The sequence below is a fragment of the Komagataeibacter europaeus LMG 18890 genome (genome assembly GCF_000285295.1).
Classification (GTDB): Bacteria; Pseudomonadota; Alphaproteobacteria; order Acetobacterales; family Acetobacteraceae; genus Komagataeibacter; species Komagataeibacter europaeus.
This window is the reverse complement of the sequence record NZ_CADP01000003.1, coordinates 1-57,671: the sequence shown is the minus strand read 5'-3', so window position 1 is coordinate 57,671 and position 57,671 is coordinate 1. Positions and strand designations below refer to the sequence as shown.

At 63.2% G+C, this 57,671-nt stretch carries 50 protein-coding genes, 1 tRNA gene and 1 pseudogene; 30 read left to right on the top strand and 22 right to left on the bottom strand.

The genetic code is table 11. The annotated features are described in order from the left end of the window. The first annotated feature begins 128 nt into the window (after window positions 1-128). Complete coding sequence (locus tag GEU01_RS22230) at window positions 129-665, top strand: DUF4167 domain-containing protein (RefSeq protein ID WP_232272386.1); 537 nt, start codon at window positions 129-131, stop codon at window positions 663-665. Between the two features lie 197 nt (window positions 666-862). Here GEU01_RS22230 and GEU01_RS02850 read toward each other — a convergent pair whose 3' ends face one another. Further along, window positions 863-1,120, bottom strand: coding sequence for a hypothetical protein (locus tag GEU01_RS02850; protein ID WP_026018451.1), 258 nt, complete (start codon window positions 1,118-1,120; stop codon window positions 863-865). Between the two features lie 53 nt (window positions 1,121-1,173). Then, window positions 1,174-2,439: an adenosylmethionine--8-amino-7-oxononanoate transaminase gene (locus tag GEU01_RS02845; RefSeq protein WP_019084865.1), complete on the bottom strand. Its 1,266-nt coding sequence runs from the start codon at window positions 2,437-2,439 to the stop codon at window positions 1,174-1,176. 61 nt (window positions 2,440-2,500) lie between these two features. Between GEU01_RS02845 and GEU01_RS02840 the strand changes: the two genes are divergently transcribed. The 3 genes from GEU01_RS02840 to bioD are packed head-to-tail and all read left to right on the top strand — an operon-like array spanning window position 2,501 to window position 5,771. Then, on the top strand, window positions 2,501-3,694 hold the full coding sequence (locus GEU01_RS02840) for an aminotransferase class I/II-fold pyridoxal phosphate-dependent enzyme (RefSeq protein ID WP_019084864.1): 1,194 nt from the start codon (window positions 2,501-2,503) through the stop codon (window positions 3,692-3,694). Next, entirely contained in the window at window positions 3,691-4,362 is a 672-nt protein-coding gene (locus GEU01_RS02835) for an alpha/beta fold hydrolase (protein WP_019084863.1), read from the top strand. Before GEU01_RS02840 ends, GEU01_RS02835 begins: the two co-directional genes overlap by 4 nt. After that, on the top strand, window positions 4,359-5,771 hold the full coding sequence (bioD, locus tag GEU01_RS02830; protein WP_019084862.1) for a dethiobiotin synthase: 1,413 nt from the start codon (window positions 4,359-4,361) through the stop codon (window positions 5,769-5,771). Before GEU01_RS02835 ends, bioD begins: the two co-directional genes overlap by 4 nt. A gap of 108 nt (window positions 5,772-5,879) precedes the next feature. On the opposite strand, the gene lexA is transcribed toward bioD, so the two are convergent. Next, complete coding sequence (gene lexA / locus GEU01_RS02825; RefSeq protein ID WP_019084861.1) at window positions 5,880-6,551, bottom strand: transcriptional repressor LexA; 672 nt, start codon at window positions 6,549-6,551, stop codon at window positions 5,880-5,882. 119 nt (window positions 6,552-6,670) lie between these two features. After that, a complete protein-coding gene (locus GEU01_RS02820) occupies window positions 6,671-7,879 on the bottom strand; it encodes a molybdopterin molybdotransferase MoeA (protein WP_019084860.1) in 1,209 nt (402 codons plus the stop codon). A 158-nt stretch (window positions 7,880-8,037) separates the two neighbouring features. Here GEU01_RS02820 and rpmG point away from each other — a divergent pair, with 158 nt between their 5' ends. After that, window positions 8,038-8,205, top strand: a complete 168-nt coding sequence (gene rpmG, locus GEU01_RS02815; protein WP_003620129.1) for a 50S ribosomal protein L33 — start codon at window positions 8,038-8,040, stop codon at window positions 8,203-8,205. A 73-nt stretch (window positions 8,206-8,278) separates the two neighbouring features. Here rpmG and GEU01_RS02810 read toward each other — a convergent pair whose 3' ends face one another. Both GEU01_RS02810 and eno read right to left on the bottom strand, forming a co-directional pair. Beyond that, window positions 8,279-8,608: an FtsB family cell division protein gene (locus tag GEU01_RS02810; protein ID WP_010507854.1), complete on the bottom strand. Its 330-nt coding sequence runs from the start codon at window positions 8,606-8,608 to the stop codon at window positions 8,279-8,281. Window positions 8,609-8,669: 61 nt separating this feature from the next. Beyond that, window positions 8,670-9,950, bottom strand: coding sequence for a phosphopyruvate hydratase (gene eno, locus GEU01_RS02805; protein ID WP_026018449.1), 1,281 nt, complete (start codon window positions 9,948-9,950; stop codon window positions 8,670-8,672). 136 nt (window positions 9,951-10,086) lie between these two features. Between eno and GEU01_RS02800 the strand changes: the two genes are divergently transcribed. Further along, window positions 10,087-10,569 carry a DUF3429 domain-containing protein gene (locus tag GEU01_RS02800; RefSeq protein ID WP_019084857.1) on the top strand — a complete coding sequence of 161 codons (483 nt, stop codon included), beginning with the start codon at window positions 10,087-10,089 and terminating at the stop codon, window positions 10,567-10,569. A 173-nt stretch (window positions 10,570-10,742) separates the two neighbouring features. On the opposite strand, the gene GEU01_RS02795 is transcribed toward GEU01_RS02800, so the two are convergent. The 5 genes from GEU01_RS02795 to GEU01_RS02775 all read right to left on the bottom strand — a co-directional run bounded on the left by GEU01_RS02795 (window position 10,743) and on the right by GEU01_RS02775 (window position 19,270). Beyond that, window positions 10,743-13,064 carry a xanthine dehydrogenase family protein molybdopterin-binding subunit gene (locus tag GEU01_RS02795; RefSeq protein WP_019084856.1) on the bottom strand — a complete coding sequence of 774 codons (2,322 nt, stop codon included), beginning with the start codon at window positions 13,062-13,064 and terminating at the stop codon, window positions 10,743-10,745. Next, window positions 13,057-13,530, bottom strand: coding sequence for a (2Fe-2S)-binding protein (locus GEU01_RS02790; protein WP_010507850.1), 474 nt, complete (start codon window positions 13,528-13,530; stop codon window positions 13,057-13,059). Before GEU01_RS02790 ends, GEU01_RS02795 begins: the two co-directional genes overlap by 8 nt. Window positions 13,531-13,551: 21 nt before the next feature. Beyond that, entirely contained in the window at window positions 13,552-14,880 is a 1,329-nt protein-coding gene (locus tag GEU01_RS02785) for a cytochrome c (RefSeq protein WP_019084855.1), read from the bottom strand. 382 nt (window positions 14,881-15,262) lie between these two features. Beyond that, the gene (locus GEU01_RS02780) at window positions 15,263-17,650 is read right to left on the bottom strand and encodes a glucose/quinate/shikimate family membrane-bound PQQ-dependent dehydrogenase (protein WP_026018448.1); all 2,388 of its coding nucleotides are present in this window, start codon (window positions 17,648-17,650) and stop codon (window positions 15,263-15,265) included. Between the two features lie 138 nt (window positions 17,651-17,788). Next, window positions 17,789-19,270: a mannitol dehydrogenase family protein gene (locus GEU01_RS02775; RefSeq protein ID WP_026018447.1), complete on the bottom strand. Its 1,482-nt coding sequence runs from the start codon at window positions 19,268-19,270 to the stop codon at window positions 17,789-17,791. Between the two features lie 258 nt (window positions 19,271-19,528). Between GEU01_RS02775 and GEU01_RS02770 the strand changes: the two genes are divergently transcribed. From GEU01_RS02770 to GEU01_RS02750, 4 genes are all read left to right on the top strand, one after another. Then, window positions 19,529-20,629 carry a glycosyltransferase family 4 protein gene (locus tag GEU01_RS02770; RefSeq protein ID WP_019084852.1) on the top strand — a complete coding sequence of 367 codons (1,101 nt, stop codon included), beginning with the start codon at window positions 19,529-19,531 and terminating at the stop codon, window positions 20,627-20,629. Between the two features lie 75 nt (window positions 20,630-20,704). Continuing rightward, entirely contained in the window at window positions 20,705-22,222 is a 1,518-nt protein-coding gene (locus GEU01_RS02765) for a replicative DNA helicase (RefSeq protein ID WP_019084851.1), read from the top strand. 359 nt (window positions 22,223-22,581) lie between these two features. Further along, entirely contained in the window at window positions 22,582-24,093 is a 1,512-nt protein-coding gene (locus tag GEU01_RS02755; RefSeq protein ID WP_019084850.1) for a YifB family Mg chelatase-like AAA ATPase, read from the top strand. Window positions 24,094-24,163: 70 nt separating this feature from the next. Next, window positions 24,164-24,238 (top strand) — tRNA-Val (locus GEU01_RS02750). 287 nt (window positions 24,239-24,525) lie between these two features. Here the strand turns inward: GEU01_RS02750 and GEU01_RS02745 are convergent. The 3 genes from GEU01_RS02745 to GEU01_RS02735 form a co-directional block, all read right to left on the bottom strand. Further along, entirely contained in the window at window positions 24,526-24,909 is a 384-nt protein-coding gene (locus GEU01_RS02745; RefSeq protein ID WP_019084849.1) for a hypothetical protein, read from the bottom strand. A 137-nt stretch (window positions 24,910-25,046) separates the two neighbouring features. Then, a complete protein-coding gene (locus GEU01_RS02740; protein WP_026018446.1) occupies window positions 25,047-26,936 on the bottom strand; it encodes a hypothetical protein in 1,890 nt (629 codons plus the stop codon). A gap of 44 nt (window positions 26,937-26,980) precedes the next feature. After that, on the bottom strand, window positions 26,981-27,940 hold the full coding sequence (locus GEU01_RS02735; protein ID WP_019084847.1) for a mitochondrial fission ELM1 family protein: 960 nt from the start codon (window positions 27,938-27,940) through the stop codon (window positions 26,981-26,983). Between the two features lie 112 nt (window positions 27,941-28,052). Between GEU01_RS02735 and GEU01_RS02730 the strand changes: the two genes are divergently transcribed. Both GEU01_RS02730 and GEU01_RS22225 read left to right on the top strand, forming a co-directional pair. After that, entirely contained in the window at window positions 28,053-29,156 is a 1,104-nt protein-coding gene (locus GEU01_RS02730; RefSeq protein ID WP_019084846.1) for a DEAD/DEAH box helicase, read from the top strand. Between the two features lie 161 nt (window positions 29,157-29,317). Continuing rightward, window positions 29,318-30,391, top strand: a complete 1,074-nt coding sequence (locus tag GEU01_RS22225) for a M14 family metallopeptidase (RefSeq protein WP_019084845.1) — start codon at window positions 29,318-29,320, stop codon at window positions 30,389-30,391. Here GEU01_RS22225 and glyA read toward each other — a convergent pair. Continuing rightward, window positions 30,382-31,671 carry a serine hydroxymethyltransferase gene (glyA, locus tag GEU01_RS02715; protein WP_026018444.1) on the bottom strand — a complete coding sequence of 430 codons (1,290 nt, stop codon included), beginning with the start codon at window positions 31,669-31,671 and terminating at the stop codon, window positions 30,382-30,384. The two genes, GEU01_RS22225 and glyA, sit on opposite strands and share 10 nt — an antisense overlap. Before the next feature lie 201 nt (window positions 31,672-31,872). Between glyA and GEU01_RS02710 the strand changes: the two genes are divergently transcribed. The 3 genes from GEU01_RS02710 to GEU01_RS02700 all read left to right on the top strand — a co-directional run bounded on the left by GEU01_RS02710 (window position 31,873) and on the right by GEU01_RS02700 (window position 35,343). Then, window positions 31,873-33,342, top strand: coding sequence for an amino acid permease (locus GEU01_RS02710; protein WP_198284436.1), 1,470 nt, complete (start codon window positions 31,873-31,875; stop codon window positions 33,340-33,342). Between the two features lie 86 nt (window positions 33,343-33,428). Further along, the gene (gene hemB / locus GEU01_RS02705) at window positions 33,429-34,421 is read left to right on the top strand and encodes a porphobilinogen synthase (RefSeq protein WP_010507833.1); all 993 of its coding nucleotides are present in this window, start codon (window positions 33,429-33,431) and stop codon (window positions 34,419-34,421) included. A gap of 139 nt (window positions 34,422-34,560) precedes the next feature. Beyond that, entirely contained in the window at window positions 34,561-35,343 is a 783-nt protein-coding gene (locus GEU01_RS02700; protein ID WP_010507832.1) for an arginyltransferase, read from the top strand. Between the two features lie 7 nt (window positions 35,344-35,350). Here the strand turns inward: GEU01_RS02700 and parC are convergent, their stop codons facing one another. The 4 genes from parC to rpsB form a co-directional block, all read right to left on the bottom strand. Next, window positions 35,351-37,567, bottom strand: coding sequence for a DNA topoisomerase IV subunit A (parC, locus tag GEU01_RS02695; RefSeq protein WP_010507830.1), 2,217 nt, complete (start codon window positions 37,565-37,567; stop codon window positions 35,351-35,353). Between the two features lie 61 nt (window positions 37,568-37,628). Further along, the gene (recO, locus tag GEU01_RS02690; protein ID WP_019084841.1) at window positions 37,629-38,420 is read right to left on the bottom strand and encodes a DNA repair protein RecO; all 792 of its coding nucleotides are present in this window, start codon (window positions 38,418-38,420) and stop codon (window positions 37,629-37,631) included. Window positions 38,421-38,469: 49 nt separating this feature from the next. Further along, window positions 38,470-39,375 carry a translation elongation factor Ts gene (gene tsf, locus GEU01_RS02685; protein ID WP_010507827.1) on the bottom strand — a complete coding sequence of 302 codons (906 nt, stop codon included), beginning with the start codon at window positions 39,373-39,375 and terminating at the stop codon, window positions 38,470-38,472. Between the two features lie 107 nt (window positions 39,376-39,482). Continuing rightward, window positions 39,483-40,268, bottom strand: a complete 786-nt coding sequence (gene rpsB, locus GEU01_RS02680) for a 30S ribosomal protein S2 (protein ID WP_019084840.1) — start codon at window positions 40,266-40,268, stop codon at window positions 39,483-39,485. A gap of 274 nt (window positions 40,269-40,542) precedes the next feature. On the opposite strand from rpsB, the gene GEU01_RS02675 reads away from it, so the two are divergent. Continuing rightward, window positions 40,543-40,974 (top strand): OsmC family protein, encoded by a 432-nt coding sequence (locus tag GEU01_RS02675; RefSeq protein WP_019084839.1) that lies wholly within the window; start codon window positions 40,543-40,545, stop codon window positions 40,972-40,974. Window positions 40,975-41,019: 45 nt separating this feature from the next. On the opposite strand, the gene aroC is transcribed toward GEU01_RS02675, so the two are convergent. Further along, a complete protein-coding gene (gene aroC / locus GEU01_RS02670; RefSeq protein WP_019084838.1) occupies window positions 41,020-42,111 on the bottom strand; it encodes a chorismate synthase in 1,092 nt (363 codons plus the stop codon). Window positions 42,112-42,120: 9 nt separating this feature from the next. Continuing rightward, window positions 42,121-42,960, bottom strand: a complete 840-nt coding sequence (fabI, locus tag GEU01_RS02665; RefSeq protein WP_019084837.1) for an enoyl-ACP reductase FabI — start codon at window positions 42,958-42,960, stop codon at window positions 42,121-42,123. Window positions 42,961-43,170: 210 nt separating this feature from the next. Between fabI and pdxH the strand changes: the two genes are divergently transcribed. The 12 genes from pdxH (at window position 43,171) to GEU01_RS02605 (ending at window position 54,862) form a co-directional block, all read left to right on the top strand. Next, on the top strand, window positions 43,171-43,776 hold the full coding sequence (gene pdxH / locus GEU01_RS02660; RefSeq protein WP_019084836.1) for a pyridoxamine 5'-phosphate oxidase: 606 nt from the start codon (window positions 43,171-43,173) through the stop codon (window positions 43,774-43,776). Between the two features lie 130 nt (window positions 43,777-43,906). Further along, window positions 43,907-44,752 carry a universal stress protein gene (locus GEU01_RS02655; RefSeq protein WP_019084835.1) on the top strand — a complete coding sequence of 282 codons (846 nt, stop codon included), beginning with the start codon at window positions 43,907-43,909 and terminating at the stop codon, window positions 44,750-44,752. Window positions 44,753-44,920: 168 nt separating this feature from the next. Next, window positions 44,921-45,613, top strand: coding sequence for a phosphoadenylyl-sulfate reductase (locus tag GEU01_RS02650; RefSeq protein ID WP_026018442.1), 693 nt, complete (start codon window positions 44,921-44,923; stop codon window positions 45,611-45,613). Window positions 45,614-45,692: 79 nt separating this feature from the next. Then, window positions 45,693-46,487: a sulfate adenylyltransferase subunit CysD gene (gene cysD, locus GEU01_RS02645; RefSeq protein ID WP_019084833.1), complete on the top strand. Its 795-nt coding sequence runs from the start codon at window positions 45,693-45,695 to the stop codon at window positions 46,485-46,487. A 25-nt stretch (window positions 46,488-46,512) separates the two neighbouring features. After that, complete coding sequence (gene cysC / locus GEU01_RS02640) at window positions 46,513-48,399, top strand: adenylyl-sulfate kinase (RefSeq protein WP_019084832.1); 1,887 nt, start codon at window positions 46,513-46,515, stop codon at window positions 48,397-48,399. A 142-nt stretch (window positions 48,400-48,541) separates the two neighbouring features. After that, on the top strand, window positions 48,542-48,871 hold the full coding sequence (locus tag GEU01_RS02635) for a DUF2849 domain-containing protein (protein WP_019084831.1): 330 nt from the start codon (window positions 48,542-48,544) through the stop codon (window positions 48,869-48,871). Continuing rightward, the gene (locus GEU01_RS02630) at window positions 48,861-50,549 is read left to right on the top strand and encodes a nitrite/sulfite reductase (RefSeq protein ID WP_019084830.1); all 1,689 of its coding nucleotides are present in this window, start codon (window positions 48,861-48,863) and stop codon (window positions 50,547-50,549) included. Before GEU01_RS02635 ends, GEU01_RS02630 begins: the two co-directional genes overlap by 11 nt. Continuing rightward, window positions 50,536-51,027 (top strand): DUF934 domain-containing protein, encoded by a 492-nt coding sequence (locus GEU01_RS02625; protein ID WP_019084829.1) that lies wholly within the window; start codon window positions 50,536-50,538, stop codon window positions 51,025-51,027. The genes GEU01_RS02630 and GEU01_RS02625 overlap by 14 nt, the downstream gene beginning before the upstream one ends. A 101-nt stretch (window positions 51,028-51,128) precedes the next feature. After that, window positions 51,129-52,430, top strand: a complete 1,302-nt coding sequence (locus tag GEU01_RS02620) for a 3-deoxy-D-manno-octulosonic acid transferase (RefSeq protein ID WP_019084828.1) — start codon at window positions 51,129-51,131, stop codon at window positions 52,428-52,430. Next, window positions 52,430-53,419: a tetraacyldisaccharide 4'-kinase gene (lpxK, locus tag GEU01_RS02615; protein WP_019084827.1), complete on the top strand. Its 990-nt coding sequence runs from the start codon at window positions 52,430-52,432 to the stop codon at window positions 53,417-53,419. Before GEU01_RS02620 ends, lpxK begins: the two co-directional genes overlap by 1 nt. Continuing rightward, complete coding sequence (locus GEU01_RS02610) at window positions 53,416-54,351, top strand: lysophospholipid acyltransferase family protein (protein WP_019084826.1); 936 nt, start codon at window positions 53,416-53,418, stop codon at window positions 54,349-54,351. The genes lpxK and GEU01_RS02610 overlap by 4 nt, the downstream gene beginning before the upstream one ends. Before the next feature lie 160 nt (window positions 54,352-54,511). Next, window positions 54,512-54,862 (top strand): hypothetical protein, encoded by a 351-nt coding sequence (locus tag GEU01_RS02605; RefSeq protein WP_019084825.1) that lies wholly within the window; start codon window positions 54,512-54,514, stop codon window positions 54,860-54,862. 29 nt (window positions 54,863-54,891) lie between these two features. Here the strand turns inward: GEU01_RS02605 and GEU01_RS02600 are convergent, their stop codons facing one another. After that, on the bottom strand, window positions 54,892-56,229 hold the full coding sequence (locus GEU01_RS02600) for a penicillin-binding protein activator (protein WP_026018441.1): 1,338 nt from the start codon (window positions 56,227-56,229) through the stop codon (window positions 54,892-54,894). Here GEU01_RS02600 and rsmI point away from each other — a divergent pair. After that, window positions 56,214-57,203 carry a 16S rRNA (cytidine(1402)-2'-O)-methyltransferase gene (rsmI, locus tag GEU01_RS02595; protein WP_198284435.1) on the top strand — a complete coding sequence of 330 codons (990 nt, stop codon included), beginning with the start codon at window positions 56,214-56,216 and terminating at the stop codon, window positions 57,201-57,203. The two genes, GEU01_RS02600 and rsmI, sit on opposite strands and share 16 nt — an antisense overlap. Window positions 57,204-57,316: 113 nt before the next feature. After that, window positions 57,317-57,671: pseudogene (locus GEU01_RS02590) on the top strand (IS5 family transposase); the annotation flags it as partial.

Below are 57,671 nucleotides of genomic sequence, written 5' to 3'. Positions count from 1 at the left end.
CGCAGGGATCCGTGTCCGGCGTCATACCGGACAACCACTATGGCAACAGACGGGACGGACAGACCGCCCCACGGTCCAGGGCAGCGCCAGTGACCGGCAACAGGAAAGTGCTGCGACAGCTTATGAACATGAAACGCATGCGAGGCCGTCACAATCGTTCGGGCGGCAGCAATGGCGGAAGCGTACGCCATAACAATGGCCAGATCCCGTTGAACCGCAACCATGTCTTCGACAGCAACGGGCCTGACCTGCGTGTGCGCGGTACGGCGCAGCAGCTGTTCGAAAAATACCTGCAGCTGGGCCGCGACGCCAGCAGCACGGGCGACCGCGTAATGGAGGAAGCCTATTTCCAGCATGCCGAACATTACTTCCGCATTCTCAACGCCATGACGCAGGCGGCACAGCAGAGCCAGCAGGAACGCATGGCCGCCCGCCAGCAGCGCCCCGCTGACAACCGCCAGCCCACGGAAACCAGCGTCGAGGAGGGGGCCGAACAGCCCGCCATCCCGCAGGCGCCGGAACCTGCGGAAACCGCCCCGCAGCCCACCGTGGCCAGCGAACCTGCACCGACCCCGGCACCGCGCGCACCGCGTGCCCCCCGCCGGAACAGCCGTACCAAGCCGCCGGTTGAAAAAAAGGAAGAACTGGAATCCACGCCGTCGTGAACCGGTATCGCCCCGTCCGGTTTATCGGGCGGGGCTGATATACTGGTACTGCCGACTGGCCTGCGGTTTCGAAACGCTACGCCTGATAAATGAATGGCTGGCCTCGGGCCGGACAATATGGCCCTGCCATGCCGCGACGGCGTAACCACGCAGGAGCCGTGCGCCTGTATAGGCCGGATACCCTGTAAATACCGTCTTCAGGCGTACGTGTTGACCAGACGCCAGACCTTGCGCTTGCGTCCATCACTGGCACCCGGGGCATCTTCCACCGTAACCAGTCCCTGGTTACGCAGGGCCTGCAGCGCCAGCCGGGCATGGTAGGTGCCCAGTTCGGGGAACAGGTCGCCGATTTCACGCACCGAACGGGCTTTTCCGTCCGACAGGATCTTCAGCACGATCTGTCGCTTGCTGTCATGATTTGTCATGCGCCAGGATCGATGCTGAAAAAAAGTCATGGGCTTTCTATACCAGATCCGTCCCCAATGGCCTAGCGCCGATGCATCCGCTGCTACACCGGTTGCGCCAGAACGGTGCGGATGGCAGCGGTCAGCTTGCCCAGTTCCGACGTGGTTATGTTAAAAGCTGGCGTCAGATAGACAATGTTACGGAAGGGCCGCACCCAGACCCCCTGCGCGACCAGGGTGGTCTTCAGCGCATTCATGTCATGTATGCGGTCCAGTTCCACCACGCCGATCGCCCCCATGACGCGCACATCCACCACATGGGGCAGGCTGCGGCACGGTTCCAGTTCCGTGCGCATCTGTCGGGCAATGCGCGCCACCCCGCCCAGGCAGTCTTCGCGTTCAAACAGGTCCAGCGAGGCATTGGCACAGGCGCATGCCATGGCGTTGGCCATGAAGGTCGGCCCGTGCATGAGCGCATGCAGCGGGTCGTCCGATAGAAATGCATCAAAGACATGCGCGCGCGCCACGGTGGCGGCCAGCGCCATCGTGCCCGCCGTCAGGGCCTTGGACAGCGTGATGATGTCCGGCACGATCCCGGCCTGTTCACACGCGAACATGGTACCGGTGCGCCCGAACCCGGTGAATATTTCATCCAGTATCAGCAGGACGCCATGCCGGTCCGCAAGCATGCGCAGGTTCCGCAGCACATCGGGGGAATGGAACAGCATACCGCCCGCGCCCTGCACCAGTGGCTCGACAATAATTGCGGCAATGCTGTCCCCTGATTGCGCCAGCAATTCATCCAGCGCCCGCACGCTGTCCGCATCCACGGGCAGGTCGGCGATGAAATGTTCGGGCAGCGCGCCCTGATACAGGGAATGCATGCCTTCCTCGGGGTCACAGACGGCCATGGTGGCCATCGTGTCGCCATGGTAGCCGCCACGGAAGGCCAGCAGCCTTGTCCGGCCCGTCCGGCCACGGTTCAGCCAGTACTGGATGGCCATTTTCATCGCGACCTCAACGGCGACGGAACCGGAATCGGTAAAGAAAACCCGTTCCAGATCCCCCGGCAGCATGGCCGCCAGACGGCTGGCCAGTGTCAGCGCGGGTTCATTGACCAGGCCGCCGAACATGACATGCGGCATGCATTCAAGCTGCGCGCTGACGGCGGCACGGATATGGGGATGATTGTAGCCGTGGCACGCCGTCCACCATGATGCGATGCCATCAGTCAGTTCCGACCCGTCCGCCAGTGTGATGGTGCGTCCCCGCGTGCTGATGGCGGGCAGGGGGGGCACGGTGGTCTGCATCTGAGAATAGGGTAGCCAGACATGCTTCATGCCACGTTCCAGCCAGCGGGGTCCCTGCATGTGACTACTCCATGATATTGCGTGGGCGGGATTGACCGGGGCTGCACGCTCCGGCAGGACAATGCGCTTCATGGCCCGTTTTGATCCAATTTTCCAGACCGCGCTCGACCATATGGCGGATACGCACACCCGCCGCGTGCTGCGGCCCGTACGGCATGTGGGAGCGGCCACCGTTATCCGTAACGGGCGTGAACTGGTCAATTTCTCATCCAATGATTATCTGGGCCTGTCCCACCATCCCGCGCTGCACGCCCGTGCCGCCGAATGGCTACGGCAGGACGGAACCGGGTCCGGCGCATCCCGCCTAGTGACCGGAACCAGCCCCCGCCACATGCAGGTCGAGGCACGACTGGCTGCATTCAAGGGGTGCGAGGCGGCGGTGATTCTGGCCAGCGGGTGGCAGGCCAATGCTTCCGTCCTTGCCGCCCTGCTGCGGCTGGCAGCGGGGCAGGGCGTGCCACCGCTGGTTTTCACCGACCGGCTGAACCATGCCAGCCTGCATCAGGGATGCATGGCCGCCGGAGTGCGGCAGATTCGCTTCCGCCATAATGACCTGGACCATCTGGACAGCCTGCTTGAACGCCATGCAGGCGACGCGCGCGCCATGCGGGTGATCGTGACCGAAAGCGTATTCAGCATGGATGGTGACCGCACCGACATCGCGCGGCTGGGCGCCCTTGCCCGGCGGCATGGCGCCTTTACCTATGTTGATGAAGCCCATGCCACCGGCGTGCTTGGCCCGCATGGACGCGGGCTGTGCGCAGGACATGAGATCGATCTGGTCATGGGGACGTTCAGCAAGGCGCTGGGTGGTTTCGGGGCCTATGTGGCCGGGTCACGGGCCCTGTGTGACTGGCTGATAAACGCCTGTTCGGGGTTCGTATTCACCACCGCGCCGCCGCCTGCGGTGCTGGGGGCGATGGATGCGGCGCTGGAACTGGTGCCCACGCTGGACGAAGCCCGGGCACGGCTGGCCCGCAATGCCGACCATATCCGCGGCGTGATCCATGACTGCGGCCTGTCATCCGGCCCGTCCACCACCCAGATCATACCCATCATGATAGGAGAGGCCGCACACGCACTGGCGTTCGCGGCCCGTCTGGAAGCCCACGGCATCCTTGCTACCGCCATCCGCCCCCCCACGGTGCCCCCGAACGGCAGCCGCATACGGCTGGCGCTGAGTGCCGCCCACACCGACAGCATGGTTGACCAGCTGGCCCGCGCCATCACCCTTGCCGCACGGGAGCATGCATGACCGTGGGTACGGCAGCCTCCCTCCCGATCGCGCTGGTGCATGGCTGGGCCTTTGACCCGACATTCTGGGATGCAACCCGCGCCGCCCTTGGTCCGGCACATACGACATGCACCGATTTCGGCTTCTTCACCCGGCAACCCGCGCTGATGCTGCCACAGGTGCCCTATATCGGGGTCGGGCACTCGCTGGGCGCGCTGTGGCTGCTGCGTCACCATGGTCCCCTGTGCCGGGGGCTGGTGCTGATAAACGGTTTCAGCCGGTTCGGGACCGCAGCCGACTTTCCCCACGGCATTCCCCGGCGCGTGATTGAACGCATGCGCGCAGGCCTGATGCGGGAACCCGAAGGGCTGCTGCACAGCTTTCGCCTGCTCGCCGGCATTGACACGCCACTGCCGTCCCACATCGAACGCGGACGACTGGAACAGGGGCTGGTGGCCCTGATGGACATGGATTGCAGGACCGACCTGAAACGGGTCACATGTCCGGTCCATGTCATTGCCGGAACAGATGACACCATTGCACCGCCCACGCTGACCCGTGCCTGCTTCCCCCCCGGCAGCGGCATGGAAGCCCAGTGGGTTGAAGGTGGCCACCTGCTGCCCCTGACCCATACCGCAACCTGCGCCCACGCCATTATGGCCATGACCGGACGGATGACCGCACCATGACCCGCAAAGACCGCATCGCCGCCCGTTTTGGCGCGGCACAGGGATATGAACAGGCCGCCCGCGTCCAGCACGTTGTGGCGCGCGAACTGGCATGCCGCATTGCTGCCCGCCATGCCCCCGGCGACATGCCCCCCGCACGTATTCTGGAAATTGGCTGCGGCACCGGCTTCCTGACCCGTGAACTGCGCAGGCTGTTCCCGACAGCCCATATCACCGCCACCGACATCGCCCCCGCCATGCTGGAGCGCGTGGCCCGGCGGATGGCGAATGACGACAGGCTGTCCCTGCACCGCATGGATGCCGAAGCCCCGGACGTGGAAGGTCCGTTTGATCTGATCTGTTCCAGCATGGCCATGCAGTGGTTTCCCCACCGGGCACGCACCCTGCGCATGCTGGGCAACCTGCTGGCGCCGGGGGGACAGATGGCGCTTTCCACGCTGTGCCTGAGCAGCTTCCGGCAATGGCGGGATGCATATGCGCGGGCCGGGGTCGTGTGTCCCATGCCGGATTATCCCACCATCGAACAGCTACAGGCCGAATGGCCCGCCTGCGGTGCGGGGATGTGGCATGATGCCGAGACTGTCGATACCCCGGCCACCCCACTGGCCTTCGTGCAGGAACTGCGTGCCATCGGGGCCACGCATACGGACTACGCCCCTGCTACGGGTGGCCAGTTGCGCCGCGTACTGGCGGCGGCGGGAACGGATGGACCGTTCACCGTGTCCTATCAGGTCGGTTACGGGCTGTTCCGCCGCGCGGCGTGGCCGGGTGTGTTCGTTACCGGCACGGATACGGATGTGGGCAAGACGGTGACATCCGCGACATTGGTCAGGGCATGGGACGCGGCTTACTGGAAACCGTTGCAGAGCGGCACGGATGACGCCCCATCCGACAGCATGGGCGTGCGGCAGCTGACAGGACTGGACCCGGCCCGCCTTTATCCACCAGCCGCCACGTTCGGGGCGTCGCTATCGCCCGAGGATGCGGCCCATGCGGCCCATACCCGGATCGATCCCGCCATGATCGCCCTGCCACGCCATGCAGCCAGTGACGGTCCGCTGGTGGTGGAAGGGGCAGGCGGCGTGTTCGTGCCAATTGCCGAAAATTACCTGATGATCGACCTCATGGCCCGGCTGGCGCTGCCGGTCGTGCTGGTGGCGCGCAGCCAGCTTGGCACGATCAACCATACGCTGCTCAGCCTTGCCGCACTCCGGGCGCGTGGACTGCATGTCGCGGGCGTGATCCTGAACGGCCCGCCCGAACCTTATGGCCGCAGCGCCATCGAACGCCATGGACGGGTCCGCATACTGGCCGAATTTCCGACCATCACCCCCATGGGGCCGGATGCGGTGGCACAACTGGCGGCCCGGCTGCCCGCATGGGAACAGGTGGCGCGGGACGCGCCCTGAAGATTGTTTCAACAAAAGGGCGTTTCCCGAAGCCTTCTGAAAAAAGCTTTACCGGACACTTTTCATAATCGCAGGTGATTCACTGGCAGACTGCTGAAAACGGTTTTTTCAGTAACGACGGATCAGGCCAGCCAGGGTGCCCTGCACATTGACCCGGGCTGCAGGCAGCACGCGGGTCTCATAATGCCGGTTGGCAGGGATCAGCGCAATATTGCTCCCCTCGTGGCGCAGACGCTTCAGCGTGACTTCTATCCCATCGATCAGGGCAACGACAATCTGCCCGTCCGTTGCCTGCATGCCTTCACGGATGATGACCATGTCACCATCCAGAATCCCCGCGTCCTGCATCGAATCCCCCGTGACTTCCAGCGCGTAATGGCTGGCTTTGCCCAGCATGTCGGCCGGGACGGCAATACGGGTGGTTTCCGGTGTAATGGCTTCAATGGGATTGCCGGCGGCGATCCGCCCCACGAAGGGTACATCCACCACCAGCATTCCGCGGGGATCAGGCGAACCGGGGATCGGGGCAGGTGGGTCGGACGGGGCGGGCGCGGGCGGCACATCGATATCAGGCAGGCGCAGGATTTCCAGCGCACGGGCGCGATGATGCCTGCGGTGAAGGAAACCGCGTTCCTCCAACGCCGAGATCAGGCGGTGAATGCCGGATTTGGAACGCAGGCCCAGCGCATCCTTCATTTCATCAAAGGACGGGGAGAAACCCGTCCTGCGCAGGTGGCTGTCGATAAACAGCAAAAGTTCATGTTGTTTCTTCGTAAGCATGCCACATGTCCTTTTGCCGTTACCGGTGTCGCCCGGGCTGGAATATGATGGAACAAACCAAAAACCTGTTCACATGTTCTATATTGGTTCCCCACGCCGCGTCAACCGGCGTAACTGACCTATTCCAGAACGCGATCGATACGGATTATGTCGCACGGCTCCCCCGCCTTTGCCGGGGGGGCATGGGGCGCACGCAGGATCAGGGCGCCGCTTTGCGCCAGCACATGCAGCATGGCCGAATCCTGTACGGCGAAGGGGGTCGCCACCAGACGTCCGTCCGCATCATGACCGAGTCCCGCGCGCAGGTGATCCATGCGCCGGTCGTTTTCGGGCACGTCCGCCCCCAGTATCGCGTGTTCCGGCGGCACAACCGGCGTGGCCAGCCCCGCCATGCGGCGCAGGGCGGGCAGGATGAATACGACCGAACAGACAAACGCCGCCACCGGATTGCCCGGCAGGCCGATAAATGGCAGGCGGCCCAGATGCCCGTACATAAGCGGACGGCCCGGCCGCATGGCGATTTTCCAGAAATCGGTTTTCAACCCGACCTGTTCCAGCCCACACCGCACAAGGTCATGGCTGCCAACACTCGCGCCGCCTGCGGTCACCAGCATGTCCACGCCATCGACCATGCGTTCCAGCGTGGCAAGGTCGGCCATGTCGTCACGCAGCATCGGCAGCATGACCGGGTCCGCTCCCGCCGCGCGCAGCAGGGCGGCCAGCATGGGTGTATTGGAATTGGCGATCTGTCCCGCCCCGATCCCGCTTCCGGGCAGCAGCAGTTCATCACCCGTCGCGGCAATGGCCACGCGCGGGCGGCGCGTCACCCGCACCCATGCATGATTGGCTGCGGCGGCAAGGGCGATGTCACGCGCCGACAGCCTGCGGCCCGTGGGAATGACTTCCTGGCCTTCGACAAAATCCTGGCCCCTGCGCCGGATATAGGTGCCGGGGGGCAGGGTGGTGGTCGTGGTAACGGATGCGCCTTCCGCCTGTGCATTTTCCTGTATCAGGATGGCATCCGCGCCGGATGGCACAACCGCGCCGGTGAATATGCGCACGCATTCACCTGCTCCCACCGCGCCGGCGAAGGGGTGACCCGCGGGTGCGGAACCGATGCAGGTCAGGCGCGCGCCCTGTACCGACAGGTCCGCGGCACGCACCGCGTAGCCATCCATGGACGAGACATCGGCCGGGGGATTGGACAGCCGGGCGATGACGGGGGCCGCGCTGACGCGCCCACAGGCATCGGTCAGGGCCACGACCTCGGATGGCAGGGGAAATACCCCGTCAAGAATCCGTTCGCGCGCTTCCGAGACGCTCAACATCGTGCACTGCGCTCCTTTTTTACCCATTGTGTGCGAATTTAATCAGAAATATCGACCAAGGCGCTTGACCTGCGCCTTGTGTATGCGCATTTTCCGCCCACTTGAACCACTGCTGTACCTGAATGTTCCAGCAGCGGCAAAGCAGTGCTGAGGATATCATGGCCAAGACCAACACCATCCAGATCAAACTCGTTTCCACGGCGGACACCGGCTACTTCTACGTGACCAAGAAGAACGCCCGTGCCCAGACCGGCAAGATGGAAATGCGCAAATACGACCCCGTCGCCCGCAAGCACGTGGCCTTCCGCGAAGCGAAGATCAAATAATCTTCCGCGCAAACGGATACAAAAAAACCCCGGTAGTTTTTCCGGGGTTTTTTTGTGCCTGTCGGTTGGGCGATCAGTACAGATGGTCGTGTTCGCCATAGGGCACGACGATTTCATCCTGCCGGGCCAGGTTCTGCATGGAGCGCGCGCGTTCATCCAGCAGGTCGGTATCCAGCGCCCCTTCCTTCAGGCCCCGCACGCGGCGCAGCCAGACTTCCTGTTCCGCTGCCGCATCCTTTTGGGCGGATCGTGCCTCATCCAGCAGGTGAAGCTGTGCGGCATAGCTGTGCAGCCCATGTTCGCCCCGCATGACATTCCAGCCGAAATAGGCCGTAAGCCCGATAAACAGGGCAGGGGGGATGGTTGCCCCCATCACGCGCTTCATGATCTTGCCCAGCTGCATCGTAACCCTTTCCCCGCCATGTCCTGTTACCGGACGGGATTACCCCGTCCGGCATGGGATGTCACCCGTTCTTCAGGATCGTGCGCCCGGCGTAACGGGCAGCCGTGGCCAGTTCGTTCTCGATACGGATCAGCTGGTTGTATTTCGCCGTCCGATCCGAACGTGAAAGCGATCCGGTCTTGATCTGCCCGCAATTGGTCGCCACCGCCAGGTCGGCGATGGTGCTGTCTTCCGTCTCGCCCGAACGGTGGCTCATCACCGCCGTGTAACCGGCATGCTGCGCCATCTGCACGGCTTCCAGCGTCTCGCTCAGCGTGCCGATCTGGTTGACCTTGACCAGCAGCGAATTGGCGACGCCTGCCTTGATGCCACGACGCAGGCGGTCGGGATTGGTCACGAACAGGTCATCCCCCACCAGCTGCAGCTTGTGTCCAAGGTTGGCGGTCAGTTCAGCCCAGCCTTCCCAGTCATCTTCCGCCAGACCGTCCTCGATGGAAATGATGGGATAGCGGGCGGAAAGATCGGCCAGATAGGCGATCATGCCAGCGGCATCGAGGCTCTTGTCCTCGCCCTTCAGTTCATAACGCCCGTTCCTGTAGAACTCGGTCGCGGCGCAATCGAGTGCGAAGGTCACGTCGTCACCGGGGCGGTATCCCGCCGCTTCGACCGCGCGCATCATGAAGCCCAGTGCCTCATCGGCCGATTTCAGCGCGGGCGCGAACCCGCCCTCGTCACCGACGTTGGTGTTGTAGCCAGCGCCCGACAGGCTTTTCTTCAGCTGGGCAAAGATTTCCGAACCCATGCGGATCGCATCCGTAACCGTGGGCGCGCCCACCGGCTGGATCATGAATTCCTGGATGTCGATGGGGTTGTCGGCATGTTCGCCACCGTTGATGATGTTCATCATCGGCACGGGCAGGGTGCGGGCATACACGCCGCCGACATAGCGGTACAGCGGGGTCTGCAGTTCCTCCGCCGAGGCCTTGGCAACTGCCAGCGACACGCCCAGAATCGCGTTCGCGCCCAGACGGGACTTGTTGGGTGTGCCATCGAGGTCGATCATCGCCTCGTCAATGGCGACCTGATCGGTCGATTCCACGCCCTGCAGGGCTTCAAGGATTTCGTGCTCGACATGGCCCGCAGCCTCGAGCACACCCTTGCCGCCATAGCGTTTCGGGTCGCCATCACGCAGTTCGACGGCCTCATGCGCGCCGGTGGACGCGCCCGAAGGGACCGCAGCCCGGCCTTTCGCGCCGGATGCCAGTTCGACGTCCACCTCGATGGTGGGATTGCCACGGCTGTCGAGTATTTCGCGGGCGATGATATCGATAATGGCGCTCATGGTATCTGTTTCCTCAGATTTGACATTATGGGGATACGGCATACGACCGCATGCATATCCTGCCCCACGATAACAGATGCCACGCATCATGCCAGAGTAGGGTATGCACAACATGACAAGATAGGAGAGACCCGCCGTGAAACGCCTGCCACTGCTTGCCATCGTCACCGCGCTGGCAAGCCTGCTGCCACTGGTTGGCTGCACATGCGCGATCCTGTTCCTCACCCCCGACCATACGCCACGCCTGCTGACGGCGGCCGTGGGGTATGGCGCGGTCATGCTGTCCTTCCTCGGCGCGGTCCACTGGGGATTGGCGCTGGAACAGCCCGATATCGTCCCGGCGGGCAGCACGCAGCGCCTGACCAACCTGCGTCTTGCCATGGGGGGAGCGCCTGCCTGCATCGGTTGGGTGGGGCTGTGCCTTGCTACGGTGCATGAACTGATCGGGCTGCTGATCCTGATCGCGGGATTTGCCGCCACTGCTGTCGTGGAACGCATGGCCTGGCAACGCGGGGCCATGCCGCGCGGTTACATGACATTGCAGTGGTTTGTCATATGCCTGGCGGAACTGTGCTTTCTGGCCATACTGGCCGCCTGCATGGGTATGCGGCCGCATTGATAATTCCGGTAAATCATAAAGGAATTTCTGGTGAAGCTTTTTCAGGAAGCTTCCCGAAATGCCGCCTTCCTGAAAAAAGGCGACCCCCAAAAACTTTTATTTTTTATCCCAGACAATAAAAAACCCCGGCATGCACCGCATACCGGGGTTTTTCGTATTCAGTGTGTATGCGCCTAGCCGTTCTGCAGGCCGCGCAGCACATCCGCCGGACGGACCGGCATATGACGCAGGCGGACACCCACGGCATTGAATATGGCGTTGCCGATTGCAGGACCGACCACCGTCGTGCCCGGTTCACCCAGACCCATCGGCTTTTCGGTGCTGGGCAGGAACTCGATGTCCATTTCCGGCGTGTCGGCAATACGCAGTGGCGTATAGGTGTTCAGGTTACGGTCAACCGGCATGCCGTTGACGATTTCCGTGTTCTCGAACAGGACCATGCTCAAGCCCCACAGCGCAGCACCCTCGGTCTGGGCCTTCGCGCCATCAGGATCAACCACGGTACCCGCATCGACCACGATGGTCAGCTTCTGGCATGTCACGACGCCCGTGCTGCGGTCCACATGCACCTGCGCCACACAACCGATCCACGTCGGCATGCCGCGTTCCTGCCCCGCCGTGGTGGCAAGGCCCATCGCGGTGTCCTTGGGCAGGTTGGTCTTGCCCCAGCTCACCTTTTCCATAAGCCTGCGCACGACAGCGGCCTGACGCAGCGCGCCGCCGACGGAATCGGGCGCCTGCCCCTTGTTACGGCCCTGCGCGGTCAACAGTTCAAGACGGAACTGCGCAGGATCCTTCTTCTGGCGGTGCGCGACTTCATCAAGGAAGCACTCGACCCCCCAGCTGGTCCAGCCGGGGCTGACCGAACGCAGCCAGCCGGGACGGAATGTCTTTTCCGCCAGGTCATTACGCAGCGCACGCACCCGGAAGGCACCGACTTCGTACCAGTGGTCGCCACCAGCGATGGCGAACTGGTCATACGGCTTGCCATCCACGCCCTTTTCCATGAACGCTTCGGCCATCACGCCCGTGGGCCAGCCCGCAGCGGCCTGGTAATCCATGGCGGTGATCCTGTCGCTGGCGTCGAACGCCATGCGGACACGCTGGACCGAAGGCGAGCGGAAGGAATCGAACTGCATGTCATCCGACCGCGTCAGGATCAGCTTGACCGGCTTGCCACCCAGCGCCTTGGACGCAAGGGCGGCCGGGATCATGTAATCCCCGTTCAGCCGGCGGCCAAACCCGCCACCCAGCAGGTAGCTGCGCAGGATGACCTTGCTTTCAGGCACCTGCAGCGACTTGGCCAGCGTGGGCAGGATCAGGCTCTGCCACTGGTTACCCGCGTGGATTTCGTAAACACCGTCCTTTTCAAAGGCCAGCGCGTTGGTCGGTTCCAGCTGGTAATGCAGCACGGATGCACAGGTATATTCCTGATCCATGACCGTATGCGCACTGCCAAAGGCCTGGTCCACGCCATCATCATTGAAGATGTAGACGCCGCCTGCCTTGTTGTTGATCAGTTCGCGGCCACGGTCCTGAATGTCGCGTTCGGACGTGTGGATCGTCTCACCCGGCGTCCATTCAACCTTCAGCGCATCGGTCGCGCGGATGGCGGCGCTGTAGCTTTCCGCCAGAACCACGACCCAGCCCTGCACGACCTGCGACGGATCATCGATCAGCAGATAGCGGACATAGCCCTTGATCTTCCTGGCCTCGGTATCGTCAACCGAACGGACCTTGGAGCCATAGCGCGTCGGCGGCATCTTGGGGCGGCCATACAGCATGCCCTCCACCTTGGCGTCGATGCCATAGATGGCCGTGCCGTTGGTCTTGGCCGGAATGTCCAGCGCCTTGAGTTCGGCATTGCCGATCAGCCTGCGTTCGCTGGCGGGCTTGAGCGGCAGCTTGGCCATTTCCTCGGGCGTGAAGGAATGGGACGGATGCCCCTTGGCCACGATGTCGCCAAAGCTGATCTGCTTGCCACCGGCACTGACGATGCTGTTGGCGACCGTGCACTTGTCCGGCGTGGTGCCCAGCAGGCGGGCGCCTTCCTCGACCATGGCCGTGCGCGTCGCGGCGCCGGCCTGGCGGAAGACGTCCCATGTCATCCACACCGACCAGCTGCCACCGGTAACCATCAAGCCCCATTTGGGGTCGGTGTCCACGTAGTTGATGCGGACCTTGCTCCAGTCGGCTTCCATTTCATCCGCGATGATGCGGGCAAGGGCGGTGCCGATATGCTGGCCCATTTCCGCGCGGATGATGTTGACCGTGATTTCCCCATCGGGTGCGATCGAACACCAGATGGTGGGTTCGAACGCCCCGTCACCCGGCAGCGACCGGTCGAGCGGGAAAATCTGGTTGGCGGATGAAGGACGCGCGAAGCCAAACATGACGCCGGCGCCAAGGGAGGTGACAAGGAAGCCGCGACGTGACAGGGAAGCCTGTTCACGGCGTCCGTCCTTGCCAAGGCGGAAGCGGTTTAATCTACCCATTTGATGCATCTCCGCGTGCGGTGGCCGCGGCCTTCTTGATGGCCTCACGAATGCGAATATAGGTCATGCACCGGCACAGGCTGCCAGCCATGACGGCATCGATTTCCTCATCCGTGGGAGAGGGGTAATCCTTCAGCAGGCTCACGGCCTGCATGATCTGCCCGGACTGGCAGTAGCCGCACTGCGGCACCTGGATTTCACGCCAGGCCTGCTGGACAGGGTGGTTACCCTCAGGATCGATGCCTTCGATCGTGGTGATGTCAGCGCCTTCGGCGGCGCTGACGGGGGTCACGCAGGAACGGGTGGCCCGGCCACCGATATGGATGGTGCACGCACCACACATGCCGATGCCGCAACCGAATTTCGTTCCGGTCAGGCCAACTTCGTCACGGATGACCCACAGCAGGGGGGTATCACCCGGTACGTCAACGGTTACTTCCCGTCCATTGAGGCGAAAGGTCGTCATGTTCTAGCTCCGTCTTTCAGCTCAATGGGACGACGCGACAGGGGGAACGGGCAGGGTCTTGCGAACCTCGCCCGCCTTCTTCTCCAGATCGGTCCACGGCGGCAGGGTCGTGCGGGTCGCACGCAGGTAGGCCGCCAGGCGGGCCAGATCCGCATCCGAGAAGGAATGATAGAAACTGGGCATGGAAACGGTGGATATACCTTCCGTCGTGCCAATGCCACGCAGGATGACCTGGAACAGGTTGGTCGGCTCATCCAGCCACAGCGCATTGTTCAGCGCCAGGTCGGGGCGGCCTTCAACCGGCTGCGGTCCGGCATTGGCGTGACACGCGGCGCAGGCGCCGGCATACAGCTTCGCGTTCGGGTTCACCTGCGGGCCGACCAGATCCTTCATGGATGCCTGCATGGCCCATGCAATCGCCTTGGGGTCCTGGCTGACGCGGGTTGCGGAATGGTCGATCTGGGCCAGGTAATGCGCAATGGCATGCACGTCGGATTCCGGCATCTCGCTCAGGCCACCATGGACCACGGGCGACATGGGACCGGCGGCGCTGCCATGCAGTGGGGCGGAACCGAAGCGCAGGTACTTGAAATACTCGTCCTCGGTCCAGACAACCGGGGTCGGGTTGTGTTCATTGAGCGGCGGCGCGATCCAGTTATCCACCGGGGCGCCATCATACGGCGCGCTGGCCTTTTCCGCACCCATGAGATTACGCGGCGTATGGCATGCCGAACAGTGGCTCAGCCCTTCGGCCAGGTACGCGCCACGGTTCCACTCGGCATCCTGGCTGGGATCATTCTTGAGCGGGCCTTCATGCAGGAACAGAAGTTTCCAGCCCGCCTGTTCCAGACGGATGTTGAAGGGGAAGCCCACCGTGTTGTCACGCTTGACCGAGTGCACCGGCTCCCGCGTCATGAGGAAGGCATAGACATCATCGATGTCCTGATCCGTCATGTGCGTGAAGTGATCAAACGGGAAGGCCGGGAAAAGCTGCGTGCCGTCACGCGAAATGCCCTTGCGCATGGCGCGCTTGAAGGCGGCTTCCGACCAGCGGCCTATACCCGTTTCGGGATCAGGCGTGATGTTGGAGGAGAAGATGGCGCCAAACGGCGTATCCATCTTGTAATCGCCCGCCAATTCGACACCACGCTTGCCATCCGTGCGGGTATGGCATTCGGCGCAGTAGCCGCCGGCGGCCAGCACGCGCCCGCGCTCGACCTGCGCTGCGGAAAAGGAGGAAGGAGGAGGCGGTGCAACCGGCGCAATGGCCGGATACCACGCATAGGCAAGGAACCCGACGCCACCGGCGACACCGATTCCCACAATCGCTGCTGCAATACGTTTAATCACGATGTTCTCGCGGTTGTGAAAGTCATCATATCACCCCGTATCATCCGCCCGGTTCCAGTGCCGGTATGGCGCGAAACACAAGAAACAGCGCGTCGTTGCACTGTCCTGAAGGCACCGGAACTGCCGTATGTGCGGGAACATCGGCGCCACGGCGGAAACTTTGTATTACCGTTTCCTAATCAAGCCGTTTGGTGGCGCGTAAGATCAAAGCTGTAATAAGAGTTATTTATTTATAATATGAATATAGCAGGACCCCCGCAAACCCCCGAATAAATGGGCCTGCAGTGTCCTGTCACAGCGATATCTATATACCAATGAATATAGATGGAACCGGCCATGTCAAGCCGGGGAAGGGAAAAATCCTTCCCCGGCCCTGCACGGTTCAGTTCTGGTCGGGCAGGCTGTAGGCGACGATGTAGTCACCCAGCTTGGTGCCAAACGACCCGTGGCCACCATCGGCGGTCACGATGTACTGCTTGCCATCCACCGCATAGGTCATGGGCGTGGACTGGCCGCCGGCAGGCAGGCGGTCCTGCCACAGGACGCGGCCATTGGTCACGTCATATGCACGGATGTAGTAATCCAGTGTGGAGGTCAGGAACGCGACCCCACCCGCGGTGGTCAACGGGCCACCAAGGCTGGGCACGCCCATCTTGATGGGCAGGGGCAGCGGCGCGCTGTCACGGATCGTGCCGTTGCGGTGCTTCCACACGATCTTGTTGGTGCGCAGGTCGATACCGGACATGTAGCCCCATGCCGGCTGCTTGCACGGCAGGCCGAAGGGCGACAGGAACGGATGCAGGTCAACGCCATAGGGCACGCCAAACTGCGGCTGCACGCCACTTTCGCTGCCTGATGGCAGGGACTTGTCAGGTGTCGCCGGGTTGTTCGGGCCACGCGGGATCAGCCTGGACACGAACGGGATGGCGATGGGGTTGGCGATCGCGATCTGGCGCACGGGATCAACCGCAAGGCCACCCCATTCAAACATGCCCAGGTTGCCGGGGAACACCAGCGTACCCTGCAGCGAAGGCGGCGTGAACGTGCCATCGTAGCGCAGGCGGTGGAACATGATGCGGCAGACCAGCTGGTCATACATCGTACCACCCCACATGTCCGCATCGGTCAGCAGCTTGCTGGGGCGGAAGGTCAGCTGGGAGAAAGGCTGCGTGGGCGACACGTGATCGCCAGGCGCCGCACCCTGCGGCACGGGACGTTCGGGCGCCGGCACGACCAGATGGCCATTGCGACGGTCCAGCACGAAGATGTTGCCGGTCTTGGCCGGGGCATACAGCGTGGGAATGACCTCGCCCTGTTCGTTGCGGATATCGACCAGGCTGGGCTGGGCGGGAATGTCCATGTCCCACAGGTCATGATGGACGGTCTGGTAGCTCCATACCAGCTTGCCGGTGGACGCGTTCAGCGCCACGATCGAACTGGCATAGCGTTCGGCATCCGCGCCGCGGTTGCCGCCCCAGATATCGGGCGTCTGCACGCCCATCGGGATGTAGACCAGGTCCAGATTGGCGTCATAGGACGACGTGATCCACGAATTGGGGGAATTGGGCACGAAGGTATGGTGTTCGGACGGCATTTCGTTCGGGTCAGGATTGCCGGGGTCGAACGCCCATTTCAGCGCGCCGGTATGCACGTCGAACCCACGCGTCACACCAGAGGGTTCATGCGTGGAATAGTTGTCGGTCACCGCACCGGACACGATTACGGTGGTATCGGTCACGACCGGGGGCGATGTAGGTTCGTAAAAGCCCAGCGTCTTGACGGGCATGCCATCCTGCAGGTTCACCACGCCATTATTGCCGAACGATGCGCAGCGGGCGCCGGTTTCGGCATCCAGCGCGAACAGCTGTCCGTCATTGGTGGGCAGGAAGATGCGGCGCGCGCATTCCACCGGTGTCGCATTCGCATCAGCAGACTGCGCCTCGGCCCTGTCCTCATGATAGGACACGCCACGGCATGTCAGGTGCTGGAAGGTGGGGTTGTACGCCAGTTTTGGATCGAACTTCCACCGCTGCCTGCCCGTTTTGGCATCGAGCGCGAACAGGATCTGGTGGGGCGTGCACAGATACAGCGTATCACGGATCTTGATGGGCGTGACTTCATCGGTGATTTCACCGGGGTCATTGGGACCACGCAGGTCGCCTGTGCGGAATGTCCATGCGACTTTCAGCTTGCTGACATTATCGGCATTGATTTGCCTGAGCGTGGAAAAACGGTCCCCGAACTGCGTGCGGCCGTAGGCCTGCCAGTCGCCATCGGGCATCTGGTGGGCGTCACCGGGTTCGGGGGCGTCCTTCGCCACCGGGGGCAGGTTGCCCGCGATATCCTGCGGGTCCCCCATCAGGGCGAAGCCGACCACGACCACGGCCGCGCCAATCGCGCCCAGCAGCGGCATGCGCGCGCCCATGCTTGCAGGCTGCAGGTGTCGCGTCACCCATGGCAGCGCCAGCACGATCCCGATGGGGACAAGGATATCCCCACGTGGTGCAAGCGCCCAGAAGTCAAACCCGGCTTCATTGACGGCCCACGCCATCGTGCCAAGCAGCAGGACCGCGTAAACCGTAAGCGCGGATGCCTGTCGCCGGAACAGCAGGAACGCCGTCACCAGAAGCAGGACACCCGCGACAACATAGTAGAAAGACCCTCCGATAAGGCACAGCCACAGGCCGCCGCCCAACAGGTAAAGACCTGTCAGGCCACAGACGGCTATGGCTGCCGCCAGGAGGGGAGCCGAGCGTATAAGGCTATTCATAAGTTTTCCTGATTACCGTGATACAGTCCGAACATTCTCCCATGAGAAAACGTAGGACTTCACGCCGGGTCAAGCCAAACTTGATGAATAAATCGTGTGTCAGAATATTTCAGGGCGCATTTTCAGCACCCTGAACGTCTATTTCCCCTTGGATACAACCGTTGCCAGCGTCGCCCGCGTGCCATTGTCGCGGATGGACTGCCGCAGGGACAGATAGACCTGTACGAATCCGGGGTTATCACCCAGTTCCCACCCGGCGAAGGCACTCATGTCCAGTGCATCCTCCAGCCGTGGCGATGCGGCCTTCACCCGGTCATCATCGGTCAGGTGCGGTTCGACAATGGCATAGGCCTGCCCCTTGTCATCATGACCACGCAGGTACTCGGCGTAACAGGCCACGACAAACGCGATGCGGTCCACCGGGCGCCGGTGCGCGATCACGCCCATGGCCGTGCTCTTGATGAACATGGGCAGCTTGGACGTGCTGTCGGACGCAATACGCAGAAGCTGGTCACTGATCGCGCGATTGCGGAAGCGGTGCAGCAGGCGCCTGCCATATTCGGTCAGCGCCATGCCCGGCGGGGCATGCAGCAGGGGTTCGGCGTCGAAGGCGAGGTACTGCTCGACCAGGGTGACCTCGTGCAGGTCTTCCATGATTTCACTGACCACGCGATACCCCGACAGCACGCCCGACAGGCCCAGAAGCGAGTGGGAGGCATTGAGCATATGCAGCTTCACCTCCTCATATGGCTGGACATTATCCGTGAACTGTACGCCGACGGCGTCAAGTTCGGGGCGACCGGCGCAGAATTTGTCTTCCACCACCCACTGGATGAAATCCTCGCAGAAGACGGGAATACGGTCATCAATACCGCTTTCCGCATCAAGCCGGCGGATATCATCGGGATGGACGGCCGGGGTAATGCGATCGACCATCGTGCAGGGGAAGGTGACGTTTTCCTCGATCCACTGTGCAAGCCCGGCATCACGCGCACGCGCCCAGCCCAGGAAGGCGGTGCGCGCGACATGGCCGTTCTGGGGCAGGTTGTCACACGACAGGATGGTAAACGGCCCCGCGCCGCTTTCACGCCGCCTGCGCAGCGCCTCGGTCAGCAGGCCGAACACGGTGTGCGGCACCGCGCGCTTCAGGTCCTCGGCGATCAGGGGATGGTCGACGGGGAATACGCCGTTTTCATCAACATAATAGCCGCCTTCGGTCACGGTCATGCTGACAATGCGGATTGCCGGATCGGCCAGCCGCGCGATGGTGGCCGCACGGTCGGCGGGGGCATACATGTATTCCGTGATGGAACCGATCACCCGCACCACATTGGGCGCATCGTGGGCACATTCGGTCAGGGAATACAGGCAGTCCTGCGCCGCCATGTCCTTCGCCTTCTCGGCCTCATGCGGGTTTTCCATCAACCCTATGCCCAGCAGGCCCCAGCCGGCCTGACCGGGACGGTCCAGCACGCGGTCCATGTAAACCGCCTGATGGGCACGATGGAAATTGCCCACGCTGATATGGGCAATACCAGGCGTCACCTTGCTACGGTCATAGGCAGGCACGAGGATATTACCCGGCAGATGGGGCAGGGTCGTATTATTGAGTACGGTCATGAACCATTTTCCACGGAAAGTATCCACGACGCGTAATAAGAAATGCATGATCATACAACCCGGCAATACCGCGTACCTGCGGTTGACACCGGTCAGGGCAGGGGAGACAGCCGGGTAATTTGCACGCCCGGTCCCCGCCTGCTGTTTTCTAATGGGGAAAACTGCCCTATTAAGCCTTTCCGCCGTTGCATATCCGGTGTTCCGGTTCCGAGAAATGACGGCAAGGACAGCCCTGGCCGGATCTGTTGTTGGTAATGAATGCGTATCCTCTATCTCATTAACAGCCTGAACGGCGGTGGGGCCGAACGGCCGCTGCCTGCCGTGATCGGGATGATGCGCGCCTGCGGGCACACGGTCCGGGTCGTGGCGCTGGCGCGCAAGGCTGGCAACGCCATTGCCTGGCTGGAGGCCGCCGGCATTGATTACCATATCGTGGATGATCGCGATCCCGCCCGGTTCGCGTCACTGGGGCAGGTGCTGAGTTATGTCCGCGCCAACCGGCCCGACCTGTTATGGACATCCCTGACACGCGCGACCCTGTACGGTCAGGCGATCGGCAGGATGCTGGGCATTCCCGTGGTCAGTTGGCAGCACAGCGCGTTTCTCAAGCCCGCCAACCGCTTCCTGCTGCGCCGCACCCGTCACCTGAGCGCATTCTGGGTAGCGGATTCCGAATACGTGGCCCGCGTCACATGCAGCCAGCTGCGCCTGCCACCCGACCGGATCTGCACATGGCCGCTGTTCATGGCCGATGCGGCCGTGCAACCGGCCGCGCCATGGAACGGGCAGGACGGGGCGGTCTTCCATGTCGGATCACTGGGGCGGCTGGAACCGGAAAAGAACATGCAGCTGCTGGTACGCGCGATGGGTGTCATCCGCGCGACCCGGTCGGATGCACGCATTCACCTGTCACTGTGCGGCAGCGGGTCGCAGATGATGGCGCTGCAGGCGCTGGCGGCCCGGATGGCGGCGGACGCCATCAGTTTCGAGGGATTCCAGCCGGACCCGCTGGAATTCTGCCGCAAGCTGCATGTATATGTGCAGCCCTCCCATTTCGAGGGTCTGTGCATCGCGGTCCATGAGGCGATGCAGGTAGGGCTGCCGGTCATCGCAACCCCCGTGGGCGCCATTCCCGACATCATCCGTGATGGGGTCAACGGGTTCCTGCTGGCCGCCTCCACGCCGGAAACCCTCGCCGCGCAGATCCTCCACCTCCATGCACGCCCCGACCTGTGCATGCGGATTGGCAGGGCGGCCCGGCACGATATCCTGCAACGGTACGGGGCGGACACGGTCCACGGCATGGCCATCGCCGTCATCCGCCGCGCGGAACGGCTGGTACACGCACCCCGGGGCTGACGCGCCCGTCATGCACATCCGGCCACCCCATCATGCCCCTTCCGGTCGCATGGGGGGATCAGGTAGGATGGGGGGGTGAATACGATCCAGAATCCCCCCTCCGCAGAGTCCGGGCAAAAGGACTCGCTCCTTGGCGTCTCGCACCGCCTGCCGCCTGCCAACATACAGGCGGAGCAAGCGCTGCTGGGCGCGCTGCTGACCAATAACCGCGCATATGACCGCGTTTCCGACTTCCTGACCGGCGCGCATTTTGCCGATGAGGTCAATGGCCGCATCTATGATGCCATTTCCCGCCGTATCGAAGGCGGCCAACTGGCGGACCCCGTCACGCTGCGGGCCGAATTCGAAAATACCGGCGTGCTGGATTCCGTGGGCGGCACGGCGTACCTGGCCAGGCTGCTGACATCCATGGTCGGCATCATCAACGCCGCCGATTACGGACGCGTCATTCATGATGCATGGATACGCCGCCAGCTGATCGACATCGGGCAGGACGTGGTCAACAACGCCTTTGGCGCACGTGCCGACCTTGACGGTCCCAGCCAGATCGCTGCCAGTGAGGAAGCGCTGTTCAAGCTGGCCACGGAAAAGGGACAGGATGGCGGCTTCCAGTCCTTTGACCGCGCACTGGCCGATGCGCTGGAAATCGCGCAGCAGGCCTTTGACCGCAGCGGCGACGTGGTGGGCCTGACCACCGGGCTGCGTGACCTGGACAAGAAAACCGGCGGCCTGCACCCATCCGACCTGCTGATCCTTGCGGGCCGTCCAGCCATGGGCAAGACGGCGCTGGCCACCAAGATCGCCTTTTCCGCCGCGCGCGCGATCATGGAGGAAATCCGCAACGCCCCGCCCGATGCCAGGCCCAAGGGGTCGGTGGCCATCTTCTCGCTTGAAATGTCGTCCGAACAGCTGGCCACCCGTATCCTGTCCGAACAGGCCAGCGTATCGGGGGAGAAGATCCGCCGTGGCGACCTGGGCCAGAAGGAATTCGACCGCTTCGTGCAGGTCAGCCGTGAACTGGCGCAACTGCCGCTGCATATTGACGATACGCCCGCCATCACGCTGTCGGCCATGCGCACGCGCTGCCGCAGGCTGGCGCGCACCAAGGGGCTGAGCCTGGTGGTGGTCGATTACCTGCAGCTCATGCGGCCATCGGTGGGTGCGAAGGCGGAAAACCGCGTGCTGGAAATCTCCATGATCACGCAGGGTCTCAAGGCGCTGGCCAAGGAACTGTCGGTACCGGTCATCGCCCTGTCGCAGCTTTCGCGTCAGGTCGAGAGCAGGGAGGACAAGCGGCCCATGCTGTCGGACCTGCGTGAATCGGGATCGATCGAGCAGGACGCCGATGCGGTGATGTTCGTCTATCGTGACCAGTACTACCTGCAGCAGCGCCAGCCCAAGGAAACGTCCTATGACTCACAGGACAAGTACCATACCGCGATGGAGGAATGGCAGCGCAAGATGGACCTTGCGCATAACCGCGCGGAACTGATCCTGGAAAAACAGCGTCACGGGCCGACAGGGACGGTGCACCTGTTCTTCGAAGGGGAGTTTACACGCTTTGCCGATCTGGACATGGTCCACGACGCGTAGGATCAGCAGGATATCGCAACGGCAGGCGTTCCGGAGCATCCGTTAAAGACCTTACGTAAGTGACGCGCGATGTGGATGTCGCGCGTCACTGTAGCATATCCGCCACAATGGTCCGGAACACATGAATGGAATCCCGGATTGATCCAGTTGGGGTCATGATGTGCAGGAAAGCGCACAGGGGATTGGGACGGACAGGATGTGAGGCAGCCGGGCATGTCCCCTCCCGCCCACATCTAAAAGTTTTATAAGAAATATTATGCCAACAAATAATGGCGTGAGGATGCATATCCGCCAGAATCTGGCCCGTCCGGCCATGTTCCATAATGGCCAAGCCGTCCGCAATCCGGCATCATCACGCCATGACTGATACGGCGCTTGCATCCATCTGTGGTTTTGCCTTTTCCGGCATCGAGGCCGTTCCTGTCAAAGTTGAGGTCCAGCTCTCCGTTGGCCTGCCATCATTCCTTGTGGTCGGACTGCCAGACAAGGCCGTCAATGAATCACGCGAACGCGTGCGCGCCGCCCTGTCCGCCATGGGCCTCGCGCTGCCGGCCAAGCGCATCGTGGTCAATCTGGTACCCGCCAGCCTAATGAAGGAAGGATCGCATTTCGACCTGCCCATCGCCCTTGCGCTGCTTGGGGTCATGGGCCTGCTGCCCGGTGACATGGCGCAGCGTTACGCAGCACTGGGCGAACTGTCGCTGGATGGCGGCGTAAACCCCGTATGTGGCGTGCTGCCTGCCGCCATGACGGCGGCCGGCCTGTCGCTGGGTCTGATCTGCCCCGCCAGTCAGGGCGTGGAAGCCCGCTGGGCCAGCGAGGACATGGATATCCTCGCCATCCGTTCCCTGCCCGAACTGCTGAACCATTTCCGTGGGCAGCAGGTCATCGACCCGGTTGAACTGCCCGCCCGCATGGATGCGGGCCTGACCGCCCTGCCCGACCTTGCCGATATCCGCGGCATGGAAACCGCGCGGCGGGCATTGGAAATTGCCGCCGCCGGGCGTCATTCACTGCTGATGGTGGGACCGCCGGGGGCTGGCAAATCCATGCTGGCGGCGCGCCTGCCCGGTATCATGCCTGACCTGACACCCACCGAGATGCTGGAAATCAGCCGGATCCACAGCATTGGCGGCCTGCTGAAGGACGGGCAGCCAGTATCCCGGCCGCCCTTTCGCAACCCGCATCATTCCAGCAGTCCCACGGCATTGAGTGGCGGCGGCGCCCGCGCCCGTCCCGGTGAGGTCAGCCTGGCGCATCGCGGCGTACTGTTTCTGGATGAACTGCCGGAATTCTCCCGTTCCGCGCTGGAAATCCTGCGCCAGCCCATGGAAACGGGGTCCATATCCATCGCCCGCGCCGCGGCCCATGTCACCTACCCTGCCCGCTTCCAGCTTATCGCAGCCATGAATCCGTGCAAATGCGGCTATCTGGGTGATGCGTCGCAGGAGTGCCGCAAGGCTCCGCGCTGTGGCGAGGATTATCAGGCACGCCTGTCCGGCCCGCTGCTGGACCGTGTGGACATGGCGGTACATGTCGAACCGATGCCCCTGAACCGCATTGCCGAGACCACAGGCGGTGAAGCCAGCGCCACCGTCGCCGCGCGCGTCAGGGAAGCCGTGGCCCGCCAGCATGACCGCCAGGGCGAAGCCCGCAATGCCGAAGCCCCGATCGATGACTTCCGCATAACGGCGGCGGCACGGGATTTTGCGGTACAGGCATCTGAAAAAATGCGCCTTTCCGCCCGTGGCTTCACCCGTCTGCTGCGTGTGGCGCGGACGATTGCAGACCTGTCGGCCGCCATCGATGTGGAACGTCCCCATGTTGCCGAAGCCCTGGCCTACCGTATCCGCCGTCCGGGCCGGAAATAGCGGCAGTCGCGTATTTTTCCCCCTTGCGCACCCCGGCTGACTGGATTAATAAGGCCCCACCGAAGCGGATGGGTGCGTAGCTCAGCGGTAGAGCATCGCCTTCACACGGCGGGGGTCACAGGTTCAATCCCTGTCGCACCCACCATCCGGCCTCCCCCTTGTTAAAATTCATTGCTGGCCAGACCAAGCTATCAGATAGCCTGTCCCGTCAGCAGTTCTTTGAACAGTCAGTCCGGGGCATGTTGGCGAAACGGCCGCAGTACCTGGGGAGCATGAACTCGGCAGCATTTCCGGCAGTACCCCGGCCCCTTTTGCCTTTGCGACGCCCGGCAATTATTTCTTGTAGGTTGCGGCAGGACAGGGTCGCTGTATTACGATTGATGCCAATGATCTCCGTAGCACTGCACGCCGGGATGCCCGCAGCGCTGCCCATCATGACGGTACATCGTCCAGCGCATCACGGCATTTGACGTAGGACAGCTTGTCCTGAAACAGGAACAGCACATAGTAATCCAGCGTACGCCGTCGTTTGCGGGTAGGGTTGGTATAGAACGGAAATACGTCAAACGGCCCGTCATGATCCGCGGGTAGTGGATCATGTTCCGTTATGCACCGCACCTGAAACAGTGGCGCATAGACGGTAGCGTCCGCATCCGTACGCCGGACATGAAAGAGGTTTTTCCGGAATTTGCGCAGCCGCTGCGGCAGCACGAATATCATGTTCTGTTCAAGGAAATTCTGCGGCGGATTACGGTCGCGCAGGTACTTCATGTCGGCAGGCATGTCACAGAAAAAATTGGTGTCCTGTACGATCATGGTCCAGTCAGGTTCCCTTCCGGTCTGTCAGGCATGGCGGAGCGGATTCGCCCTGTCGGCCCGTTTCGCGCACACCGTGGCACATCCCGGCAGCCGCCTGCATGGTCATATGGGAACGACCGGGACATATGCCAGGGTCAGAACCCGAACATATGATCGACTGAAAAACGTCCTTCCCCCTCCGCCATGCGGCCATGATAGCCGAACAGGCGACAGGTGGTGTCACGGATGATGACATAGGCCCCTTCCCCCGCACGCGCCAGCACGGGCAGGCCAAAGACACGGTGAGGCCAGATTTCCCGTGATCCGGACATGGGAATGGCGATCTTTTCATGCGCCATCACCGTACCATCCGCCGCGTGCAGGTACAGTGAGGTATCCGAATGCGGCCGCCACGTGGCCGAGGCAGGATAGATCAGCCTGCAGAAACTGAACGGCTCACTTGCCGCCGCTGTCAGGAACAGCCGCGTACTCAGCCCCGGGGGCGGGCCGACATAGGACTGTGGTTCCCCCTTGTAGGTCATGACCGTATTGAATATGTGCGACCCGAAACTGGTTTCGGATGCATGGCCGGTCTGCCTGTCCTCATAACGGATCAGCGCATGCAACCAGCCATCCGCCTGCCCGCCGTCACGGAAATCGTACAGCAGTTCCCCATGTCCAGAACCGGTTGCAAGCGCGCTGACATCCAGTAATGCCGCATGGTCACGCGGCAGGCACCCCATGAAACGCGACGGGCCAGCCGTCCCCTCCGCATCGAAACAGTCCACCCGTACCGGCAGGCTGGTCAGGCTTTCCGCCATGGGCGATGGCAGCAGCAGGGTGCGGTAGCGCGCGGGATCGGGCACCGGGAACGGCAGCAGGTAACCCCGCCCGAAAAAACGTGGATCGAGCCGGGCAATGCCCGGGTCGGGCTGCAGGTCGGCACGCTGCACGTTCAGGTGCGCGATGCGCGTACGCCCGTGCTGCGTGATTTCGTAACGGGAGCGCACGACATGGCCACCGGCGCGGAATTCGATCTGTTCCGGCCATGACAGGCCGGGCAGGATATCGCGCATATGCACGGCCATGGTCTGGTACGGGGCCAGTTCGGGCATGATGGGCACGTGTGCATCCTGTCCCATCCGGTTCAGCGTCATGCTGCCCGATGGAACAGGCAGGTCATGGCTGTTCTGGACCCACAGCACCACGTCCTCGCCCGCCGCCGGGGCGGGCAGGTTGGCGTAACGGTTGGCGGGCCAGGCATTGGCGTCATGGGTGACGGACAGGCTGGCATTGGCGCCCTGCCCTCGTGTTTCCAGCGCGTATTTGACCACGTCATGGCCTGCTATGCCCTGCGCATGGATGAACAGTTGCCCGGTAAATTCCGGCAGGCCAAACCGGCTGCGGATCTCGGCACTATCGATGATGATGGCCTGGCCATCGCCCGGCACGTCATAATCCCATGTCTGCAGCACGTGGCCGTCCTGATCGAACAGGCACAGCCACAGCCGCACGGCCCGCGCACCGTAGCGCGCCCAGTAATTGGCCGTGACCAGACGGGTGGACAGCGCGGCCGTATCCCGGAAAAAGGCAAGGTTGGTGGCGAAGTTCAGCCGGTGCAGATAGTCATGCGCGACCGAAAGCATGTGCCGGGGCAGCCGCACGGGTTCCAGCGTATGCAGCACCCCGTCCGCAGGCAGCAGGCCGGACAGGCGGCCCTGCATGACAGCATGGTTGAAATCCAGCGCCCACACGGTCCCTGCCCCGCCCTGCGCCAGATCCACCACCGGCTGCAGGACCATGCCCGCACGCATCTGCCCCACCTTCAGCGAATCATGGGTGTATATGCCCGCCACCGTAACGGGCGCGGGCAGCAGCGCCATGACGGTTTCCACCATGTCATGGGGATCATAGATCGCAATCGGTCCCGCATTGCGCAGGTCATCGGCAAGGCTGGCAAGCTGTTCGGCAGCCAGCGGGTGGGTCAGGGCCTTGTAGGCCATGTTGCCGCCTGAACGCGGATCAAAAGTCCTGATACCTAGCATGGGCCTGTTTTATTCCACTTCTGGCGCAAGCGGGAGAATTATTGTCATACTGCTGCCGCAAGACCCAGATAATGCCGCACGGCTTCCGCCGCCATGACGGTATCATCAAGCGGAGTCACAGGCCATGTTTCCAGCCGCCCGGCAAAGGGCCGGATACGTCCCGCCTGTGTCAGGTCACGCAGGAAATACCCGATCCGCCGCGACCGGCCCGGCAGGCTGGCGACCATGACGGGGGCGGATGTCGCCACGGCTTCCGAAATCATGGAAACGCTGTCAACGGTGACAACGATCGCATCAGCACAGGCCAGCAGGCCCATATACGGATTGGGGCCGGTCTGGTCCCATATCCATGCATCCGGCCCGGCAAGGGCGCGCTGCAGTTCGCCACAGACCGCCGGGTCCGTCCGGCGCGATGGCGTCAGCGCGATGCCCACCCGGTCACGCCGCATCATGGCGGCCAGTTGCGTGGCAAGGGCATTCCCCTCCGCCCGGCCCAGACGGAAACGGCCATTCCCCCCACCAACCAGAACGGCAACCAGCGGGCGCGGCAGATGGGCCAGCAATGGCGTCCATTCCCGCCGCGCCTGATCCAGCAGCGCGGGGGTCACCCCATGCAGGGCCGTACGCGTCAGGACAACATTGGGACCGGAAATGCGGTCATGCCGATTGGCGATGACCAGATCGAAACGTGCTGGCGGCAGGCGCGGGTTCTGCACCTGTATCACGCGCGCGCCCTGCCTGCGCAGCGCGGCCCCCACCGCTCCCCCGCTGCCACCAATGCTGATGACGGGATGATCGCGGTAATCAGGGCCAAGGCCAAGCGGCATGACCGCACGCAGGGGCGCGGGCCACCACGCGGCGGGCACGTGCCGCCATATCCCGCGTGGCGCTAGCGCATGCAGGTGGGGATCAAGCCCCGCGCGCCGCGCCAGCCCGAAGGTCTGCGATCGCATGCCGGCAAGGTCCGCCGCGATCACGGCGGCGGTCGGTTCGTGTGATGCCATGCGCCCATGTGCCGGGACGGAAGCTGGGGCGTCAATGCCCCGCCCCTTTTGTCCATTGCCCAGCCGCGCTAAGTGGCTATGCATGAGTGAGACAGAACCGACATTTTCCGGTATGGGGCTGGATGGCCGCATGGTGGCCGCCCTGACACGCATGGGCCTGCACCAGCCGTCCCTGATCCAGCGCGAAGTCATTCCCCCCGTCATGGCCGGACGGGACGTGGAGGCCCGTGCGGGCACCGGCAGCGGCAAGACGGTCGCCTTTGCCGCACCTGTCCTGTCCACCCTCATGCAGCCAGGAGATGCGGACAATGCCCGCGTACGTTGCCTGATCCTGTCCCCCACGCGCGAACTGGCGGGACAGACGGCGGGCGTGCTGCGTGGCCTTGCCCGTGGCAGCGGCCTGCGCATCCTGCAGGCCACCGGGGGCACGGCACGGGTGGCGCAGGCCAGGACGCTGGGCGAAGGGGTCGCGATCGTGGTCGGGACGCCGGGCCGGGTGATCGACCTGGTACATGGGGGGGAACTGGACCTGTCCATCGTCAGGCAGTTCGTGCTGGATGAAGCCGACCGCATGCTGGAACCGGGATTTGCGGAAGAAATGCTGGCTCTTGCCGCCGCCCTGCCCGCACGGCACCAGACATTGCTGTTTTCCGCCACCATTCCTCCGGCCATGGCCGAACTGGCCGCCCGCCTGCTGCACCGGCCCGTACGGATCAGCATGGAGGTGGAAAACGCCCCCGCGCCGCGCATTGCGCAATACGCCATTTTCGTGCCCATGCGCCACAAGGCGGAGGCGACACTGGCCTGCCTGAAGCAGTATGGCATGCAGCGTGTGATGGTGTTCGTGCGCACCCGGCAGGAAGCCGACACCATTGCACGCAGCATAAGCACGCTGACGCCCGCCGTCGCGATCCATGGCGATCATTCGCAGGCACGGCGCGAGCGGATGTTGCGTGACTTCCGTCAGGGGCGCGTGGGCGTACTGGTGGCAACCGATGTCATGGCGCGGGGAATCGACATTGATGACATCGCCCTTGTCATCAACCACGACATTCCCGCCCAGCCCGAAGCCTATGTCCACCGCATCGGGCGCACCGCGCGTGCGGGGCGGCGCGGCGTGGCCGTTGCCCTGTGCGCACCCGAAGAACGTCAGGCGCTCAAGGACATCGAACGCCTGACGGGACAGCGCATCCGCATCGCCAGCCTGCCGGAATGACGGACCGGTTCATGCATTTGTCATGCGCCCGCCGCCCCCCATGGTCTTGCCGTGGGGTGAAGGCTGGATAAACTGGATTTCATGATGAACACCGATGCCATGCAGTCACCTGTCCCGACGCATGACGGGACAGGTGCGGCCAACGACCGGACCCGCCTGACATGACACATGGGCCGGAAGATGCGCCACGCCTGCCTGTACGCGTGGCACGGCCCACCCCGTTCCTTGAACGCCTGCCCCCGCCGCCATCCAGCCTGCCACGATGGAAAATCGGCATCACGCCGCCCGACCTGTCACCATGGCTGGCAGGTAACTGCGGCATTCCCGGCGTCATGCATTACGAAGGGCGCAGGCCAGGCCCGCATATCGTGTGTGTCAGCCTGATCCATGGCAATGAATTCGCGGGGGCGATCGTGCTTGACCGCCTGCTGCGACAGCGGATCCGCCCGCGCGCGGGCCGGCTGTCGCTGGTGTTCGCCAACCCCGGGGCCATGCGCCTGTTCGACCCACGCGACCCGGTGCGTGCGCGCTGCGTGGACGAGGACATGAACCGCGTCTGGCTGCCCGCCATGCTGGATGGTCTGCGGTCGTCACATGAACTCGACCGGGCGCGGGTCCTGCTGCCGGTCATCCTGACGGCGGACAGGCTGCTGGACCTGCATTCCATGCTGTGGCCGGGGGACCCGCTGGTGCTGTCGGGCCTGTCGCCCACGGGACGGGCCATGGCGCGGCGCATTCGTGGCGTGGATGTATGCGTGGCCGACCGGGGCCACCGCAGCGGGTGCCGACTGATCGATCACCCGCGCTTCAGTAATGGCAGCGCCGCCGCCTGCCTGCTGGAAGCGGGCCAGCACTGGCACGAAGCGACCGTCACGCGGTCCATGCAGGCGGTCTTGTCCCTGATCGGGCCGTGCTGCGGCCTTCCCGCCAATGGTGGCACATTGCCACAACGGGCAATGGTGGTAACGGATGTGATAACGGCACGGACAGCGCTGTTCCGTTTCGTCACACCCTTCCACAGCGGGCATGTCGTGGCCGATGCCGGCACGATGGTGGCGCAGGACGGCGACGATGAAATCCGCACGCCCTATGACCGGTGCATGCTGATCATGCCCAACCTGCGCCCCGCCCGCGGCCATACGGCCGTACGGTTCGCCCGTGTGGATACGGGGCACGCGACCGCCCGCCCCGGTTCAGTAACCGGGACAGGCGGCCATCGTCATGCTCAGGCGTAGATGGGGAAGCGTGCACACAGCGCCTTGACGCGCTCGTGCACGGCCTGCTCCGTCTTCGTGCAGCCTTCCTCCCCGGGGGTTCTGGCCAGCGCGGTCAGCACTTCGTCGATCATGCGGCCGACTTCACGGAATTCTTCCACGCCAAAGCCACGCGCCGTCGCCGCCGGGCTGCCCAGGCGGATGCCCGAGGTAATGGCAGGCTTTTCAGGATCGAACGGAATGGCGTTCTTGTTGGCGGTAATGCCCGCGCGTTCCAGCGCACGTTCCGCCGCACGTCCCGTAACGCCCTTGGGCCGCAGGTCCACCAGCAGCAGATGGCAGTCCGTGCCACCGGTCACGATGTCGAAGCCGCTCTGCACCAGTGTGTCCGCCAGAACGCGGGCATTGTTCGCGACCGCTTCCTGATAGGTGCGGAAATCAGGACGCAGTGCCTCACCAAACGCCACGGCCTTGGCCGCGATCACATGCATGAGGGGACCGCCCTGCAGGCCGGGGAATACGGCGGAATTGATCTTTTTCGCCAGATCCGCGTCATTGGTCAGGATCAGCCCGCCACGCGGCCCGCGCATGGTCTTGTGCGTGGTGGATGTGACGACATGCGCATGCGGCACGGGCGACGGGTACAGGCCAGCCGCGACCAGACCCGCGAAATGGGCCATGTCCACCATAAGGTACGCACCAACCTCATCCGCGATGGCGCGGAAGCGGGCGAAATCGATGACACGGGGATAGGCGGACCCACCGGCGACAATCAGCTTCGGCTTCTCGGCACGGGCAAGGCGTTCCATTTCCTCGTAATCCAGCAGGCCGTCTTCCCTGCGCACGCCATACTGGACCGCGTTGAACCACTTGCCGGAATAATTCGGGGCGGCACCATGGGTCAGGTGACCGCCGGCGGCCAGGCTCATGCCCATGACGGTATCGCCAGGCTTCACCATCGCCATGAAGGCGGCCTGGTTGGCGTTGGCGCCCGAATGGGGCTGCACGTTGGCGAATTCCGCGCCGAACATCGTCTTGACGCGTTCAATGGCCAGGGTCTCGACCCTGTCCACTTCCACGCAGCCACCATAATAACGGCGACCGGGATAACCTTCGGCGTATTTGTTGGTCAGAACGCTGCCCTGTGCAGCCATGACGGCGGCGGAGACCATGTTCTCGCTGGCAATCAGTTCAATCCCGTCGCGCTGACGCACCAGTTCCGCATCGATAATCGCGGCGACATCGGGGTCGGCTTCGGTCAGTGGGGCACGGAAAAACTGCTTGAGGTCAGTCTGGCTGATGGGGTCCGGCACCGTTATGTCTCTCCATTCATTGGATCATCTGTCATTTCCGGGTAGGCAAACGGACATGACACGTATGGGAACAGGCCTGCTATGTGCGCCATATCGTGGCGTCAAGACAACGCCAAAATTATGGAGACCGGCTGATTTGACCCCTGTTGCATTCCCTTCCCCCATCCATACCACCCCGTGCGTTGCAATATGAACACAGGCATCATACGCGCGTTGCTGCGCCGCCTGCCCGTTGGCGCGCCAGCGGATGACGCAGGACTGAAACGCGTGCTGGGCGCCGGCAGCCTGGTGGCCCTGGGCGTGGGGGTCACGATCGGGGCGGGCCTGTTTTCGCTGACCGGCGTGGCGGCTGGCAGCAATGCCGGGCCTGCCGTACTCATATCATTCGTGCTGGCGGCGGTGGCGTGTGCCTTTGCCGGACTGTGCTACGGGGAACTGGCGGGCATGATCCCGGCGGCGGGCAGCGCGTATGTCTATGCCTATGCCGCCCTGGGCGAGCTTGCGGGCTGGATCATCGGCTGGGATCTGGTGCTGGAATATACGGTGGGGGCATCCGCCGTATCGGTCAGCTGGGCGCGGTACATGCGCTCGCTTCTGGACGGATGGGGCATTCACCTTTCGCCACGGCTCACGGCATCCCCGTTCGAGGTCGTAGGCATGGCCGGCGGCCAGCCCGTCCATGGCATCGCCAACGTGCCTGCCGTCTTCATCATCGTGGTACTATCCGTGCTGCTCATGCGCGGGATTTCGGAATCGGCGCGGCTGAACGCCATCGTCGTGGCGATCAAGCTTGCGGTCATCGCCGCCGTGATCGGGTTCGGGCTGCCATATATCAAGGTCGCGAACTATACCCCCTTCATTCCCCCCAATACCGGTGAATTCGGGCATTACGGCCTGTCGGGCATCCTGCGGGCGGCGGGGACAATCTTTTTCGCCTATCTGGGGTTTGACGCCGTCTCCACCGTGGCGCAGGAGACGCGCAATCCCGGGCGCGACATGCCCATTGGCCTGATGGGCAGCCTGGCGATCTGCACGTTCGTCTATATCGCCTTTTCCTTCGTGCTGACGGGACTGGTGAATTACCGCGACATGATCGGGGATGCCGCCCCCGTGGCCACCGCCATTGACCACACGCCCTTTGCCTGGCTGCAGGCCGCGGTCAAGCTGGGCATCATATGCGGCTTCCTGTCGGTCATCCTTGTCCTGCTGCTGGGACAGAGCCGGGTGTTCTTCGCCATGGCGCGTGACGGGCTGCTGCCATCCATGTTCGGGCGCACGCATTCCCGCCTTGGCACGCCGGTCGCGTGCCACCTGTTCTTCATGGGGGTGACGGGGACGCTGGCTGCCTTCCTGCCGATCGAACAGCTGGCGCACATGACATCCATCGGCACGCTGCTGGCCTTTGTCATCGTCTGCGTGGGGGTTATCGTGCTGCGCGTGCGCGAACCCGACCGCCCGCGTGTATTCCGTGTGCCCGGCGGCAACCTGATCCCGGTGGCGGGCATCATAAGCTGCGGGGTCATGATGCTCTCGCTGGACGGGCTGACGTGGCTGCGGCTGATTGTCTGGCTGGCGATCGGGCTGGTTGTGTATGCGCTGTATGGCATACGCCACAGTCGGCTGGGGGCGGTCATACCTGCCATGCGCGGGAAATCCTGAACGCGCGGGGCGGATTACCGGATCATAATTTGGCATGGGGCGGCGACAGGATCATAGTTGCCCCTTCCCTGATGGAGTTGGATTGGATGAATATCGGTCAGTTTCCCCAAACAAGGCTGCGCCGTAACCGGCACGACCGGTTTACACGGCGGCTGGTGTCTGAAAACACGCTATCGACCGATAACCTGATCTGGCCGATCTTCGTGACCGAGGGCACGGGCGCGGTCACCGATGTTTCCTCCATGCCCGGCGTGCAGCGCGTCAGCCTCGACCGGCTGGCAGCCCATGTGGAACCCGCGGCGAAGCTGGATATTCCCGCACTGGCCCTGTTCCCCATCACGCCTGCCAGCCTGCGTGATGAAGCGGGCACGGAAGCGACCAACCCCGACAACCTCATGTGTCGGGCCGCACGTCTGCTGAAAAAGGAATTCCCTGAAATCGGCCTGATCGGCGACGTGGCGCTGGACCCCTATACCAGCCACGGCCATGACGGGCTGATCGAAGACGGCTACGTGGTCAACGACCCGTCGGTCGAAATCCTGGTGAAACAGGCCGTCAATCAGGCCGCCGCCGGGATCGACATCATTGCGCCGTCCGACATGATGGACGGGCGCATCGGTTCCATCCGCACGGCGCTGGATGTATCGGGACTGGTCAATACCCGCATCATGTCCTACGCCGCCAAGTATGCCAGCGCCTTCTACGGCCCGTTCCGTGACGCGCTGGGTTCGGGTGGCCTGCTGACGGGTGACAAGAAGACATACCAGATGGACCCCGCCAACACGGACGAGGCCCTGCGTGAAGTCGCCCTGGACCTGAGCGAAGGGGCCGACATGGTCATGGTCAAGCCGGGGATGCCATATCTGGATGTCATCGCGCGCGTGCGACAGGAATTCGCGGTGCCGACCTTTGCCTACCAGGTATCGGGCGAATACGCGATGCTGATGGCCGCGATCCAGAATGGCTGGCTGGACCGTGACCGCGTGATCATGGAAAGCCTGATGGCCTTCCGCCGTGCGGGCGCCAATGGGGTGCTGACCTATTTCGCGCTGGACGCCGCGCGCCTGCTGCGCGCCTGAACACCACAAAACCACGCGTACGCAGCCGGATAGTTGATGCCTGCAACAGGAAGGATATGATAACCGTTCAGGACCACGGGCAGTCTGTTTTTCCTGTTTGCGGGGCTGCCGTTTCCTGTTTTCCGGCTGGTGAGAGCGCATGACCTATACATCGCCACGGCATCCACAGCTATTCTATACGACGGCGCCCATGCCCTGCCCCTATCTGGCGGGACGGATGGAACGCAAGGTCGTGACCGAAATTGGCGGACCGGACGCCGTGCCGTTCCATAACCGCCTGTCACGCGCCGGTTTCCGTCGCAGCCATACCATTGCCTATGCGCCGGTCTGCGCGGGCTGCACCGCATGCACGCCCATACGCGTGCCTGTGGCGCGCTTTACCCCCAGCCGCACGCAGCTGCGCGCCCTGCGCCGCAATGCCGGGCTGCGCGCGCAACGCATCCCGCCCGCCGCGACCCCGGAACAGTTCAACCTGTTCAGCGCATACCAGTCCACCCGCCATGAAGGCGGCGACATGGCGTCCATGACCTTTCCCGATTACCGGGCCATGGTCGAGGATACGCCGATCGAGACCTTCATGATCGAATTCCGCGATACCGAAGACAGGCTGGCCTGTGTCGCGCTGGTGGACCAGCTGGATGACGGTCTGTCCGCCGTCTATGATTTCTATGATCCCGCATTGCGGCAGCGTTCACTGGGCACGTTCGCGGTCATGCACCTGATCGAATATACCCGCACGCTTGGCCTGCCCCACCTGTATCTGGGCTACTGGATCAGCGAGAGCCGGAAAATGGCCTACAAGGCCCGTTTCCGCCCGGCCCAGATCATGACGCGCGGCGTATGGCACGATCTGGACCTGGCGCAGTACCAGGCCCATGAAAGCGCCTTCCTGCCCGACGGACTGTTCCGCCCGGTGGAATGACGCCGGATCACGCGCGCGGCTTGCGCGTGGCCCAGGCGGGGGCCGTCCTGCCCATGTCTGACCGCTTGCCCAGGTAATCCTTCAGATCCGCAAAGGAACGCGTACGGGCGGGATCAGGCCATGCCACGCCGGCATCCGCCGCGAACACGACGGCGTCACGCAGGCCGCCATCCTTGTATTTCTGCAGGATTACGCCAAGGCCACGCGTCATTTCCGGCAACTGGTCCAGCGGGAAGACCAGCATGCGGCGATTCTGCCCAATTACCAGTACATGGTCGCCAATGGCGGGCACGCAGACCTGCGCGCTTTCCCTGTCCTTCAGGTTCAGCACCTGCTTGCCGGTGCGCTTTTCCGCCGTCATGGCCGATTCCGCCACGATCATGCCGCGCCCGGTGCTGGAGGCCAGCAGGCGCTTGCGCGTATCCTCGACCGGGAACATCGTGATGATGTCCTCGTCATTGGACAGGTCGATAATCAACCGTAATGGCTGGCCATCACCACGTCCGCGCGGCAAGTCCCCCACCCGCAGCGTAAAGGCGCGCCCGTCGGTCGCGAAAACGCACAGCCGGTCGTTGCTGTAACATTCGACCGACAGGCCCAGCGCATCGCCTTCCTTGAATTTCAGTGCTTCGGGATCCTGCCCGTGGCCGCGGACGGTACGGATCCACCCCTTCTGTGACAGGATGACCGTCAGCGGGTCACGTTCGACCGGCAGGGCGGCTTCCACGTCAATTTCGACCGGCGCATCCGCCAGCAGGCTGCGCCGCTTGCCCAGGGGGCCGCCGCCAAAGGTTTTCTGGATGTCTTTGATTTCGGCTGCGATGCGCTTCCACCGCAGCCCTTCGTGTTCCAGCAGGTCGTGAAGGGACTGTTTTTCCGCGCTCAGCTTCGCATGCTCGTCGCGGATTTCCATTTCCTCCAGCCGCCGCAGGCTGCGCAGGCGCATGTTCAGCACCGATTCCGCCTGCAGTTCCGTAAGGTCGAAGGTCGCGATCAGGGCGGCCTTCGCATCATCCTCCTCACGGACAATGCGGATCACCTCATCAAGGTTGAGATAGACCGCAAGGAACCCGTCAAGGATTTCCAGACGCCGGTTGACCGCCGCCAGCCGGTTGGCGCTACGGCGCTGCAATACGTCATGACGATGGTCAAGCCACGCCTGCAGCACGTCCTTCAGGCTGCGCACGCCGGGTACCTGATCCGCCCCCAGCACGTTCATGTTCAGGCCGAAGCGGCTTTCCAGTTGCGTTGCGCGGAACAGGGTTTCCATCAGCACCGCAGGTTCGATCCCGCGTGACTTGGGTTCCAGCACCAGCCGGATGTCGGTCGTGCTTTCATCGCGGATATCAGCCAGAAGGGGCAGCTTCTTCTGTTCCATAAGGTCCGCGACCTGTTCGATCAGGCGCGATTTCTGCACCTGATACGGAATTTCGGTCACCACGATCTGCCATGTGCCGAAACGCCCCTGCTCCACTTCCCATTTCGAGCGGATACGAAAGGAACCACGCCCTGTCTCGTAAGCACGGGCAATGGCGTCGGCATCTTCAACAATACTGCCGCCGGTCGGAAAATCCGGGCCGGGCATGTGTTTCAGCAGTTCGACCGTGGTCATGGCGGGCTTGCGGATCAGGGCAAGGGCGGCAGCACATATCTCGCCCACGTTATGCGGCGGGATGGAGGTCGCCATGCCCACCGCGATCCCCGCCGCCCCGTTGGCCAGCAGGTTGGGGAACGCCGCGGGCAGGACAACGGGTTCCTGTTCCTCGCCATCATAGGTGGGGCGGAAGTCAACGCAGTCCTCGCCAATTCCTTCCAGCAGGGCCTTGGCCACTTCGGTCAGGCGGGATTCGGTGTACCGCATGGCGGCGGCGTTATCACCGTCGATCGAGCCGAAATTGCCCTGCCCTTCCACCAGCGGATAGCGGACGGCAAAATCCTGCGCCAGGCGGACCAGCGCCTCATAGACCGAGGCATCGCCATGCGGATGGTATTTACCGATCACGTCGCCCACCACGCGGGCGCATTTCTTGAACCCGGCGGACGGGTCCAGCTTGAGCTGCTGCATCGCATAGATCATGCGACGATGCACCGGCTTCAGCCCGTCACGCACATCGGGCAGCGAGCGCGACATGATCGTTGACATGGCATAGGCCAGGTACCGTTCGCTCAGCGCATCGGCCAGCTTGGTATCTTCAATATGACCGGCTGTTGTATCCACAGGCATGCAAGCTTCCTCCCGCAGGTGAACAGATAGCGAAACTTTACGCTTTGTCCAATGGTAGTAATCAGTCGGTGGCGCCAGCGGCCCCTTCGGCCGACGCATCAGGCGGGGGAATGTCCGCTTCGCGCGCGATCATGTCCAGAAGCCTGCACCGGGCCTCGGGCACCGGACGGCGCCGCTGGCCAAAGGCGTCGCGTTGCAGGAAATGCCCCGTCAGGCGCAGCCCGTCATACCAGTCCACCGGGGTGCCGACCTGATCAGGGTGCAGCACGAAACCGGGCAGCGGCAGCAGGCGGCTGCGCCATTCGCCCGCGCGTTCGTCCGATACCGCCCGCCCGGTGCGCGGCGATACCCACCGCAGGTCGTCTGAACCGCCACCGAGGGCACAGTGCGTCAGGTCCAGCCCGAAGCCGAGTTCGGACAGCAAAAGCAGTTCCCACCGCACGATTTCAGGCATGGCCTCGGCCGCCGCCCATTGCGGGTCAAGGCTGATCCGCGCCAGCAGGCTGGCAAGTCCCTGAAATATGGCAGGATGGGGTTCGCGTTCCGGCAGGCAGCCATCAGCCAGCGCGCATAGTGACGCCAGCATGGCCAGCGGCAGCGGCGCGTCCAGTATGCGCGCTGCGGAGGCATGGACCGTTTCCGCCGTGATGTTGCCCAGCTGTTCAGGCAGGCGGGCGGTCCAGCGCGCGCGGACAAGGTTGCCGGTCTGCCAGACCGCCCGGCCCCGGCTGGATGAACCCCCACGGGCCAGGCCGTGATACAGCCCGTATTCGCCCGTCAGGACATGCGCGATCGCGCTGCCTTCCCCATACGGAACAGCGGAAAGCACAAGGGCGGGTGCCTCCCATTCCATCAGGAAGCACCCGCCCTTGCGAAAAGAAAACCGGAAACCGGCAACGTGATCAGTTGCCGGCAGCCTTTGCCACTTCGGCGGCAAAGTCGTTTTCTTCCTTCTCGATGCCTTCACCCAGCTGGAAGCGGTCGAAACCGGTCAGCTTGGCGCCTGCCTTTTCCACGATCTTGCGCACGCGGCTTTCGCCATCATGCACCCAGATCTGTTCCAGCAGCACGACTTCTTCATAGAACTTGCGGATACGGCCATCGACCATCTTTTCAATGATCGCGTCGGGCTTGCCCGAAGCCTTGGCCTGCTCCACCAGCACCGCGCGCTCACGCTCAAGCGCCTGCGGGTCAACGCTGTCCACGTCCAGGGCTGCCGGACGGGTTGCGGCGACATGCATGCCGATGCGACGACCAAGGTCTTCCATCGCTTCGCTGGCGGTCGGCGCTTCAACAGCCGCCAGCACGCCGATCTTGCCCAGGCCGGGGCTGACGGCGGAATGCACGTAGGTCGCGACCACGCCCGACGGCACGCTCAGCACGCGCGCGCGGCGGATGGACATGTTCTCGCCAATGGTGGCGATCAGGTGCGTCAGTTCATCAGCGACGGTGCGGCCGCTTTTCAGGACGGCAGCCTTCAGCTTTTCCAGATCATCGCCAACGCTCAGCGCCGCGTGGGCCACTTCGGAGACGAAGTTCTGGAAATGCTCGTTGCGGGCAACGAAGTCGGTCTCGGCATTGACTTCGACCATGGCGGCCTTGAGATCGGCCTGCGCCACGCCAACCAGACCTTCGGCCGTAACGCGACCGGACTTCTTGGCGGCGGCCGACAGGCCCTTCTTGCGCAGCCAGTCGATCGCGCCCTCGATGTCGCCTTCGGCTTCGTTAAGGGCCTTCTTGCAATCCATCATGCCCGCGCCGGTCTTCTCACGAAGTTCCTTGACGAGGGCTGCGGTAATCTGCGCCATTATCCTGATACTCCTCACGACAGGCGCACGCCCCGCATCGCTGCAGGGCGTGTCCTTGCTGTGTCAGTTACGCCGGGGGCGTGTACGGCCCCTGCCAGCGTTCATTTTCATTCCGCGCTTGCGGCGGCTTCCGTCACGGCCGTTTCCACGGCGGGATCGACCGGCAGTTCCTCGGACGCACCGAAGTCTTCGCCCGACGCACCCAGCTCGGCGGAGATGCCATCGAGGACGGCGGACGAAACCAGTTCGCAATACAGGGCAATGGCACGGATGGCGTCATCGTTGCCCGGAATCGGGTAGGTCACGCCACGCGGGTCGGAATTGCTGTCCAGCACGGCCACAACCGGGATACCCAGCTTGTTGGCTTCTTCAACCGCCAGCTTTTCCTTGTTCGTGTCGATCACGAACAGGATGTCCGGCAGGCCGCCCATTTCCTTGATGCCGCCGAGCGAACGCTCCAGCTTCTCACGGTCGCGGGTGATGTCCAGGACTTCCTTCTTGGTCAGGCCCTGGGTGCCGTTTTCCAGCATTTCGTCAATGCCGCGCAGGCGCTTGATCGAACCGGTGATGGTCTTCCAGTTCGTCAGCATGCCGCCCAGCCAGCGGTGGTTGACGTAATACTGACCGCAACGCTTGGCCGCTTCGGCCACCTGGTCAGCTGCCGCGCGCTTGGTGCCGACGAACAGCACGCGGCCACCACTGGCCACGGTGTCACGGATCGCCTTGAGCGCACGGTCCAGCATGGGAACGGTCTGCTGCAGGTCAATGATGTGGACCTGGTTGCGCACACCGAACAGGTACGGCGCCATGCGCGGGTTCCAGCGGCGGGTGTGGTGACCGAAATGCACGCCGGCTTCAAGCAGCTGGCGCATTGTGAATTCAGGCATCGCCATGTCGGCTAAATCCTTGTGTCTGGTTTATCCTCCGTGAAGCACGCCCTGTTTTTCAAGGACACCAGAGGTATTGGCTTCACGTGCGAATTGGCCCCAACGTGGGACCGTGGCGGGATATGGCTGTTTTTGGCGCATATTGCAAGGGCGCTGATGCCCCGGGACGCATCGTGATGCAACTTTTCGCAAGCGGGATGGTTGCCCCGTGCAAGGGATGCCTGTCATCCGGACGGGCGTCACGCCCGTATTGCAACATGAAACAGGGGATCAAAGCGTAATGGCGATCACGAAATTTGCGACGGCACACTGGTCAGGCGGACTGAAGGACGGCAAGGGAGAAATCTCGACCCAGAGCGGTTCGCTCAAGAACCAGCCCTATGGTTTCAATACCCGTTTCGAGGACAAGCCCGGCACCAACCCCGAGGAACTGCTGGGCGCAGCCCACGCCGCATGCTTCGCCATGGCGCTGTCGGGTATCCTTGGCGGCGCGGGACTTACGCCAAAAACACTGGACGCGAAATCCGAAATCGTACTGGACAAACAGGGGGAAGGCTTTGCCATCACCCATGCGAAACTGACGCTGGAAGCCGAAATTCCCGGCGCCACCGAAGCACAGTTCAAGGAACTGGCGGAAAAGGCGAAAGCAGGCTGCCCCGTCTCGAAACTGTTTGACGCGACAATCACGCTGGACGCGAAGCTGAAAGGCTGATCCAGCAGGCGGCGCGGAACGAACCGGGGTTCCGCGCCAGATTTTTTACAGGATAACCGGATCCTGATTGCCCACCTGCCCCCGGTGGCGCAGCAGGTGATCGGCCAGAACGCAGGCCATCATCGCTTCACCCACCGGCACGGCACGAATGCCGACACAGGGGTCATGCCGCCCCCTGGTCATGACATCCACGTTCTCGCCCTCACGCGTGACGGAGGGCACGGGCGTGAGGATCGAACTGGTCGGCTTGACTGCGAAGCGCGCCACGACCGGCTGACCGGTGGAAATGCCCCCCAGCACGCCACCGGCATGGTTGGACGCGAACCGGACCTGGCCATTTTCCATGCGCATCGGGTCCGCGTTTTCTTCCCCCGTCAGGCAGGCGGAAGCAAACCCTTCCCCGATCTCGACACCCTTGACGGCGTTGATGCTCATCAATGCCATGGCGAGGTCGGAATCCAGCTTGCCATAGATCGGCGCGCCCAGTCCGGACGGTATGCCCTGGGCCACGACCTCGATCACCGCACCGATGGATGATCCCTTCTTGCGGATATCAGACAGGTATTCTTCCCACACCGGCAGGATCGTCGCATCCGGGCAGAACAGCGGATTGTCATTCACAATTTCCCAGTCCATCCGCGCACGGTCGACCGCATGTGGCCCGACCTGCACCAGCGCGCCACGGATGCTGACCATATCCCCCAGCACCTTGCGCGCCACGGCCCCCGCCGCGACCCGCATGGCCGTTTCCCGGGCCGAGGAACGGCCGCCACCCCGATAGTCACGGATGCCGTATTTCATGTCATAGGCGACATCGGCATGACCGGGACGGTAACGGGTTGCGATATCGCCATAATCACGTGAACGCTGGTCGGTATTGCGGATGACCAGCGAGATCGGGGTGCCGGTTGTCCTGCCCTCGAACACGCCGGACAGGATCTCGACCTGATCGGCTTCCTGCCGCTGGGTGGTGAATTTCGACTGACCGGGCCTGCGGCGGTCCAGCCAGGGCTGGATATCCGCCACATCCAGCGGGACACGCGGCGGGCAGCCGTCAATCACGCAGCCGATGGCCGGGCCATGGCTTTCACCCCATGTGGTGACACGGAACAGGTGGCCGAAGGTATTGTACGACATGGGGTGCGATCAGTTGCCCGCGACCGTGATGTCCGGCGCGGTGGGGTTTTTCATGCCGACAATATGGTAGCCGGAATCAACATGGTGGATTTCACCCGTAACGCCACCCGACAGGTCGGACAGCATGTACAGGCCCGCACCCCCCACTTCTTCCAGCGACACATTGCGTTCCAGCGGGGAGTTGTACTGGTTCCACTTGAGGATATAGCGGAAATCGCCAATGCCATTGGCAGCCAGCGTCATGACCGGTCCCGCGGAAATGCCATTGACGCGGATGCCATCACCACCAAGGTCAACCGCCATGTAGCGTACCGATGCCTCCAGCGCCGCCTTGGCCACACCCATCACATTGTAATGCGGCATGACACGCTCGGCCCCCAGATAGGTCAGCGTCAGCAACGACCCGCCGGGGTTCATGATTGCAGCCGCGCGCCGGGCGACAGCAGTGAAGGAATAGCACGAAATGTCCATCGCCTTGAGGAAGGCGTCACGGGGGGTGTCGACATACCGCCCGCGCAGGAACTGCTTGTCCGCCCAGCCGATGGCATGGACAAGAAAGTCGATCTTGCCCCATTCCTTCTCGATCGCGGCAAATGTCTCGTCCATGGCGGCGTCATCGGTCACGTCGCACGGCAGCACCAGCGTCGATCCAACGGTTTCAGCCAGCGGACGCACGCGCTTGCCCAGCGCCTCGCCCTGATAGGTAAAGGCAAGTTCGCCCCCCTGCTCGGCCACGGCGCGCGCGATGCCCCATGCGATGGAGCGGTCATTCGCAACACCCATGACAAGGCCCCGCTTGCCTTTCATCAATGAACCCTTGATGGCGATTTTGGGCGCGCCGTCTGACATGCTGGTATCCTTAATGGTAAATGACGGATGAAATTTCGGCCTCGTGGTTGCACAAGCTGCCGTTTTGGACAAGATGCCGATTGCGCTAATTGTAGCCAATAATTGTCACATGGTAACTTACCTTATGTTTCCATATGTTTCGTATCCCTGCGCCGCCCACATCCGGCACAGGCGGGTACAAGGCATTCAGCGTTACGGAACCCCGACCCCATGACCCTTCCCCTGATCGACCTTGCCGCTGACCCGTTCGACCTGTTTGACGCGTGGATGCGTGACGCGACAGCGCACGAACCCAACGACCCGAACGCCATGGCGCTGGCTACGGCCACGGCTGACGGACGGCCTTCGGTGCGGATGATCCTGCTCAAGGGCGCGGACCGGCGGGGATTTGTGTTCTACACCAACCTCAACAGCCGCAAGGCGGCCGAACTGAAGGCCAACCCGCACGCCGCCCTGCTGTTCCACTGGAAAAGCATCCGCCGCCAGATCCGTATCGAGGGCGCGGTGGAACCCGTGACCGCGGCCGAGGCCGACGCCTATTTCGCCAGCCGCAGCCGGGTGTCGCGTCTGGGCGCGATTGCGTCCAACCAGTCCCATCCCCTGCCCGACCGCGCCGTGTTCGAGAATGCGGTGGCAGACCTTGAAGCCCGCTACCCTGATCCCGACGCCGTCATTCCCCGCCCCGCCAACTGGAGCGGCTTTCGCGTCGTGCCGCAGCATTTCGAATTCTGGCAGGACCGTCCCTATCGCCTGCATGACCGCGCCGTATGGGACCGGACAGCCGATGGCTGGACGACGGAACGCCTTTATCCCTGAACTTAACGCCCCCTGATCCGTTTTCATTCATCAAGGGGCGTGTCGCACCCGCCAGACGGACCGCACGCCCCATGAACGGATCAGGAGGCGGCGCATGTGCATACGCAGGATACTGTTGCCACTGGCGGGGATGAGCCACGCGGAAAGCGCGCTGGACGTGGGTGGCGCGATTGCCCGCATGTTTGATGCCCATCTGGCCGTACTGCATGTGGGCACCGACATGCAGGAAGTCGGCCCATTGGTGGGCGAAGGCCTGTCGGGCGCGATGGTGCAGGACATGATCGCGTCCGCGCTGAAGGAGAGTGCCGCGCGCCTCAACGGCGTGCGTGGCCTGTTTGACGCATTCGTCACCCGCGAACAGATCCCGGTCGTGGCGGTGGACTCCCCCCTTTCGCCAGTGGGCATGTCCGGCCTGTCCGCAAGTTTCATCGCCCATAGCGGCCATACCCGCAGTGTCGTGTCCTTTCAGGCGCGCCTGTCCGATATCGTGGTCCTGCGCCAGCCCAATCCGGAGGGGGATGTCTCCTCATCCGACACGCTGCACGCCATCCTGTTCGAAAGCGGGCGCGGGGTGATCATCGTGCCGCCCGTGGCGCCACCGACCATCGGCAGGCGCATCTGCATCGGCTGGAATGGCACGTCGGAAGCCGCATCCGCCATCCATCACGCCCTGCCGCTGCTCAAACGGGCGGAAGCGGTGCATATCCTGCACAGCCCCGCCTATCAGCGCCCCGGTCCCGAAGCACGGCATGTACGGTCATTTCTGTCATTGCATGGCATCATGGCCAATATTCACGAATTCGGTAGTGATTCCCGCCCGGTGGGTGAAGACATGCTGGACATGGCCCATACGCTGGGTGCGGACATGATGGTCATGGGGGCGTATTCCCATTCCCGCCTGCGTCAGATGATTCTGGGTGGCGTCACCCGCCATATGCTGGAAAACAGCGATATTATCGTTATCATGAGCCGCTGAGGAACGGATCGGCCACCATATCCCGCAACATTTGTATCCCCGTCGTGAAATATGCGTATTATTATGTGTAAATGCCGGACCATGCCTTGATTTTACAAACCGCGGGGATTAGGTGTGGCGGGGAAAAGAACGCCATAGCCTAGTGTAAAATCCGATCTGGGGGAGATTATGCGCATTAATGCGGACATTATGGCAGAACTGAAGCAGGCGGGGGAAAATGCCTCCGACGTGCTTCGTGTTGCCCTGACGCGGCTGCGCGGACGTATTGCGCTTGTTTCATCCTTCGGGGCCGAATCAGCCGTCATGCTGGCGCTGGCGGCCGAAATCGATCCCGCCGTGCCGGTCCTGTTCCTTGAAACGGGCCAGCATTTTCCCGAAACGCTGGCTTACCGGCAGGAACTGGCCCGCGTGCTGGGCCTGCGCGACGTGCGTGACCTGCACCCCGCCCCCCGACAGATCGAACGCCGCGACCCCGAAGGCCAGCTATGGGCCTTCGACCCTGATGCCTGCTGTGCATTGCGCAAGGTCGAACCGCTGGGTGAGGCCATGATCCCCTTTGATGCGTGGATCACGGGCCGCAAGCGCACCCAGGCCGCGACCCGGCAGGGCCTGCCGGTGGTGGAGGACGCGCCCGGCGGCAAGATCAAGATCAACCCGCTGATCAGCTGGACCCCGCGCGAACTTGATGCCGAAATGGCGCGCCGCAACCTGCCGCGCCATCCGCTGACGCTGCGGGGCTATCCCTCGATCGGATGCGCGCCATGCACACGGCCCGTGGCCGAAGGCGAGGACCCGCGTCAGGGCCGTTGGGCCGGGCAGAACAAGACGGAATGTGGTATCCATGTCCGCAAGGCATCCTGAAACGGACGCCACCGCACCGGCCGGGCTGAGGCCGCCAGTTTTCCCTGTTTCTTTCCTGTTACGGAAGGTCTGTAATTCCATGGACGATCTCGACCAACTAGAGGCCCAGAGCATCTTCATCCTGCGCGAAGCCTACCGGAAGCTGAAGCCGCTGGCGATGCTGTGGTCGCTGGGCAAGGATTCCAACGTCATGCTGTGGCTGGCGCGCAAGGCATTCCTTGGCAACGTGCCGTTCCCGGTCATGCATGTCGATACCGGCAAGAAATTCCCGGAAATGTATAAGTTCCGCGATGAATATACCAAGAAGTGGAACCTGGAACTGCTGCTGGGCGACTGCCCGCCGGTGGAAGACATCGACCCCACCCTGCCACCCGCCGCACGTTCTGCTGCGCGCAAGACCGCGGGCCTTGCCGCGATGATCGACAAGTACAAGCTGGCGGGCGTGATCGCGGGCATCCGCCGTGATGAACAGGCCACCCGTGCCAAGGAACGTGTGTTCAGCCCCCGTGGCGCAGGCCACAAGTGGGACGTGCGCAACCAGCCGCCCGAATTCTGGGACCAGTACGCCACCCCGCACGAACCCGGCATGCATGTGCGCGTCCACCCCCTGCTGTCATGGCGTGAAATTGACATCTGGCGTTATATCGAGCGCGAGGACATCCCGCTGGTTGACCTGTATTTCGCAAAGGACGGCAAGCGCTACCGCTCGCTGGGGGACCAGGATATCACCAGCCCGGTGGAAAGCAACGCGACCACCGTGGCCGAAGTGATTGCGGAACTGGAAACGTCGCGCACATCCGAACGCGCGGGACGTGCCATGGATCATGAGTCCGAGGACGCGTTCGAACGCCTGCGCGTGGCCGGCTACCTCTGATCGGACAGGACGGAGTTATATTACAATGAGTACAATCCCGACCCCTGCCCCGCAGGAAGCCGCCACCCCCATCGTGATCGTGGGCCATGTCGACCATGGCAAGTCCACGCTGATCGGTCGCCTGCTGTATGATACCGACAGCCTGCCCGACGGGCGTGTCGCGCAGATCATTGAATCCAGCAAGAAGCGCGGGCTTACGGTTGAATGGAGCTTCCTGCTCGACAGCCTGCAGATCGAACGTGACCAGGGCGTGACCGTTGATTCCACCCGCATTCCCTTCCGGCTGGGCACGCGCCAGTTCGTGATCGTGGATGCGCCGGGCCACCGTCAGTTCCTGCGCAACATGATCACCGGTGCGGCCGATGCCGAAGCCGCAGTCCTGGTGGTTGACGCGAATGAAGGTGCTCAGGAACAGACCCGCCGCCACGCCATGCTGCTGCGCCTGATCGGCATCCGTCATGTCATCGTGCTGATGAACAAGGTTGATATCTTCAACTACGACCAGAAGAAGATCGAAGCCGCCGAGCGCGACATCACCGCGCTCCTGCACCAGCTTGAAATCGAACCGACGGTGTTTGTCCCCGCCTCCGCGCGTGAAGGCGACAACATGGCGTCGCGTTCCGACAAGATGCCGTGGTACAAGGGCCCGACCCTGACCGAGGCGCTGGCCGCCGTTCCCGCCCCGTCATCGCGCGCCGACCTGCCGCTGCGCCTGCCGGTGCAGGATGTCTACCGTTTCGACACCAAGCGTATTGTCGTGGGCCGTATCGAACGCGGCCGCATCCGCGTGGGCGATGAGGTGGTGATTGGCGTGCATGGCGCGCGCGCGCGCATCGCCACTATCGAAAGCTGGCACACAGCCCCGCAGGTGGCCGCCATTGCTGGCCAGTCCGTGGCCGTGACGCTGGAACCCGATGTCATTCCCGACCGGGGCGACTTCCTGTATCCCGCATCCGCCGCCCCCCTGCGTGCGGCGCGCATCCGCACGCGCCTGTTCTGGCTGCGTCAGGAACCGCTGCGCGTGGGCGAAAGCTTCAAGCTGCGTCTTGCCACGGCGGAACACCAGGTTACGGTGGCGGCAATTGATTCCGTGCTGCGCCTGGAAGACCTGACCGAACACCCTGCCGAGGAAGTGCCGCCCGAAGGCTTTGCCGAAATCACGCTGGCGGTTTCCGAAACCATGCTGTTCGACGCATTCGTGCCGGGCACATCGGACGGACGTGGCGTGCTGGTGGACCGTAACCAGCAGATCGTCGGCGGCGCGCCGCTGATCGGTATTGCCGAAAGTGTCGCGGGCCGCAATGCCATCCACCCGACCGACAGCGCCGTGTCGCTGTGGGACCGCGCGCAGGCAAAGGGCCACCGTGGTGGCGTGTTCTGGATGACCGGCCTGCCGGGCGCGGGCAAGAGCACGCTGGCGCGCGGGGCGGAAACGCGCCTGTTCGCACGCGGGGTCGATGTTTCGGTTCTGGATGGTGACACGCTGCGCGCGGGCCTGTGTTCGGACCTTGGCTTTTCCGAAGCGGACCGTCGTGAAAACGTGCGCCGCGCCGCCGCCGTGGCCCGCATCCTTGCGGAAAGCGGTCAGGTGGTGATCGTTGCCCTGATCTCCCCCACCATTGCGGACCGCGAACTGGCACGCCAGATCGTGGGTGAGGGTTTTCATGAAATCTTCATCGACACGCCGCAGGCCACGTGTGAAGAGCGCGACCCCAAGGGGCTGTATGCGGCCGCCCGCGCGGGCAAGATCGAAGGCTTCACCGGCATCGATGCGCCGTATGAAGCACCCGTGAAGCCCGCCCTGCAGCTGGAAACGGCCAATGCGTCAAGCGATGAGACGGCAGCACGCCTCGCCGCCTTCATTGATGAGGAAACCCGCCTTGACGGGGTGGTCCAGCGCCAGAAGTCCTGATGCCAGCGGGGTCGGGCAGGACCTGTCCGGCCCCATGCAGGACCGGGTTTTAGATTACAGGCGCCAGTTTACATGTCTGGCGCCTTTTTGTACCAGTCACGGCAGATAGATCGCCTGTTGCCTGGAAAGGATCGGTTCACAAGTGGATGTCAGGAACAACCGCCGGGATACGACCGGTGCCAGCGTCATTACCGCCAACCGCCTGCTTGATGGCCGCATCGTCTGGCTGACACAGCAGGGATGGTCGGAACATATCGGGCATGCCCGTGTTTTTGACAATGCGGATATCGAAGACGCGATAGCGCAGGCCAAGGCCACGCCGGATGCACGCAGGCTGGTGGGTATCTATGGCGTGCAGCTTGACCCGTCGGCTGCGGGCCTGTCCCCGCTTACGGTACGTGAGCGCATCCGTGCGTTCGGGCCGAGTGTCCATCCTGATTTTGCCCCTGTGGAGACATCCAATGTCCACTGACACCGCACCCCTGCCGGTTGGCCGGTATGCCTATGACCAGGTGGACCGTACTTTCCTGTCCCAGCGCGTGGCGCAGTTCCGCGAACAGGTGAACCGCCGTGTCAAGGGCGACCTGAGCGAGGATGAGTTCAAGCCGCTGCGCCTGATGAACGGCCTGTACCTGCAGCTTCATGCCTACATGCTGCGCGTTGCGGTACCCTATGGCATGATGGGGTCGGACCAGATGCGCATGCTGGCCCATATCGCGCGCACATATGACCGCGATTACGGGCATTTCACCACGCGCCAGAACATGCAGTTCAACTGGATCCGGCTGGAGGATACACCCGATATTCTCCAGCATCTGGCGGACGTGGACATGCACGCCATCCAGACCAGCGGCAACTGCATCCGCAACGTGACGTGTGACGAGTTCGCGGGCGCTGCCGCCGATGAACTGCTGGACCCGCGCATCCATGCCGAGATCCTGCGCCAGTGGTCCACGCTGCATCCGGAATTCTCGTTCCTGCCGCGCAAGTTCAAGATCGCGATCAGCGGCAGCCCGCATGACCGCGTCGCGGCCCGCTTCCACGACATCGGGCTGGTCGCCCGCCCCGGTGCGCAGGGTCGGCCGGTGTTTGACGTGTTCGTGGGTGGCGGGCTTGGCCGCACGCCGATCATTGGCGTGCAGCTGCGCGACAACCTGCCTGAAGAGGACCTTGTTGCCTACCTTGAGGCCATCGTGCGCGTGTACAACGCCTATGGCCGCCGCGACAACATGTACAAGGCCCGGATCAAGATCCTTGTCCAGGCGCTTGGTGTCGAGGCGTTCCGTGAAAAGGTCGATGCGGAATTCGCGCTGATGGACCGGGCGGATTACCGTCTGGATCCCGCCATTGTTGATGGCATCCGCGCGCGTTTCGGCATTCCCGAACTGGTGGCCCCGGCGGATGCGGCGCAGAAACTTGCCGCCGACCGCAAGGCCGACCCTGCCTTTGACCGCTGGGTGCGCACCAATACCCATCCGCATCGTAATGACGGTTTCATAAGCGCCGTCATTTCCATCAAGCCCGATGGCGGCATCCCTGGTGATGTCACGGCGGACCAGATGGACCTGATCGCCGAACTGGCCGATGGCTGGTCGTTTGGTGAAATCCGCGTCACCCACATGCAGAACGTGGTGCTGGGCCATGTGCGCAAGGACCGTCTGCGCGAACTGTGGGGCAAGCTGGTCGCGGCCGGTCTGGGCACGCCCAATATCGGGCTGGTGGGCGATATCATCGCCTGCCCCGGTCTGGATTACTGCTCACTGGCCAATGCGCGTTCCATTCCGATCGCGCAGAAGCTCAGCGCCCGCTTTGCCGATCCGGAACTGCAGGAACGCATCGGCCGGCTGCATATCAACATATCGGGCTGCATCAATGCCTGCGGGCACCACCATGCAGGTCATATCGGCATCCTTGGGGTGGACAAGCGCGGCGAGGAATTCTTCCAGCTGACCCTTGGTGGTTCGGCGGCCAATGACGTGGCCATTGGCCAGATCATCGGCCCGGCGCTGCCAGAGGACGAGACGGTCGATGCCATTGCCCGACTGATTGATACCTATCTGGTGCTGCGTCAGGGTGACGAGCAGTTTATCGATACCTACCGGCGTCTTGGCGCCGCCAGCTTCAAGGACGCTGTCTATGCCCCTGCTTGAGAATGGCCACATCAAGGATGACACCTGGGTCACGGTAACCGAAGACGCGCCCCTTCCGGCGACTGGCGCGGTGATCGTGCCCTTCGCACGGCTGGAAGAAGGCCTGGCACGCGGGGCGGATGCGCCGCTGGGCGTCACCATCGGGCCGGATGTGGATGTGTCCCTGCTACGCCCTGCCCTGCCGCGCCTTGGCCTGGTGGCGGTCACGTTCACGACCTTCCGTGACGGGCGTGCCTTCACGCAGGCCCGCGCACTGCGTGAACACCTGTCATTTACGGGGGAAATCCGGGCGACCGGCAAGCCACTGCCGGACCAGTACGAATTCATGCTGCGCTGTGGCGTCACCACCGTTCAGACCGAGCGCGCGGAAGACATAAGCGTATGGCAGCAGGCGCACGAAATCATTTCCGTCGCCTATCAGCCCTCCGTCCTGCATGAACGCAGGCAGGGGCTGGGGCTGCGCCGCTTCCTGTCCTGATGACATGATGGGAAAGGAAGGCCCTGCATCCTTTTCCCATCTGACAGGGCGTGTTACCGCAGGGACATGCGCAACCACCGTGCTTTTGGACTGATACGGACATGACGCGCCCGGACATGACGGGCGCGCGCCTGTGTGGTGCTGTCCTTGGTGCAGGATGGTGGGGTGTCGCCAGCCTGCTGGCCCCCGTCCTGCGCCATAACCTGTCGCGTCGCCTGAAACGGGGCAAGGAAACACCGGCCAGCCTGCCCCAGCGCCGTGGCATTGCCAGCATGGGGCGCCCCCACGGCCCGCTTGTCTGGCTGCATGCCGCAAGCGTTGGCGAAAGCATTTCGGTGCTGCCGGTTATCAGCCAGCTTCTGGCCATCAGCCCGTCCCATCATATCCTGGTCACGACTGGCACCATGACGGGGGCCGAGATCCTGCATGCACGCCTGCCGGGCATAGATGGACATGAACGGGTCCTGCATCAGTTCGCGCCGCTGGATGTGCCACGCTGGGTTGCGCGATTTGCCGATTTCTGGCGTCCCGATGCGGCGGCACTGGTGGAAAGTGAACTCTGGCCCAACCTGATCGCAACATGCAGGCGGCGGCGCATCCCGCTGGCGCTGCTCAACGGACGCCTGTCGGACCGGTCACTGGCCCGGTGGGGCAAGGCGCGATGCCTGCTGGCGCGCATGCTGTCCACTTTCACATGGGTCATGGCCCGGACGCCGGAAGATGCCCGCCGCCTGCAACACGGTGGCGCGGAACGGATCGACATGATCGCAGACCTGAAAGATGCGGCAGCGCCCCTGCCGTGCAACCCGGCGGACCTTGCTGCAATCGGGCGCACGCTGGGCGGTCGTCCGGTCTGGGTGGCGGCTTCCACCCATCAGGGGGAGGAAACCGAAATCCTTGCCGCCAGCATCATCATCCGTCAGGCCGTGCCAGATGCGCTGACCATCATCATTCCCCGCCATCCCGAACATGGGGCGGATATCGGAGCACTGGCGGACCGACCGCTGCCCCGTCGCGCGGCGGGACAGTTTCCCACAGCGCGCGATGCCGTATGGATATGCGATACATTGGGGGAAACGGGGCTGTTCTATGCCCTCGGCGCACCGGTCCTTATGGGAAACAGCCTGCCCGGCTGCGCGGGTGGCGGCCATAATCCCGTTGAGCCGGCACGGGCGGGATGCCCGATTGCCACCGGCCCGAAAACCGGCAATTTCCGCCAGGCCTATGCCCGGATGGGGCAACGCATCCACTACGTGCATACTGCGCGGGACATTGCGCAATGGGTCATCACGCAACTGCGGCATCCTGACCGGGACGGCGTTTTGGCACCTGATCCTTCCCCGCCCGACCCTGATATTGCCCGGCAGGTCGCCCTTGCGATTCTGACGCTGGGACAACGGTGATGCAAGCCCCGGCCTTCTGGTGGAATGCGCCCGCCCATCCGGGATGGGCCGCCCGCCTGCTGTTCCCGTTGTCATGGCTGTATGCATCCGCAACCGCCCGGCGGGTCGTCAGGCACACCGGATGGCGGGCACCCGTGCCCGTGCTGTGCTGCGGGAATATCGGGGTGGGTGGTACGGGCAAGACCCCACTTGGCCTTGACCTTGCCCAACGCGCCATTGCCCGTGGGCGTCGCCCGGCCTTTCTGTCCCGTGGCTATGGTGGCCACCGGCCCATGGGCACGCGGGTTGACCCTGATCGCCATACAGCACGTGACACAGGGGATGAACCGTTACTGCTGGCCCGGGTCGCACCATGTTATATCGGCGCGGACCGCGCGGTTTCAGCACGGCAGGCCCTACGGGACGGGGCGGACTGCCTGCTGATGGATGACGGGTTCCAGAATTCCACGCTGCATCAGGATCTTGCGCTGGTGGTTGTGGATGGTGCGGTCGGATTCGGCAATGGACGGGTCCTGCCTGCGGGGCCGCTGCGCGAACCGGTCCACACTGGTCTGGCGCGTGCGGGGGGCATTGTCATGATTGGTACCGATCGGCAGGGCGTTCTGGCCGGCATGGAAAACTGGCCACCCTGCTTTACCGCCATGTTACAACAGGATGTTGGCAACGTGCCGCGTGACAGGCCCCTTATCGCCTTTGCCGGCATCGGACGGCCCGCGAAGTTCTTTGACGGGCTTGCCAGCATGGGGCTTTCCCCCCTGCGCTGCATGGCGTTTACCGACCATCATCCCTATACCCGGACGGAATGCCGCGACCTGCTGGCACTGGCCGCGCAATGGAATGCGTGCCTGGTAACAACGGAAAAGGACGCCGTACGCCTGCCCCCCGACATGCGGGCGCGGGTTACGACCGCCAGCGTGCATCTGGCATGGGACACGCCCGCCATGCCCGAACGCATACTTGACCTATGGCTGGGCAGGACAGACGCATGACAGTTGCCACCCCCACACGCTCCGCCACCCGGCAGATGCATCTGGAAGCCGCCTTCGTGTGCGGGTTGCTGGCGATATTCCGCCGGATTGGCCCGGTACGGGCCTCCAACCTGGGTGGCTTCCTGTGCCGGATGGTGGGGCCATGCCTGCCGGTGTCCCGCATTGCCGATGCCAACCTGCGCATGGCGATGCCCGAACTGGATGCCACCATGCGCCGCCGCGTGATACGGGACATGTGGGATAATATCGGTCGCAATGCTGGCGAATTCCCCCATCTTGCCACCCTGCCCCGCAATCCGGGCAGCGGTCCGGGCTGGGACGTGGTGGGGGAAGAATACCTGACCGCGCAGGCACGTCGCGGCGGCCCGACCATTTTCGTATCCGGGCATATCGGCAACTGGGAAATGCTGCCGCCCGCCGTGGCGCGGTATGGCATGCCGTTTTCATCCTTCTACCGCGCGCCGAACAACCCGCTGGTTGACCGGATCCTGTGCGACCTCCGGGATGCGGCCATGGGGCAACCTGTTCCCCTGTTCGCCAAGGGGGCGAAGGGCGCACGCAGCGCGCTGGGCCATATCCTGAAGGGGGGACATCTGGGCATGCTGGTGGACCAGAAAATGAATGATGGTGTCGCCGCCCGGTTTTTCGGACAGCCCGCCATGACGGCGGGGGCCATGGCGGCCATGGCGATCAAGCTGCGCTGTCCCGTCATTCCCGGCTATGTCGAGCGCCTGGGTCCGGCACGGTTGCGGATTCATGTCCATCCCCCGCTTGACCTGCCCGACAGCGGCAACCGGGCGCAGGACCAGATGGACCTGACCCAGATGGTCAATGACTGGATTGAAAGCATTATTCGCCATCATCCCGGCAGTTGGCTATGGCTTCACCGCCGCTGGAATGTGCATTTGCCTAAAAAAAAGCCTAAAAAATAATCATATTTGCAACATATTATTGCTTTTTTATCACAGGTTAAGGTTTCTGCCTGTTTCTTCGGCTTTCAGTCCCAAATTCAATTTGGCAAAGCTGCCATGCAGGAATAGCGTTGTTTCCACATTGTCACACCACGACAGTCAGAGGGCCAACGGAATGCACATGATGGATCAGCAGGCATATGCCACCAATGTTGTTTCCCTGCGGCAGGGCTTGCTGCCCCGTCACCGCGAATACCTGATGCGCTGGCTGCAGGCCGGTGCCTGCATGGGTCTGTGTGATGCGGACATCACCGACCGCGACGAAAATGATGAAATCGATCTGGAACACGTCCTGGTCTGGGTACGTGAGAACGCAAACCCCGCCTACATGGTTCGCCCCGAAGGCAAGGGAATGGGCTGGGTACTGATCGACCAGATTCACGAACGCCCGCTGGCAACCTATCGCAGCTTCGAAGCCGCACTGCATGCGATCCGTCCGGTGCTGTCCTGCGGGGCGACTGCCGCGGCCTGAACGGCCACGACAGCATTCCCCTTCGCGCCTTAATTGGCGCTGCGGCGCAGCTTGCCTGCGGGAGGGATGACGATCCTGCTGCCACCGGATGGCAGGATCTGGAACACTGCAAGATCACGCCGCGTCTTGCCATTTTCAAGAAAACCAAAAGCGCCATCCACCCCGCCAAAACCTTCCGGCCGGGTCAGCGCCTGCACGGAATAGCCATTGGCGCTGCCTGCGGGGCGCGTCTGGTCCAGGGCCTTGACCAGGGCCGCCGAATCATAGGTCAGGTCAGCCAGCGGCGTGGGCATGTGATGGTAGCGCGCCATGAACTGCTGCACGAAAGCCTGACGGCTGGCCGGATCGGGGGCTGCGTACCATGCGCCCTGCAATGCCGACAGCTTGGTGGCGAAAGCGCCCCACAGTCCCGGTCCCATGATCTGCACATGCGTGGGGTCCACATGCACCTCGGTCAGGGCGTTGATGACCATGCCCAGTTGCAGCCCCGTATCCCCCAGCAGCAGGGCGTCAAACGGTGGCGCCGGGAAATCCGGTGTGGCGGCAGGAGCCGCGGGCTGATCGGATGAGGCCGGGGGCGCGCCATCGGGGTTGGCGGGATCGACCGCCGCATCGACCTTCGGGGCTTCGGGCTGCGCATCCGGCTGGGGCTGAACCACGGCGGCGGCGCGGGTTTCATAGGCGGACAGGGTTTTCAGACCCGTTAAAACGGATGCCTGCAGGCTTTCATGATACATAATCTGCGGGGATTGCAGCCCGTTTTCCGCGCATACCTGCTGAAGCGCCTGCCCCAGCGCATGGCCCAGACGGTTTTCAGGCAGGAAGGCGGCAAAATGCTGCCGTCCCTGCTGGCGCGCGGCCAGCACCATACGGCGCACCTGCTGTTCGGGGGCGATGCCCAGCGTCCACACACCGGGCTGGGCCACGGACATGTCACTGGTAAAGGCCAGCATGGGCACATGCGCCGCCGTGGCAACGGGGGCGGCGGCAGCCGTATCATCCGTGGTCAGCGGCCCGAGGATCAGCCCGTCCCCTGCCGAGACCGCAGACTGTGCCGCCGTCGCGGCGGTGCTGCCGGGGGCTGCCGTGTCATGCACATCCAGCGGCGGGGCGGTCGGGGTATTCATGGCCATGCGGGTGGCGATCAGCATTTCCTGACCCAGACGGGCATTGGCGCCGGTCAGGGGCAGCAGGACACCGACGCCGCGCCCAGCCTTCGGGGCATGATGGTGGCTACCACCGCTGGCGCATGCCGTAAGGGCCGACAGTGCCAGCCCGGCAAACAATAAGCGCTTGCATGCAAAGCGCGAAGAGGCAGAATCAACATCCTGTCCTTGCATCTGGGTTCCGAATGTCTGACGCCTCATCTTCCTCGCCTTCAAAATCTCAACATGCCGCGGAACATCCGACGGACATTCCCCCAGAAACGGTTCATAGCGGAGAAACGCCCCCCCGTCATGCAGGGAACGCGGATGAATCCATTCCGGTTGTGCATCGGCCGGGAGAACTTGTCCTTGTTTCCACCCCCATTGGCAATCTGGGGGACATGAGCCACCGCGCGGTGGCGACGCTGGAATCCGTTGACCTGATTTTGTGCGAGGATACCCGTACCAGCGCGCGGCTATTGCGGGAATACGGTATTCATACCCGTACCCGTCCGCTGCATGACCATAACGAGGACCGGCAGATCCCCGCCCTGCTGGACGCACTGGGCGCGGGGCAGCGCATTGCGGTGATTTCGGACGCGGGCACGCCGCTCATGTCCGATCCCGGATACCGCCTGGTGCGTGCGGTCGTGGCGGCGGGCGGGCATGTCACGGCCGTACCCGGCCCCAATGCGGCGGTCATGGCGCTGACCCTGTCTGGCCTGCCCCCGCACCCGTTCATGTTTTCAGGCTTCCTGCCCCCGCGTGAGGCCGCGCGTCGCGAGGTGCTGGCGCAGTTGCACGCGGCGGAATGCGCGGGCCTGTCCGCCACATTGATCTGGCATGAAGCCCCGCACCGGCTGGCGGAAATGCTGGCGACCCTGGCTGATGTCATGGGAGGCGACCGCCCCGCCGCCGTCGCGCGCGAACTGACCAAGCGGTTTGAGGAAGTACGCCGTGGCACGGTGGCCGAACTGGCCGCCCACTACGCGGACAACCCGGCCCGTGGCGAAATTACCGTAGTGCTTGGTCCGCCCCTGCAGGGCGACAGCACGGCCAAGGATCTGGACACGCAATTGCGCGAGGCCCTGCGCACCCTGTCGGTCAAGGACGCGGCCGCCCTGGTAGCGGGCATTACCAGCCTGCCCCGGCGCACCGTCTATGCCCGTGCGCTGGAACTGGCGCGCGAAACATAAGAAAAAGTTTCTGGGTGCTGCCTTTTTTCAAAAAGGCAGCATTCTTCGAAGCTTTTTGGGGTCTGTTGGGAATTATACTTTTTCAAAGTCACCAAATGTGATTCAAAATCCGTATGGATCGCTTCGTACTGACAGACGCCCAATGGGCGCAAATGGAACCGCTGTGCCTTGGCAAGAAAACAGATCGCGGGCGCAGCGGGCAGGACAACCGTCTTTTCATTGAGGCGGTCCTCTGGATTGCCCGGACCGGCAGCCCATGGCGGGACCTTCCGACGTATTTCGGACATTGGAACTCTGTCTATTCCCGTTACAGCGACTGGATGAAAGCCGGTGTTTTCAAACGGCTTTTTGAAGCGGTCTCTGACGATGCCGACATGGAATATGCGATGATCGACGGCACGGTGGTCCGGGTTCACCGCCATGGCCAAGGCGCAAAAGGGGGACCCGAAGTCAGGCGATAGGACGCAG

Excerpts from the sequence above, each read along its gene's own strand:
- pdxH (WP_019084836.1), top strand. The coding sequence starts at position 43,171 with ATGACCCTTCCCCTGATCGACCTTGCCGCTGACCCGTTCGACCTGTTT.
- GEU01_RS02850 (WP_026018451.1), bottom strand. The coding sequence starts at position 1,120 with ATGACTTTTTTTCAGCATCGATCCTGGCGCATGACAAATCATGACAGC.
- GEU01_RS02790 (WP_010507850.1), bottom strand. The coding sequence starts at position 13,530 with ATGACGACCTTTCGCCTCAATGGACGGGAAGTAACCGTTGACGTACCG.
- GEU01_RS02775 (WP_026018447.1), bottom strand. The coding sequence starts at position 19,270 with ATGACCGTACTCAATAATACGACCCTGCCCCATCTGCCGGGTAATATC.
- GEU01_RS02840 (WP_019084864.1), top strand. The coding sequence starts at position 2,501 with ATGCGCTTCATGGCCCGTTTTGATCCAATTTTCCAGACCGCGCTCGAC.
- rsmI (WP_198284435.1), top strand. The coding sequence starts at position 56,214 with ATGTCTGACGCCTCATCTTCCTCGCCTTCAAAATCTCAACATGCCGCG.
- GEU01_RS02835 (WP_019084863.1), top strand. The coding sequence starts at position 3,691 with ATGACCGTGGGTACGGCAGCCTCCCTCCCGATCGCGCTGGTGCATGGC.
- hemB (WP_010507833.1), top strand. The coding sequence starts at position 33,429 with ATGAATATCGGTCAGTTTCCCCAAACAAGGCTGCGCCGTAACCGGCAC.
- GEU01_RS22225 (WP_019084845.1), top strand. The coding sequence starts at position 29,318 with ATGACACATGGGCCGGAAGATGCGCCACGCCTGCCTGTACGCGTGGCA.
- GEU01_RS02845 (WP_019084865.1), bottom strand. The coding sequence starts at position 2,439 with ATGCAGGGACCCCGCTGGCTGGAACGTGGCATGAAGCATGTCTGGCTA.
- GEU01_RS02700 (WP_010507832.1), top strand. The coding sequence starts at position 34,561 with ATGACCTATACATCGCCACGGCATCCACAGCTATTCTATACGACGGCG.
- GEU01_RS02740 (WP_026018446.1), bottom strand. The coding sequence starts at position 26,936 with ATGCTAGGTATCAGGACTTTTGATCCGCGTTCAGGCGGCAACATGGCC.
- GEU01_RS02630 (WP_019084830.1), top strand. The coding sequence starts at position 48,861 with ATGTCCACTGACACCGCACCCCTGCCGGTTGGCCGGTATGCCTATGAC.
- GEU01_RS02605 (WP_019084825.1), top strand. The coding sequence starts at position 54,512 with ATGATGGATCAGCAGGCATATGCCACCAATGTTGTTTCCCTGCGGCAG.
- lexA (WP_019084861.1), bottom strand. The coding sequence starts at position 6,551 with ATGCTTACGAAGAAACAACATGAACTTTTGCTGTTTATCGACAGCCAC.
- cysD (WP_019084833.1), top strand. The coding sequence starts at position 45,693 with ATGGACGATCTCGACCAACTAGAGGCCCAGAGCATCTTCATCCTGCGC.
- GEU01_RS02675 (WP_019084839.1), top strand. The coding sequence starts at position 40,543 with ATGGCGATCACGAAATTTGCGACGGCACACTGGTCAGGCGGACTGAAG.
- GEU01_RS02655 (WP_019084835.1), top strand. The coding sequence starts at position 43,907 with ATGAGCCACGCGGAAAGCGCGCTGGACGTGGGTGGCGCGATTGCCCGC.
- cysC (WP_019084832.1), top strand. The coding sequence starts at position 46,513 with ATGAGTACAATCCCGACCCCTGCCCCGCAGGAAGCCGCCACCCCCATC.
- fabI (WP_019084837.1), bottom strand. The coding sequence starts at position 42,960 with ATGTCAGACGGCGCGCCCAAAATCGCCATCAAGGGTTCATTGATGAAA.
- recO (WP_019084841.1), bottom strand. The coding sequence starts at position 38,420 with ATGGAATGGGAGGCACCCGCCCTTGTGCTTTCCGCTGTTCCGTATGGG.
- GEU01_RS02770 (WP_019084852.1), top strand. The coding sequence starts at position 19,529 with ATGCGTATCCTCTATCTCATTAACAGCCTGAACGGCGGTGGGGCCGAA.
- lpxK (WP_019084827.1), top strand. The coding sequence starts at position 52,430 with ATGCAAGCCCCGGCCTTCTGGTGGAATGCGCCCGCCCATCCGGGATGG.
- bioD (WP_019084862.1), top strand. The coding sequence starts at position 4,359 with ATGACCCGCAAAGACCGCATCGCCGCCCGTTTTGGCGCGGCACAGGGA.
- rpmG (WP_003620129.1), top strand. The coding sequence starts at position 8,038 with ATGGCCAAGACCAACACCATCCAGATCAAACTCGTTTCCACGGCGGAC.
- GEU01_RS02820 (WP_019084860.1), bottom strand. The coding sequence starts at position 7,879 with ATGTTGAGCGTCTCGGAAGCGCGCGAACGGATTCTTGACGGGGTATTT.
- GEU01_RS02620 (WP_019084828.1), top strand. The coding sequence starts at position 51,129 with ATGACGCGCCCGGACATGACGGGCGCGCGCCTGTGTGGTGCTGTCCTT.
- GEU01_RS02625 (WP_019084829.1), top strand. The coding sequence starts at position 50,536 with ATGCCCCTGCTTGAGAATGGCCACATCAAGGATGACACCTGGGTCACG.
- GEU01_RS02795 (WP_019084856.1), bottom strand. The coding sequence starts at position 13,064 with ATGGGTAGATTAAACCGCTTCCGCCTTGGCAAGGACGGACGCCGTGAA.
- parC (WP_010507830.1), bottom strand. The coding sequence starts at position 37,567 with ATGCCTGTGGATACAACAGCCGGTCATATTGAAGATACCAAGCTGGCC.
- GEU01_RS02650 (WP_026018442.1), top strand. The coding sequence starts at position 44,921 with ATGCGCATTAATGCGGACATTATGGCAGAACTGAAGCAGGCGGGGGAA.
- GEU01_RS02745 (WP_019084849.1), bottom strand. The coding sequence starts at position 24,909 with ATGATCGTACAGGACACCAATTTTTTCTGTGACATGCCTGCCGACATG.
- GEU01_RS22230 (WP_232272386.1), top strand. The coding sequence starts at position 129 with ATGAAACGCATGCGAGGCCGTCACAATCGTTCGGGCGGCAGCAATGGC.
- tsf (WP_010507827.1), bottom strand. The coding sequence starts at position 39,375 with ATGGCGCAGATTACCGCAGCCCTCGTCAAGGAACTTCGTGAGAAGACC.
- GEU01_RS02600 (WP_026018441.1), bottom strand. The coding sequence starts at position 56,229 with ATGAGGCGTCAGACATTCGGAACCCAGATGCAAGGACAGGATGTTGAT.
- GEU01_RS02730 (WP_019084846.1), top strand. The coding sequence starts at position 28,053 with ATGGGGCTGGATGGCCGCATGGTGGCCGCCCTGACACGCATGGGCCTG.
- GEU01_RS02735 (WP_019084847.1), bottom strand. The coding sequence starts at position 27,940 with ATGGCATCACACGAACCGACCGCCGCCGTGATCGCGGCGGACCTTGCC.
- eno (WP_026018449.1), bottom strand. The coding sequence starts at position 9,950 with ATGAGCGCCATTATCGATATCATCGCCCGCGAAATACTCGACAGCCGT.
- aroC (WP_019084838.1), bottom strand. The coding sequence starts at position 42,111 with ATGTCGTACAATACCTTCGGCCACCTGTTCCGTGTCACCACATGGGGT.
- GEU01_RS02610 (WP_019084826.1), top strand. The coding sequence starts at position 53,416 with ATGACAGTTGCCACCCCCACACGCTCCGCCACCCGGCAGATGCATCTG.
- GEU01_RS02710 (WP_198284436.1), top strand. The coding sequence starts at position 31,873 with ATGAACACAGGCATCATACGCGCGTTGCTGCGCCGCCTGCCCGTTGGC.
- rpsB (WP_019084840.1), bottom strand. The coding sequence starts at position 40,268 with ATGGCGATGCCTGAATTCACAATGCGCCAGCTGCTTGAAGCCGGCGTG.
- GEU01_RS02755 (WP_019084850.1), top strand. The coding sequence starts at position 22,582 with ATGACTGATACGGCGCTTGCATCCATCTGTGGTTTTGCCTTTTCCGGC.
- GEU01_RS02810 (WP_010507854.1), bottom strand. The coding sequence starts at position 8,608 with ATGCAGCTGGGCAAGATCATGAAGCGCGTGATGGGGGCAACCATCCCC.
- GEU01_RS02780 (WP_026018448.1), bottom strand. The coding sequence starts at position 17,650 with ATGAATAGCCTTATACGCTCGGCTCCCCTCCTGGCGGCAGCCATAGCC.